53 protein-coding genes and 2 pseudogenes (2 of these 55 only partly in view) are annotated in these 57,671 nt (G+C 47.2%); 13 read left to right on the forward strand and 42 right to left on the reverse strand.

Annotation, left to right across the window (positions count from 1 at the left end):
* Together E8L90_RS08995 and E8L90_RS31360 are read right to left on the reverse strand one after the other, a co-directional pair.
* On the reverse strand, window positions 1–347 hold the 5' portion of the coding sequence (locus tag E8L90_RS08995) for a YdhK family protein (RefSeq protein WP_137029074.1). It extends 148 nt beyond the left edge of the window; 347 of the gene's 495 nt are visible here — the first part of the coding sequence; its start codon is at window positions 345–347; the stop codon falls past the left edge of the window.
* Window positions 348–666: 319 nt separating this feature from the next.
* Complete coding sequence (locus E8L90_RS31360; RefSeq protein WP_425267102.1) at window positions 667–867, reverse strand: winged helix-turn-helix transcriptional regulator; 201 nt, start codon at window positions 865–867, stop codon at window positions 667–669.
* A gap of 34 nt (window positions 868–901) precedes the next feature.
* On the opposite strand from E8L90_RS31360, the pseudogene E8L90_RS09005 reads away from it, so the two are divergent.
* Window positions 902–1,380 (forward strand): annotated as a pseudogene (locus E8L90_RS09005) (NAD(P)H oxidoreductase).
* Here the strand turns inward: E8L90_RS09005 and E8L90_RS09010 are convergent.
* The 5 genes from E8L90_RS09010 to pdhA form a co-directional block, all read right to left on the reverse strand.
* Complete coding sequence (locus tag E8L90_RS09010; RefSeq protein ID WP_137029076.1) at window positions 1,377–1,727, reverse strand: VOC family protein; 351 nt, start codon at window positions 1,725–1,727, stop codon at window positions 1,377–1,379. The pseudogene E8L90_RS09005 and the gene E8L90_RS09010 overlap by 4 nt on opposite strands.
* 131 nt (window positions 1,728–1,858) lie before the next feature.
* On the reverse strand, window positions 1,859–3,304 hold the full coding sequence (gene lpdA, locus E8L90_RS09015; protein ID WP_137029078.1) for a dihydrolipoyl dehydrogenase: 1,446 nt from the start codon (window positions 3,302–3,304) through the stop codon (window positions 1,859–1,861).
* Window positions 3,305–4,606: a dihydrolipoamide acetyltransferase family protein gene (locus tag E8L90_RS09020; protein ID WP_137029079.1), complete on the reverse strand. Its 1,302-nt coding sequence runs from the start codon at window positions 4,604–4,606 to the stop codon at window positions 3,305–3,307.
* Window positions 4,607–4,623: 17 nt separating this feature from the next.
* Window positions 4,624–5,607 carry an alpha-ketoacid dehydrogenase subunit beta gene (locus tag E8L90_RS09025; protein WP_137029081.1) on the reverse strand — a complete coding sequence of 328 codons (984 nt, stop codon included), beginning with the start codon at window positions 5,605–5,607 and terminating at the stop codon, window positions 4,624–4,626.
* Entirely contained in the window at window positions 5,604–6,671 is a 1,068-nt protein-coding gene (pdhA, locus tag E8L90_RS09030) for a pyruvate dehydrogenase (acetyl-transferring) E1 component subunit alpha (protein WP_137033351.1), read from the reverse strand. The genes E8L90_RS09025 and pdhA overlap by 4 nt, the downstream gene beginning before the upstream one ends.
* Window positions 6,672–6,902: 231 nt before the next feature.
* On the opposite strand from pdhA, the gene E8L90_RS09035 reads away from it, so the two are divergent.
* Complete coding sequence (locus tag E8L90_RS09035; protein ID WP_137029082.1) at window positions 6,903–8,312, forward strand: sigma-54 interaction domain-containing protein; 1,410 nt, start codon at window positions 6,903–6,905, stop codon at window positions 8,310–8,312.
* 79 nt (window positions 8,313–8,391) lie between these two features.
* On the opposite strand, the gene E8L90_RS09040 is transcribed toward E8L90_RS09035, so the two are convergent.
* The 7 genes from E8L90_RS09040 to E8L90_RS09070 form a co-directional block, all read right to left on the reverse strand.
* Complete coding sequence (locus E8L90_RS09040) at window positions 8,392–8,820, reverse strand: SRPBCC family protein (protein ID WP_137029084.1); 429 nt, start codon at window positions 8,818–8,820, stop codon at window positions 8,392–8,394.
* 82 nt (window positions 8,821–8,902) lie between these two features.
* A complete protein-coding gene (locus E8L90_RS09045; protein ID WP_137029086.1) occupies window positions 8,903–9,730 on the reverse strand; it encodes a carbohydrate ABC transporter permease in 828 nt (275 codons plus the stop codon).
* A 12-nt stretch (window positions 9,731–9,742) separates the two neighbouring features.
* Complete coding sequence (locus E8L90_RS09050) at window positions 9,743–11,053, reverse strand: carbohydrate ABC transporter permease (protein WP_137029088.1); 1,311 nt, start codon at window positions 11,051–11,053, stop codon at window positions 9,743–9,745.
* Window positions 11,054–11,163: 110 nt separating this feature from the next.
* The gene (locus E8L90_RS09055; protein ID WP_137029089.1) at window positions 11,164–12,501 is read right to left on the reverse strand and encodes an ABC transporter substrate-binding protein; all 1,338 of its coding nucleotides are present in this window, start codon (window positions 12,499–12,501) and stop codon (window positions 11,164–11,166) included.
* 23 nt (window positions 12,502–12,524) lie between these two features.
* The gene (locus E8L90_RS09060; RefSeq protein WP_137029091.1) at window positions 12,525–13,583 is read right to left on the reverse strand and encodes a Gfo/Idh/MocA family protein; all 1,059 of its coding nucleotides are present in this window, start codon (window positions 13,581–13,583) and stop codon (window positions 12,525–12,527) included.
* Window positions 13,584–13,594: 11 nt separating this feature from the next.
* On the reverse strand, window positions 13,595–14,563 hold the full coding sequence (locus tag E8L90_RS09065) for a sugar phosphate isomerase/epimerase family protein (protein ID WP_137029093.1): 969 nt from the start codon (window positions 14,561–14,563) through the stop codon (window positions 13,595–13,597).
* A 61-nt stretch (window positions 14,564–14,624) separates the two neighbouring features.
* Window positions 14,625–15,632 carry a LacI family DNA-binding transcriptional regulator gene (locus E8L90_RS09070; protein WP_341870828.1) on the reverse strand — a complete coding sequence of 336 codons (1,008 nt, stop codon included), beginning with the start codon at window positions 15,630–15,632 and terminating at the stop codon, window positions 14,625–14,627.
* Window positions 15,633–15,812: 180 nt separating this feature from the next.
* On the opposite strand from E8L90_RS09070, the gene E8L90_RS09075 reads away from it, so the two are divergent.
* On the forward strand, window positions 15,813–16,700 hold the full coding sequence (locus tag E8L90_RS09075; RefSeq protein ID WP_137029096.1) for an NAD-dependent epimerase/dehydratase family protein: 888 nt from the start codon (window positions 15,813–15,815) through the stop codon (window positions 16,698–16,700).
* A gap of 21 nt (window positions 16,701–16,721) precedes the next feature.
* On the opposite strand, the gene E8L90_RS09080 is transcribed toward E8L90_RS09075, so the two are convergent.
* The 6 genes from E8L90_RS09080 to E8L90_RS09105 all read right to left on the reverse strand — a co-directional run bounded on the left by E8L90_RS09080 (window position 16,722) and on the right by E8L90_RS09105 (window position 21,357).
* A complete protein-coding gene (locus tag E8L90_RS09080; RefSeq protein ID WP_137029098.1) occupies window positions 16,722–17,210 on the reverse strand; it encodes a MarR family winged helix-turn-helix transcriptional regulator in 489 nt (162 codons plus the stop codon).
* Between the two features lie 36 nt (window positions 17,211–17,246).
* Window positions 17,247–17,537, reverse strand: coding sequence for a hypothetical protein (locus E8L90_RS09085; RefSeq protein ID WP_137029099.1), 291 nt, complete (start codon window positions 17,535–17,537; stop codon window positions 17,247–17,249).
* Between the two features lie 60 nt (window positions 17,538–17,597).
* A complete protein-coding gene (locus E8L90_RS09090; protein ID WP_137029101.1) occupies window positions 17,598–18,197 on the reverse strand; it encodes a TetR/AcrR family transcriptional regulator in 600 nt (199 codons plus the stop codon).
* A 7-nt stretch (window positions 18,198–18,204) separates the two neighbouring features.
* Entirely contained in the window at window positions 18,205–18,954 is a 750-nt protein-coding gene (locus tag E8L90_RS09095; protein ID WP_137029103.1) for an alpha/beta fold hydrolase, read from the reverse strand.
* 155 nt (window positions 18,955–19,109) lie between these two features.
* Window positions 19,110–20,042 (reverse strand): response regulator, encoded by a 933-nt coding sequence (locus E8L90_RS09100; protein WP_137029105.1) that lies wholly within the window; start codon window positions 20,040–20,042, stop codon window positions 19,110–19,112.
* Between the two features lie 4 nt (window positions 20,043–20,046).
* Complete coding sequence (locus E8L90_RS09105; protein WP_137029107.1) at window positions 20,047–21,357, reverse strand: ATP-binding protein; 1,311 nt, start codon at window positions 21,355–21,357, stop codon at window positions 20,047–20,049.
* A gap of 215 nt (window positions 21,358–21,572) precedes the next feature.
* On the opposite strand from E8L90_RS09105, the gene E8L90_RS09110 reads away from it, so the two are divergent.
* A complete protein-coding gene (locus tag E8L90_RS09110; RefSeq protein WP_137029109.1) occupies window positions 21,573–22,550 on the forward strand; it encodes a glutaminase in 978 nt (325 codons plus the stop codon).
* A 44-nt stretch (window positions 22,551–22,594) separates the two neighbouring features.
* Window positions 22,595–24,007 (forward strand): alanine/glycine:cation symporter family protein, encoded by a 1,413-nt coding sequence (locus E8L90_RS09115; protein ID WP_137029111.1) that lies wholly within the window; start codon window positions 22,595–22,597, stop codon window positions 24,005–24,007.
* Window positions 24,008–24,060: 53 nt separating this feature from the next.
* On the opposite strand, the gene E8L90_RS09120 is transcribed toward E8L90_RS09115, so the two are convergent.
* Together E8L90_RS09120 and E8L90_RS09125 are read right to left on the reverse strand one after the other, a co-directional pair.
* The gene (locus E8L90_RS09120; protein WP_137029113.1) at window positions 24,061–26,646 is read right to left on the reverse strand and encodes a metallophosphoesterase; all 2,586 of its coding nucleotides are present in this window, start codon (window positions 26,644–26,646) and stop codon (window positions 24,061–24,063) included.
* A gap of 2 nt (window positions 26,647–26,648) precedes the next feature.
* Window positions 26,649–27,914: a class I SAM-dependent methyltransferase gene (locus tag E8L90_RS09125; RefSeq protein ID WP_137029115.1), complete on the reverse strand. Its 1,266-nt coding sequence runs from the start codon at window positions 27,912–27,914 to the stop codon at window positions 26,649–26,651.
* Between E8L90_RS09125 and E8L90_RS30715 the strand changes: the two genes are divergently transcribed.
* Window positions 27,890–28,192, forward strand: coding sequence for a hypothetical protein (locus E8L90_RS30715; protein ID WP_244297185.1), 303 nt, complete (start codon window positions 27,890–27,892; stop codon window positions 28,190–28,192). The two genes, E8L90_RS09125 and E8L90_RS30715, sit on opposite strands and share 25 nt — an antisense overlap.
* Here the strand turns inward: E8L90_RS30715 and E8L90_RS09135 are convergent, their stop codons facing one another.
* From E8L90_RS09135 to tnpA, 4 genes are all read right to left on the reverse strand, one after another.
* Window positions 28,193–28,978: an enoyl-CoA hydratase/isomerase family protein gene (locus E8L90_RS09135; RefSeq protein WP_137029116.1), complete on the reverse strand. Its 786-nt coding sequence runs from the start codon at window positions 28,976–28,978 to the stop codon at window positions 28,193–28,195.
* 186 nt (window positions 28,979–29,164) lie between these two features.
* Window positions 29,165–30,061, reverse strand: coding sequence for a phosphogluconate dehydrogenase (NAD(+)-dependent, decarboxylating) (gnd, locus tag E8L90_RS09140; RefSeq protein WP_137029117.1), 897 nt, complete (start codon window positions 30,059–30,061; stop codon window positions 29,165–29,167).
* A 151-nt stretch (window positions 30,062–30,212) separates the two neighbouring features.
* Complete coding sequence (gene tnpB / locus E8L90_RS09145) at window positions 30,213–31,304, reverse strand: IS200/IS605 family element RNA-guided endonuclease TnpB (RefSeq protein ID WP_137029118.1); 1,092 nt, start codon at window positions 31,302–31,304, stop codon at window positions 30,213–30,215.
* A 2-nt stretch (window positions 31,305–31,306) separates the two neighbouring features.
* Entirely contained in the window at window positions 31,307–31,711 is a 405-nt protein-coding gene (gene tnpA / locus E8L90_RS09150; RefSeq protein WP_137029119.1) for an IS200/IS605 family transposase, read from the reverse strand.
* 170 nt (window positions 31,712–31,881) lie between these two features.
* On the opposite strand from tnpA, the gene E8L90_RS09155 reads away from it, so the two are divergent.
* Window positions 31,882–32,667 carry a MurR/RpiR family transcriptional regulator gene (locus E8L90_RS09155; RefSeq protein WP_208759460.1) on the forward strand — a complete coding sequence of 262 codons (786 nt, stop codon included), beginning with the start codon at window positions 31,882–31,884 and terminating at the stop codon, window positions 32,665–32,667.
* 212 nt (window positions 32,668–32,879) lie between these two features.
* Window positions 32,880–33,149, forward strand: a complete 270-nt coding sequence (locus E8L90_RS09160) for a glycine zipper domain-containing protein (protein ID WP_208759421.1) — start codon at window positions 32,880–32,882, stop codon at window positions 33,147–33,149.
* Between the two features lie 85 nt (window positions 33,150–33,234).
* Here E8L90_RS09160 and E8L90_RS09165 read toward each other — a convergent pair whose 3' ends face one another.
* Window positions 33,235–35,211, reverse strand: coding sequence for a hypothetical protein (locus tag E8L90_RS09165; protein WP_244297186.1), 1,977 nt, complete (start codon window positions 35,209–35,211; stop codon window positions 33,235–33,237).
* Between the two features lie 109 nt (window positions 35,212–35,320).
* Window positions 35,321–39,934, reverse strand: a complete 4,614-nt coding sequence (gene gltB, locus E8L90_RS09170; protein WP_137029120.1) for a glutamate synthase large subunit — start codon at window positions 39,932–39,934, stop codon at window positions 35,321–35,323.
* 124 nt (window positions 39,935–40,058) lie between these two features.
* Between gltB and gltC the strand changes: the two genes are divergently transcribed.
* Together gltC and E8L90_RS30720 are read left to right on the forward strand one after the other, a co-directional pair.
* Window positions 40,059–40,961 carry a glutamate biosynthesis transcriptional regulator GltC gene (gene gltC, locus E8L90_RS09175; RefSeq protein WP_137029121.1) on the forward strand — a complete coding sequence of 301 codons (903 nt, stop codon included), beginning with the start codon at window positions 40,059–40,061 and terminating at the stop codon, window positions 40,959–40,961.
* A 176-nt stretch (window positions 40,962–41,137) separates the two neighbouring features.
* Window positions 41,138–41,248 (forward strand): annotated as a pseudogene (locus E8L90_RS30720) (VOC family protein); the annotation flags it as partial.
* Between the two features lie 53 nt (window positions 41,249–41,301).
* Here E8L90_RS30720 and E8L90_RS09185 read toward each other — a convergent pair.
* The 10 genes from E8L90_RS09185 to E8L90_RS31085 all read right to left on the reverse strand — a co-directional run bounded on the left by E8L90_RS09185 (window position 41,302) and on the right by E8L90_RS31085 (window position 49,498).
* Complete coding sequence (locus E8L90_RS09185; RefSeq protein ID WP_137029122.1) at window positions 41,302–41,820, reverse strand: GNAT family N-acetyltransferase; 519 nt, start codon at window positions 41,818–41,820, stop codon at window positions 41,302–41,304.
* Between the two features lie 27 nt (window positions 41,821–41,847).
* Entirely contained in the window at window positions 41,848–42,690 is an 843-nt protein-coding gene (locus E8L90_RS09190; protein ID WP_137029123.1) for a MetQ/NlpA family ABC transporter substrate-binding protein, read from the reverse strand.
* A 40-nt stretch (window positions 42,691–42,730) separates the two neighbouring features.
* The gene (locus E8L90_RS09195; RefSeq protein ID WP_137029124.1) at window positions 42,731–43,399 is read right to left on the reverse strand and encodes a methionine ABC transporter permease; all 669 of its coding nucleotides are present in this window, start codon (window positions 43,397–43,399) and stop codon (window positions 42,731–42,733) included.
* Window positions 43,396–44,181 carry a methionine ABC transporter ATP-binding protein gene (locus tag E8L90_RS09200; RefSeq protein WP_137029125.1) on the reverse strand — a complete coding sequence of 262 codons (786 nt, stop codon included), beginning with the start codon at window positions 44,179–44,181 and terminating at the stop codon, window positions 43,396–43,398. The genes E8L90_RS09195 and E8L90_RS09200 overlap by 4 nt, the downstream gene beginning before the upstream one ends.
* Window positions 44,182–44,188: 7 nt before the next feature.
* Window positions 44,189–45,346: a M20 peptidase aminoacylase family protein gene (locus tag E8L90_RS09205; protein ID WP_137029126.1), complete on the reverse strand. Its 1,158-nt coding sequence runs from the start codon at window positions 45,344–45,346 to the stop codon at window positions 44,189–44,191.
* A gap of 4 nt (window positions 45,347–45,350) precedes the next feature.
* The gene (locus E8L90_RS09210; protein WP_425267103.1) at window positions 45,351–46,700 is read right to left on the reverse strand and encodes an LLM class flavin-dependent oxidoreductase; all 1,350 of its coding nucleotides are present in this window, start codon (window positions 46,698–46,700) and stop codon (window positions 45,351–45,353) included.
* Between the two features lie 24 nt (window positions 46,701–46,724).
* Window positions 46,725–47,567: a MetQ/NlpA family ABC transporter substrate-binding protein gene (locus tag E8L90_RS09215; RefSeq protein WP_137029128.1), complete on the reverse strand. Its 843-nt coding sequence runs from the start codon at window positions 47,565–47,567 to the stop codon at window positions 46,725–46,727.
* A gap of 31 nt (window positions 47,568–47,598) precedes the next feature.
* Window positions 47,599–48,249: a methionine ABC transporter permease gene (locus E8L90_RS09220; RefSeq protein WP_137029129.1), complete on the reverse strand. Its 651-nt coding sequence runs from the start codon at window positions 48,247–48,249 to the stop codon at window positions 47,599–47,601.
* A 2-nt stretch (window positions 48,250–48,251) separates the two neighbouring features.
* Window positions 48,252–49,271 (reverse strand): methionine ABC transporter ATP-binding protein, encoded by a 1,020-nt coding sequence (locus E8L90_RS09225; protein ID WP_162309133.1) that lies wholly within the window; start codon window positions 49,269–49,271, stop codon window positions 48,252–48,254.
* Window positions 49,272–49,363: 92 nt separating this feature from the next.
* Window positions 49,364–49,498, reverse strand: coding sequence for a hypothetical protein (locus E8L90_RS31085; protein ID WP_279633649.1), 135 nt, complete (start codon window positions 49,496–49,498; stop codon window positions 49,364–49,366).
* 343 nt (window positions 49,499–49,841) lie between these two features.
* Here E8L90_RS31085 and E8L90_RS09230 point away from each other — a divergent pair, with 343 nt between their 5' ends.
* The 3 genes from E8L90_RS09230 to E8L90_RS09240 all read left to right on the forward strand — a co-directional run bounded on the left by E8L90_RS09230 (window position 49,842) and on the right by E8L90_RS09240 (window position 53,336).
* Window positions 49,842–50,852: an LLM class flavin-dependent oxidoreductase gene (locus E8L90_RS09230; RefSeq protein ID WP_137029130.1), complete on the forward strand. Its 1,011-nt coding sequence runs from the start codon at window positions 49,842–49,844 to the stop codon at window positions 50,850–50,852.
* 99 nt (window positions 50,853–50,951) lie between these two features.
* Window positions 50,952–51,404 carry a hypothetical protein gene (locus E8L90_RS09235; protein ID WP_137029131.1) on the forward strand — a complete coding sequence of 151 codons (453 nt, stop codon included), beginning with the start codon at window positions 50,952–50,954 and terminating at the stop codon, window positions 51,402–51,404.
* Window positions 51,405–52,511: 1,107 nt separating this feature from the next.
* Window positions 52,512–53,336 (forward strand): hypothetical protein, encoded by an 825-nt coding sequence (locus tag E8L90_RS09240; RefSeq protein WP_137029132.1) that lies wholly within the window; start codon window positions 52,512–52,514, stop codon window positions 53,334–53,336.
* A 40-nt stretch (window positions 53,337–53,376) separates the two neighbouring features.
* On the opposite strand, the gene ybaK is transcribed toward E8L90_RS09240, so the two are convergent.
* The 4 genes from ybaK to E8L90_RS09260 form a co-directional block, all read right to left on the reverse strand.
* Window positions 53,377–53,856, reverse strand: a complete 480-nt coding sequence (gene ybaK / locus E8L90_RS09245) for a Cys-tRNA(Pro) deacylase (RefSeq protein ID WP_137029133.1) — start codon at window positions 53,854–53,856, stop codon at window positions 53,377–53,379.
* Window positions 53,857–53,978: 122 nt separating this feature from the next.
* On the reverse strand, window positions 53,979–54,269 hold the full coding sequence (locus E8L90_RS09250) for a hypothetical protein (protein ID WP_137029134.1): 291 nt from the start codon (window positions 54,267–54,269) through the stop codon (window positions 53,979–53,981).
* Between the two features lie 24 nt (window positions 54,270–54,293).
* On the reverse strand, window positions 54,294–55,952 hold the full coding sequence (locus E8L90_RS09255; protein ID WP_137029135.1) for a hypothetical protein: 1,659 nt from the start codon (window positions 55,950–55,952) through the stop codon (window positions 54,294–54,296).
* A 2-nt stretch (window positions 55,953–55,954) separates the two neighbouring features.
* Window positions 55,955–57,671: the 3' portion of a DUF4132 domain-containing protein gene (locus E8L90_RS09260; protein WP_137029136.1), read on the reverse strand. Its footprint extends 1,751 nt past the window's final position; only the last 1,717 of its 3,468 coding nucleotides appear in the window; the start codon falls outside the window, past its right edge; it ends in the stop codon at window positions 55,955–55,957.

Raw genomic sequence — 57,671 nt, forward strand, 5'->3', positions numbered from 1 at the left:
TGATCCGCCTTCAAGACGACTTCCGTTCCCGGATCATACGGTTGCTTGATATGATTCTTGATTTCTTCTTGAATGATCCATTTATAACCGTTCACAGGGGGCTCGCCCGTTGTAGGCGTATAGGTCACTGAATAGGCGGTTGTGTCATAAGCCCCCACAATTTTTGCTTTCGCCCCTTGCATCCCCGGTTGGTGACTTGCTTTCAAGATGACTTCACTCCCTATTGAAAACGTAGGTTTCGGTACAACCTCTACTTGCTCCAGCACATCCGGTGCAGCAGCACCGCCACATGCACTTAACCCCATCGCGGTAATCAGCATGAGCGATAACAGTTTCCCTTTTTTCATTCTAAACACCCCGAATTCTTTGTTGTCTGTCAAAGGTATTATGGGTACACAAGACCTTCCTTATCCACTAAGGCATCCATAAAATCCATGACATTGCGGGCTTTACACCCTGATCGCCCGTAATTCCATGCGAGTTAAACTCTTGTCCATACAGACGAGCCGTCCAAGTAAAAGGTTTCATGGCAAAAGGAAAACCAGTTCTAAGGACCTGCTCGTGTCCTGAACTGGTTTTCGCTCTATTCCGCCGCAAGTATGTACTTTATGAATAAAGCAAACGCCTCTTGCTAGGATCGATCCTGTCACGCTACCAATGCAAGTATTAAGACCCTATCCTCTGTGAGCATTTTTGGTGATCATCACTCTTTCCCTGGTACTTCCCCACATAAATAACGTTTACCCCACTCGCACAACGGATCGAGAATAGCATAAGCGACTCTCCTAATTCACTCAATTCATAGACAACCTTCATCGGTATTTCACTGTAAACCGTCCTCGTAATGATGGTGTTTCGTACTCTCATTTAAATAACGCCTGAAATGGTGGGAGGAATAAAAATGAAAGTACTAACAGTTGTTTCACATCCGCGGACGAACTCCTTGACTTTTGCTATCACGGAACGATTCGTTCTGAAGAGGTCGAGGTTGAAATGGAGCGCATGAGAAAACACGACGCACTTGCGTTCATTTATCCGATCTGGTGGTTTAGTATACCAGCCATGTTAAAAGGATATCTCGATCGTGTATCGAATAATGGGTTTGCCTAAGGCTCACACAAGCTTCATCATAAACACGCATTATGGATCGGTCTTGCCGCAGGAACGGAGGAGCACTTTGTCAAAAGAAATTACGACCAGATGATGAGTCATCACCTGAATGTCGGAATTTCTGGTTAAATCGGACTCCCCAATTCAAGAGTCGAGTTCCTGTATGATACCTTATCCAATGATCCTGCGCATATCGATCACCTATTCAACCACGCATACGAGCTAGGCTTCCATTATGGGAAATCAAAATTTCATCACTCTTCTTCTTAAGCTAAAACCTCAACAGTAAACCCTCCAGGGGCTTTTACATAAAATGTCCAGCCATGTGAACGTACCGGAGGAGCAACGTTGTAGCCATCTTCTTTCAGACGTTGATTCATCTCGTTGACTTTCTCTTCGCTCTCCTGGATGAAGCCGATATGAAATGTCTTGGGATATTGAACTTCGGCTCCCTTCATCAAGGTAAACACCAGGCCGTTATCGTCTAATAGGACCCCAAACTTATCGCCACGGGCATCTTCCGACGTATCTACCTTTTTCAAGCCAAAATATTTCTCCAAGAAAGCAGAAGCAGCTGGAACATCCGTAACGGTAAGATTGACGTGATTCAATTTCATAATAACCACACATCCTTCGCACGAGATTAATTCAAGCGTAGCACATTCATGCAAATGCTAATCTTGACAGGCTCCGAGACTGATCATTGTCATGAATATCCGTCATAGATCTTTAAGGTTTCATGATCATTCTATTTGCTTACAGCTCCTTTTGATTGGTTTACGATATGAATGGCATGACCTAACACCGCTTCGGCAGCCTCCAGCCATACCTCGCTTAAAGTGGGATGCGGATGCATGGTTAACGCCACATCTTCTACACGTGCAGCAAGCTCAAGTGCCAACACACCCTCCCCAATCAAGTTTGATGCATCCGCACCTACAACGTGCATTCCCAACAGTAAATGACTTTCTTGATCCACGATCACTTCTGCAAAACCTTCTCCTTCATCTATGGCAAGTGCTCTACCATTCGCCCGATAAGGGAACGCCGCTACCTTGACTTTGTACCCTTGAAGCTCTGCCTCTTCGCGTGTCATCCCCACACCCGCTATTTGCGGCTCGGTAAATATCACATAAGGCACAAACGGAGAGTCTACGCTACTGGGCAACCCTGCGATCACCTCGGCAGCCACAATCCCTTGCTTCGTCGCACGATGGGCTAACGCAGGACCTGGTGTTACATCGCCGATAGCATAAATATGCGCCTTGTTCGTTCTACCAGTCGATGTCACGGGAATATAGCCGCGCTCGTCCATTTCCACTCCCGCCTGCGCAAGACCAAGTTCACCTGTGTTAGGCACTCGCCCTATAGTGACGAGCGTTTTATGTGCGGTGATAATTTCGGAACCGTTCTTTTCCGAAGTGCATGCGAGCGAGACTCTTCCATCCGCTAGCTCTGTCTTCTCTACTTTTGTCGCGACCTTTACCGTCATCCCGAGCTGTTTTGCCTGCTTGAGTACTTCTTGAGAGAGATGGGCAGCTGTTTGTAGCAAAATGCGCTCGGCTGCCTCAATGACGGTCACCTGCGATCCAAGCTTGGCGAACGCCATCCCGAGCTCCATTCCAATATAGCCACCGCCGATAATGGCCAGTGTTTCCGGTACTTGATCCAATGCAAGCATATCCGTAGAATCCAGCATATATTCTCCATCTGTTTTCAAAAACGATGGAATGAATGGACGTGATCCTGTCGCAATAATCGCTTGTTTGAATTTGTACGTTTCAAAATCGCCACCCGTCTCTACGCCAATCCGATCACTCGAGAGAAATGTCGCTGTCCCCTTCACGACTGTAACCCCATTCGCTTGACAGAGATAATCGACCCCTTTGTTCAGTTGAGCAACGACAGAGGACTTCCACGTCTGCCAGCTCGGCATATGGAAGGTCGCTTTTTCTATCGGCAGTTGGATTCCCAGCTTATTCAGACTACGCAGCTTGTGGTATTCTCCTGCTGTATGAATCAATGCTTTTGAAGGAATGCATCCGCGATTCAAGCAGACCCCACCAAGAACTTCCTTTTCAATCAGAACGACCGATTTCCCCAGCTGTCCGAGACGAATAGCGGCTGCATAACCTCCTGGCCCACCTCCGATGACAACCACATCTGTTTCGACTGCTACTTCGCCGACTACCATCTATACCATCTCCGCAAACAATAGATTCGGATCTTCCAGCAGCTCCTTGATCCGGTTGGTAAAACGTACTGCCGTCACGCCATCGATTAGGCGATGATCAAACGAAAGTGACAGGTTCATCATCCAGCGAATGACCCCTTCATCCTCACGCACAACCCAGCGCTTCTCCATTTTGTGCAAGCTGATAATGGCTACTTCCGGGTGATTAATGATGGGAGTTGCTTGCAGTCCCCCGATTGGACCTACATTGCTGATCGTGAAGGTGCCGCCTGTTATGTGCTCCATGGTCAATTTGCCTTCGCGAGCCAAGCGTGCCAATTGCTCGATTTCTTCTGCGAGTTGAAAAATCGATTTGTGGTCTGCATCCTTGATGACTGGTACGATCAAGCCCTCAGACGTATCTGTAGCAATGCCGATATGGTAAAAGCGCTTTAGTAAAATTTCATTGGTGCTATCATCAATCGATGCATTCAGCATCGGGAATTCCTTCAGTGCAATGACCAGCGCTTTGATAAAAAACGGCAGGAAGGTCAGCTTGATATTTCGCTTATCCGCATGTGGCTTTACCTTTTCGCGCAAAGCACGCAACTGATCCATCTCCAGCTCATCGACAGAAGTAACATGCGGAATGATGGTCACTGATTTCACCATATGCTCAGCAATCTTTTTCCGGATGCCTTTTAACGGTAGCCGTTCGATTTCCCCTTGCGACGAAGTGGCTACACGAGGAGCGATCCCTGTTTTCGGCTGAACAACCGCTTCAGTCTCAACCGCTACTGCACTTGCCTCCAACGGGTGCTCATTACCAATAGCCGACGTCGGAAACTTAGCTGGTGCTGATTTTTGCAATCGATTGGCGAATTGGCGCAAATCTTCTTCCGTCACACGTCCCGCTGCTCCTGTCCCCGTGATCAACTCGATGTCCAGCTTCATTTCCCGCGCTAACTGTCGAACGTATGGCGTGGCCAATGAGCGTCGGTGATCAGCACGAGCTGGTGCAAAATGGACTGTCTTATCCGGGCTTACGACCTTTTCTGGAAGCTTTGTCTCTTCCTTCTTTGCTTCCGTTCCTGCATCGATCACCAGAAGGGTAGTTCCGACTTCTACTGTTTCCCCTTCCGCTATGAAAATTTCACGAATGATGCCAGTCACTGGCGCAGACAACTCGGCATTCACCTTGTCTGTCTGCACCTCCAGTAACGGCTGATCCTGTTGAACGGATTCGCCCGTGTGAACCAATACTTTTACGATTTCTCCTTCATGCATACCTTCTCCCACATCAGGAAGCTTGAACTCAACCATATGACTCGCTCCTTCTCTTAAAACGTAGCCGTTTCCATAATTCCGTCCTTCACACGTTCAGCCGTTGGCAAGTAATCATCCTCGATGCTAAATTGCGGGACGGGTACGTCAAATCCGGTAATCCGTTTCACGGGAGCCTTCATGTAGATCAACGCTTCATCATTGATTATGGAGATGATCTCTGCACCCAGCCCAGCAGTCTTATGCGCTTCGTGTACCACAACTGCGCGTCCCGTCTTTTTGACTGAGGCGATGATCGTATCCCGATCCAATGGATAGAGCGTGCGCAGATCAATGACTTCACAGCTCAAGCCGTTTTCGCGCTCGATCTGTTTCGCCGCATCCTCTGCGACACGAAGCATCGCTCCCCAAGCAAAAATAGATACATCCGAGCCTTCCTGGACGACCTTCGCTTTTCCGATGGGCACGCGGTACATTTCTTCCGGAACCTCTTGTTTAAATGCGCGATAGAGCTTGGTCGGCTCCAAAAAAATAACGGGATCAGGATCTTCCATTGCTGCAATCAGCAAGCCTTTTGCATCATAAGGTGTGCTTGGTGCCACAACCTTTAAGCCAGGGACATGAGCAAAAAACGTTTCGACACTCTCTGAATGAAGCTCAGGACCGCGAATCCCAGCCCCGTACGGCGTACGTATAACCATCGGTACATGGTACTGTCCGCGAGTCCGATAGCGCATGCGAGCAGCATGAGAGACAATTTGTTCAAATCCTGGATAAATAAAGGCAAGGAATTGAATCTCGACCACAGGAATTTTCCCGTTCATAGCAAGACCGATTGCCGCCCCGATGATTCCTGCCTCCGCTAGCGGCGTGTCTACTATTCGATCTGGACCGTATTTGTGAACCAATTCTTCGGTCGCTCGGAACACGCCACCATTTACGCCAATATCCTCGCCGAGCAGCATGATGCGTGAATCATCTGCCAATTTTTGATCCATGGCTTCCGTGATTGCTTGAATCATCGTCAGTTTGCGTTTCATGCCGGGATTCCCTCCTGCTTCGATGGCTTGACGAGCTCGCTCTCCTGTTCCGTTGCCATCCACGTCGGTTCAGCGTAGACGTGCTTGAACATGTCTTCCGGTTTGGACTTCGGATAGCTTTCTGCTTCGACAAGAGCTGCGTCGATCTGTTCACTCACTCGTTCAATCAGCTCTACTTCTCTCGTTTCATTCCACAACCCTTGATTCTCCAGATACACACGCAGCCGTTGGAGCGCGTCCCTTTCTTTACGCCATTCCTCGGACAAGCTCTCTTGATCCCGGTATTTCTTCGGATCATCTGCGGTTGTGTGTGCACCATAGCGGAATGTCACCGCTTCGATCAACGTCGGTCCCTTGCCTTCTAACGCACGTTGCATGGCTTCTTTCATCGTCAACCAAACAGCGAAGATATCATTGCCGTCTATCCGAACCCCAGGGATATCATAAGCGGCCGAACGCTGTGCAATCGTTTTCGAGGCAGACTGCTGTGAAAACGGAACGCTGATCGCGAAGCCGTTGTTTTGGCAGAAGAAAATGGTCGGCGTCTGAAATACGCCTGCAAAATTCAATGCCTCATGAAAATCTCCCTCTGAGCTTGCTCCGTCACCAAAGTAGGCAATGCTAACATGCTGTTCGTTTTGCAGCTTGCTCGCCCAAGCCGTGCCTACCGCATGAACCATTTGAGTCGCAATCGGTACACATGGCGGCATGATATTCAAATGTTTCGGGCTTATACTCCCTTCCATGTGTCCCATCCAATAGAGGAACACCCTTGCCATGGATTGACCATGGACAATCGCTGCCGCATGGTCTCGGTAGGTTGGGAAAAGCCAATCTCCTGGTGTTAATGCCATCGCGCTGCCTACTTGCGAAGCTTCCTGCCCTTCAAAGGGAGCATACGTACCCATTCTTCCTTGTCGTTGCAGGTTAATCGACTTGCGGTCAAACTGGCGAACCAGGACCATATTTTCATACATCTTGATCATTGTCGCCTCGTCCAATTGCCCTTTGAGATCGCCTACCAGCTCACCCGCTGGACTCAATACCTGATATAATGAAGACATGGAAACATCCCTCTCTTTTTCGTTGAAAAACACCACGGTGTCTTTCGTTATTGTGATTCTGCTCGTCATGCTTCTGCTTTCGTCCCTATAGAAGAGCAAGTAGCATGCCAAACAATTGAAAGCGATTTCACAACAAAGCCATTCGAAAATGATCATTTTTGCATATGCACTTTTGCGCACGGATGATTAATTCTGATTATTCCGTTTACAAGCCTACTGAGGAGGACTTCGATGTATCAAACCAAGTATTTCCAGGCCAGTGACAATCATGAACTCGCAAAATTGCTGACGACTATCTTCAGTACGTCCCATGATGGATTGGCGATCTGTGACCGTAACGGCTACGTCCTGCTCTACAATGAGGCGTACTTGAACATCACGGGAGTTCCCGCCGACATTTTGAATAATTTCAGCTTTATGGAGCAAAAAGAAATGCATCTTGTTCCAGACTCCTCTGCTGTACGTACGATTTTGACAAAACAAACACATAGTGTCGTGATCGATTATGCAAACGGTCGGCAAGCAATTAACACGGCTACCCCGCTGCTCGATCCAAACAAGGAATTATTGTTTGTCGTGGGAAATGTGCGTGACGTCACGGAGCTGAATCAGCTTCAGAAGGAGCTGGAGGAAACACGTCAAATCAGTTCGGCGTATCAAAGGGCGCTAGAGCATATCCAAACCGATGGTGACTTTGACGAGCAGATCATTTATCGCAGTGGGCTCATGCATCGAATCGCTTCACTCGCCAAACGCTTTGCAACCAACGACTCTCCCATCCTTCTCCTAGGCGAATCTGGTGTCGGTAAAGATGTCATGGCGAACTACATTCACGCCCAAAGCGGACGAACTGGAGACTTCATCAAGATTAACTGTGGGGCCATTCCCGAGCATTTGCTCGAATCCGAATTGTTTGGCTATGAGAAAGGCGCATTTACGGGGGCAAGTCAATCGAAGGAAGGCTTGTTTGAGCTGGCAGATCGAGGAACCATTTTTCTCGATGAGATTGGAGACCTCCCTTTTCCTTTACAGGTGAAACTCTTGAATGTGTTGCAGGATGGACGGATTCGCAGACTGGGGGGGAAAACATCGCGTCAGGTTAACATGCGAATCATCGCTGCCACCAATAGCGATTTAGAAACGATGGTCGAACAAAAGCGTTTTCGGCAAGATTTGTTCTACCGGCTAAACGTACTGTCCCTCACCATTCCACCCTTGCGTGAGCGCCGTGAGGATATTCCGGCTCTCATTTTCTACTATTTGAAAAAGCTCGAATGGAAGTACCAGCAAGAAATGCGCATCGAAACAGATGCGTTAGAGGCGCTGATGGATTATGATTGGCCAGGGAATACACGCGAGCTAAAAAATGTGGTAGAACGTTCATTCCACATGTGTGAAAATGGGCGGATTACCTTTGATCAGTTACCGGCGTCGATTCGCAATACGCAACAGACAGCCCTGCCGCTCCATCTCGCCAAAATGGATGAGCTGTTGCCGTTAAAAGAAGCGGTCGAACGGTTTGAACGTGCGTATATCCAACGACTCTTGAAAGAGACAGACACCATGCAGCAGTGTGCGGATAAGCTGCAAGTGAACATATCCACGCTTGTGCGAAAAAAACGCAGCCTCAGAATTAAATAGCGCAAAAGGAAAAGCCCGATACACGTTGGTTCGGGCTTTCTCGTTATTTCAGAGTATGATCTCGCAAAACATTTGGGCGCTATTTCACAAGCCCTTCTCTTAGGGTGTTGATCCCATGTTCCAGATACCCTTTCAAACAGCTTAAGACGTACACCCAGCCTTCTTTGTTGTCGACTATTTTTTGAAGGAGTGCAGGATCATTTTCTTGAAAGCCCTCTTCGTTCACTTCAATGATCGTCGTGGCTTCATCCAGCGCTTTTAACGTAATCGTTACGGTATTTTCTTCTCCGGCCCATTGGAAAACGATTCGTTTATTGACTTGAATTTCGTGAACCGTAATTCCTACTTCTGCGTTGTAAATATCGTAAAATAACGTAATGTTCTTCCCTTCCTCCCACCTTACTGAGCTGGAAGAGAACCAGAAGTTGCCGATTTTCTCAGGGTCTACGAATGCTTCGAACACGTCTTGTGCAGGTCTGTTAATCTGAAATTTTGTAAGATTATTCATGCGTCCGCCAACTCTCTTTCAGAATGCTGACTCCACCGTATCACAATCACATTTGCGGGACAAATGATCGAATGACTCCCTATTATTCTTTTACTGCGCCAGAAGTAAGGCCTGAGACAATCCGCTTCTGAAAAATCAACACCATCACCACGAGCGGGATCGTCACAATAATGGAGGCAGCAGATATTTCTCCCCACGGGATCGTAAACATTCCTTGAAACATGACGATTCCCACAGGCACAGTCTTCATCGTTTCTTGCGTATTCAACGTCAAGGCGAACAAAAATTCATTCCACGCTGCAATAAAAACGAGGATGGCGGTCGTAAAAACCCCAGGCATGGCGAGTGGGAAAAATACTTTGGTCATCGTCTGCCAAATACTCGCACCGTCTACTTTAGCTGCCTCGCCCAAGTCACTCGGTATTTTGCGGAAAAAGATGGTCAAATTCCAGATTGCGAGCGGCAGCGCGAAGGTTGTATAAGGAATGATCAGGCCAATGTAGCTGTTCGTTAAGCCCATCGATTGCATGAACATAAAAATAGGAGAAATGGTCGCGATCTGCGGAAACATGGACACAGCCAGTACAACACCCAAAATAATCGTTTTTCCCCGAAAAGATAGCCAGGCAATTGCATAGGCAGCAAAGGAAGCGATCGTTATGGAGTAGAGCGTGGTTAACGTCGCCACGACAGTTGAATTCCACAGGTAACGGGCAAACGGTCTTTCCGTGAAGACGCGGACAAAGTTGTCAAACGAAGGATTTTCGATGATAAAATGAAAGGCTCGCTCTCCAAACAGCTCCGCTGGTGGCTTCCATGCTGCAAGTAGAATCCACAAAAACGGGAACATCACAAGAAAAACGAATAGCAGTAGACCCACGTAGAACAAGGGACCCGTATGTTTACGCATCCAATCACCTCCTTATTTGCCACTGCCATCACTCAGCAGATCAGCTCCCAATATTTTCACATAGCCGATGGAGATCAACGCCACACACAAAAAGACAATGACGGCAAGCGCCGAGCCTTCCCCAAAGCTCATTTGAGCAAACATCGTTTTGTAAGCATAAATGGAAATGGTCTCGGTCGAGTTCCCGGGTGCCCCACCTGTCAGCGTGTAAATCAGGTCAAAAACACGAAACGCATCAAGTGTGCGGAACAATAGCGCCACAAGAATAGTTGATTTCAGCATCGGAAGTGTAATTCGAAAAAATTGATGGGTGCGGGTGGCACCGTCGACAGAAGCTGCTTCATACAAGCTTTGCGGGATCGTTTGCAGCCCTGCGAATATGAGCAAGGCCATGAACGGCGTCGTCTTCCACACATCCGCCAAAATGACGGAAAGCATGGCTCCAGCCTTCGTCGTCAGAAGCATCCCCATATCTGAGATCATCCCTGCCTGCTCAAAAAGATAGGCGACGATGCCATTTTGACCGTCGTACAAAAACTTCCACATCATCGCGGAGATAACAGTCGGAATCGCCCACGGTATTAACACAGTTGCTCGAACAAGACTCCTTCCACGAAAAGGTCGATTGATCAACAATGCAATCAATATGCCGAGCACCAGTTCAATGGCAACGGAGATAACGGTAAAAAATGCCGTATTGTACAGAGCTCCCCACATCCGGACGTCCGTTAAAAACTTCTTGTAGTAGGCAAGGCCAACAAAGTTGGGCTCGATAATTGAAGCTTCCATGCCTTGGATCACGCCAAGAGCACCCTCTGGCTTTGCAAGCAGCTTTTTTTCACTCATTTGCAAAAGAACCGCTCTGACTTCTCCTAAGCTGGCTTTGATTGCGTCTGTTTGTTCGTTCGAGAGGCTCACATATTTGAGTTCCGTGGGGACTGGTTTAAAGTCCAGCAATAGCTGGTCGATCATTTGGTATCGGCTCGCAATCTCGCCTGTTTGGTTGAGGGAAGTGTTCAATTGCTCGATTTGCGCTTGAAGCACGTTCAGTTTTTCCTTTGATGACCCTTCTGCGGAGTCTGCCTCCCTCTTCACGTACCGGAGCAGATTCGGTAACGTGCTGACGTAGCGCTCCATATCTAGTCCGTACGAAGAGTGAATCTCTGATTTCGTCGGGTCGTTCAACCGGATGTCGTGTAGACTGATCCAAAAGGATCGCATGACAGGCCAAATCGCGATAACAAGTATGATGAGCAGTGCAGGAAAAATTAGCAAATACCCCATCTGTTTTTCTGAGAGAGACATTTTCGTTGATCGATTCATCCGTTCACCACCTTCCTTCTCGCTAGAAGCTTGCTAGTGCTTGCCAGAAATCGTTGGGCAACTTCCAAGGAAGCCGGTTAGACTCCCTTGGAAGCCCCACATGTCGTTGCCTATTTTTTCATTAAGTCGTTCATCTGTGTTTCCATGTTTTGCACCGCTTGCTCGGCTGTTTGCTGCCCTACGAGCGCTTTGGACACCTCGATCTGGATCACTTCCGAAATTTTCGGATAAATCGGAGTCGTTGGACGAGAGACAGCAGCGCTTACGCCATCGACGAAATCTTTGTTGGCGAACAACGGACTGGCTTTTTGAACATCGGCTTCATCGTAGGCTGGCAGGTAGGTTGGTGCGAGCCCACCTTCTACTGCGGAAATCTTTTGACCCTCTGGACCTGTCATGAATTTGAGGAATTCCCATGCTTCTTTCGGATGCTTCGAGAACTTGTTGATTCCCCCCATCCAACCGCCGAGTGCTGCTGCGGAGCCTGCATCGCCTGCTGGCAGTGGAGCGATCCCGACTTGATCAACGATTTTGGACTGGCCCTGATCCTGCGCCAACGCGAACTGATACGGCCAGTTGCGAATAAATGGTGCCTGCCCCTCGAGGAATGCGGTGTGTGATTCCGGCTCCATGAATGTGGTGATATTGGTTGGGACGAAATTGGACTTGACGACTTCGATCATTTTTTTCAACCCTTTGATCGTAGCTGGGTTGTTGACCGCTACTTTGCCTTGTTCATCTAAAATTTTTCCACCGTACGATGCACTGAACTCCACAAAGTTGCAAACCAATCCTTCATATTGCTTGGCTTGCATCAAGTAGCCGAACTTCGTGCCGCCCTTGCCCTTCGTGGCTTTTGCTTGGGTAATCAGTTCATCCCACGTCTTTGGTGCTTCGGATACAAGATCTTTGCGGTAAAACAAGAGTCCCGCGTCGATAAACTTGGGCATGGTCCATTGCTGGCCACCAAAATTCCCGGCATCCATGGCCCCTTTGATATATTTTCCGGTCTCGATTCCATCTTGCTCCATTAGGCGGTCAAGCGGCAGAAGATAACCCGCTTGTGCGAATTCAGCCGGCCAGATGACGTCCAGGTCAAACACGTCGATTTCAGATGATTGTGCACTGAACATGGTGACGTATTGATCATGACTCTGCCCGGAATCGGCAGGCATCTCGCGGATTTCTACTTCGATATTTGGATGGGCTTTTTGGAAAACTTCTACGAGCTTTTTGGTGGAATCCGTCGCGTCTTTTCCGCGAGCGTAGACAAGCTTGATTTTTTCGGCTGTGGGCTGTACTGGATCTGTTTTGGGTGCGGATGGTGTTGAAGGCTGTGATGGGGTTGTATCTGTAGAAGCTTGCTGAGGTGTGGAAGAACATGCTGCCAACGAGAAGGCCATTAATAAGGTAAGTCCAACGGATGTAAGTCTTTTTGCAACTTTCATCTAAGTAACCCCCTATGCTCATGTTAAAAACGGACTGCTTCCCCTTTTTGTGCGGATGCGTAGATAGCTTCGATCAATCTGTTGATGTACAAGGCTTGTTCCGGTGTGCAGAGAACCTCTGCCTTCCCTTCGATGGCGTCGATGAAATTGCTGAATAAGAGTACGCGTTCTTTTTGAGGCTTTGGTGTTATTTCTGTCGCGGCAGTTACGCCGTTCCACTCGTGGTAAAGCGTAAACTGGTTATCCAATAAACGAAGGGATGCCCCACCCTCTTGTCCATATAGTTGAAGGAAAACGTTTTCCTCCGCGATGTGAGAAGCCCAGCTTGCGTCGAGCGTAAGCGACAATCCGTTCTCAAAGGTGATCATTGCCACTGCCATATCTTCCACATCAAACTTCCCGTTATCATCGATCCTGCCCCACTCTGACAAGCCGCGTTTGTGAGGTCCGAATTGCGCGTACGTTTGCCCGAGGACGGATACAGGCTTTGGATGGTCCAAAAGCCACAAGGTCAAATCGAGCATATGTACCCCGATATCAATCAACGGACCGCCGCCTGCTGATTCTTTTTGCGTAAACCAGCTCCCCCATCCGGGAATTCCATTTCGTCTGACCCAACCGGTTTTGGCGTGATAAATGTTCCCCAGCATTCCTTCCTTCAGCCATGTTTTGACTTGCAGGGAATCGCTTCGGAATCGGTTGTTTTGTGCGACCATGAGGATTTTGTCTGCTTTCTTCGCGGCTTCGATCATTTCTTTTGCTTCCTGGGCATTCATCGCCATCGGCTTTTCGCACAGCAAGTGTTTGCCTGCTGCAATCGCACTTTTGGTTGCTTCTGCATGCAAGTAGTTCGGAACACAAACAATGATCGCGTCTGTATCAGACTCTTGTAGCATCATCTCGTATTCGGTGAAAACTTGCGGAATGTCATGTCGTTTCGCACGATAGGAAGCCATTTCTGCGGAAATATCTGCAATGGCAACTACCTCTGCTCGCGGCTCTTCCTTGATCGCCTCCAAGTGTGCTTCTGTAATCCCCCCTGCACCGATGATTCCGATTTTCCATTTGCGTCGATTCGTCATTTCTTTCCCTCCTACACCCACCATAGATTCTGGACTGGTTCTCGCAAGATGACTTGCTGCAGGTTTTGAACAGCGCGCAAAAAGCCTTCCTCCATCGACATGATGGCATCCTCGTGCTCGATGCTCACGACATAATCGTATCCATTCATGCGCAGTGCACTCATCATATCCGCCCACGTCTGCTGTGAATGCCCATAGCCTACGGTTCGGAAATACCAAGCACGTTCATGTAGATTTGCATAGGAATTCATATCCGTCAGCCCGTACATGTTCACTTTTTCCTGGTCAATGTACGTGTCTTTGGCATGGAAATGATAAATGGCTTTTTCTTTGCCCAAGATTTTGATCGCAGCTACTGGATCAATTCCTTGCCACCACATGTGACTTGGATCGAAGTTTGCCCCTATCCCCTCGCCTACCTGTTCCCGTAGCTTTAGCAGTGTCCCTGGCGTGTGGACGAGAAAGCCGCCATGCAGCTCCAACGCAATTTTGACATGATGCTCAGTCGCATATGCGGTCCATTCGCGCCAGTACGGGATGAGCTTCTCGTTCCATTGCCAATGGAGCACGTCGCGATACTCATTGGGCCAAGGAGCAACGGGCCAGCTCGGGTACTTCGCGCCTTCGTGGTCGCCTGCCGTGCCAGAAAAGCAATTGACCACAGGCACCTCCAGCAGCTCGGCTAGCTGCACCGTTTTCACAAACGTATCATGAGATTGCTGCGCAAAGCTTTTATCTGGTGTCAACGGGTTGCCGTGACAACTGAGCGCGCTGATTATTAGTCCCCGATCCTCTACTGCCTTTTTGTACGCTCGTCTTTTTTCCGGACTTTCCAACAGTTCATCTAGATTGCAGTGTGCATTGCCCGGATAGCAGCCTGTGCCGATTTCCACCGCCTCTAAACCTGCTGCCTTCACATGATCCAGCATTTCTTCGAACGACTTCTCGCTAAAAAGAACGGTAAATACGCCAAGCTTCATATCTCTTCTCCCCTTTTGAATGCGTAAGCTCGTTTGCTTCTATGTGGTAAGACTTGTTGCCTCACTCCAGTAAAGCGCTTACAGTATGGCGAATCACAAGATGGTGTGGGACGGTGCTCATTCTCTCTACAGGTTCATTGCGGATTTGTCTGAGTAGTTGCTCTGCTGCGGCTTTTCCGTACATGAACGGGTCATTGTGCACGGTGGTGAGCATGGGGCGGGAAAGTGAGGCGAGCTCCAAATTGTCGAAGCCTATGACGGAGATGTCTTCTGGTACACGAATCCCATGGTCGTACAAGTAATTGAGGACACCAACCGCCATCAGGTCTGTGGCGACAAAAACAGCTGTCGGACGAATTTTTTCCTCACAAATACGGCGCATGGCTTCGTAACCGCTCTTGGCTGTGAATTCCCCTTCTACGACGAATCCTTCATGGATGGGCAAATCATGTGCCCGCATCGCTTTTCGGTAACCGCCCATGCGATCCAGACCGCACGGCGGGTCCCACAGTGGACCAGATATACACGCGATTTTTGTATGGCCTTGCGAGATGAGATAGGCGGTAGCATCATAGGAGGCTTGCACATTGTTGACGTTGACAGTGGGAATTTGATAGCCGGGCAAATCATGTCCGGTAACAACAAGGGGAACCTGAATCTCTTGGAGCGTCTGTATATTGCCCTCCAGGAAATGAATACTCGCGATAATGACACCATCAATTTGTTTTTCTTTGAACAATCGCAAGTACTTCAGCTCTTTGTCCACGACTTCATCGGATATCGTCAAAAACATGCTGTAGTCGTACTCGCTAATGACGCTGTCAATTCCATAAATGAGATTGGAGTAAAAATTGTTGGAGATATCAGGAATCATCACCCCGATGATACGGGTTTCCTTGCTAACCAAGCTCCTGGCAATCGCATTCGGCTGAAAGCCCGTCTCTTGCACGATTTTCAAGACTCTTTCTCGCAGCTCTGGACGGACTGGCTTGGAATTGTTCAGCACGCGCGAAACAGTCGCAATGGATACGTTGGCGAGTTGTGCGATGTCTTTAATAGTTACAGTAATGGTTCTTCACTCACTTTCTAAGTAACGGGTAAACGTTTTCCTACTGTGAAAGTAACACCCAACTTTTGTTTTGTCAATATTCAGTCAATTATAAATGTTATTGACATCCTGAAGGTGTTGTTAAATAATTTATCATATAATTTAGTTACTAAATTAATTTTGTTTAAAGGAGGTTTTGTCATGAAAGTTTTCCTTACAGGAATAACAGGTTATGTCGGGTCCGTAGTCGCTGAGCATTTTCAGTCCCAAGGCTATCAGGTTGCTGGACTTGTGCGATCACAAGAGAAAGCGGAGCTGTTGCTCTCACAAGGGTTCACTCCTATTGTTGGCGATCTTGCGGATACCACCTTGTTAACAGAAAGTGTTAAAAAATTCGATGGGGTCATCCATATGGCGATCTCGCACACACCTGACATGGAAAAACTGGATGTAACAGCCGTTCAGGCAATGCTGGATGGTTTGGAGGGCACAGGCAGGCCATTCATTTATACGAGTGGAACGCTGATCTATAACGATACGTACGACAATGTCGTGGATGAGAACTCCCCCCTCAACCCTTTGCCATTTCTCCAATGGAAAGCGAAACAGGAGCAGGAAGTGTTAGGAGCTGCCAAGCGCAATATTCGTACGATCGTCATACGTCCTACACTTGTATACGGTCGTGGTGGTGGACTCGTTCAAGCAACCATTCAAAGGACGAAGCTCTCTCAATCAGCCAACTATATCGATGACGGACAAACGACATGGTCTACGATCGATGTTGATGATTTGGCGCGACTTTACGAATGCGCTTTTTCACGAGCACAGCCAGGATCATTATTCAATGCGACTTCCAAGGAAATGATCACGACGAAAGAGCTCATGACTTCGATTGCGAAAATAGCTGGGATAAAAAAAGTAGCATCATGGAGTTATGAGGATGCGGCCAAAGAATTAGGACCAGCCGCTTGGGGGGCGAGCATCAATCAGAGGATATCTGGATTGCGTGCGGAGCAACAACTGCATTGGGGCCCCTCTCCGAACTCCCTCCGCAAAGAGCTGGAGCAAGGTTCTTATCAAAACAAGTAAAAACCATAGTCCACCATCGAACTATGGTTGTGAATCATCGCTGTCCTGATACGTATGCAGGAATCTGATTGATTTCGTTAATATGCGTATGAGTACCTGCGCATCATCCGTACCAAGATGCTCATGCAATTGCTGAAAACGATTAAACAGCTCCTTCTCTCTCGCTGCCACAAAATCAAAGCCCTCTTTCGTAGGGGCTACGAGAATGGAGCGTCGATCCTTGGGACCCACGGTACGGGTGATAAACCTAAGCTGTTCAAGTGATTGAATGACATGCGTTACAGCTGCTGATGTTATTTTCAACTGCTTGCCTAGCTCGGAAACTCTGATGCCGTCCGTGCCTGGAGGACTTACGTAGGTCAAGTGAACGAGCAAATTCAATTCGCTCTGACGGAGGTCTTTCGACGGACTGAAGACATGTCCGATCCGTTTTAACTGACCAAATACGAGAGCCAGCTCTTTCGTCGTATGATCAATGGTAACATCCGAGTTTGTATGGTCTGTACTCATCTGTTTAGACTCCCATTCTTTGATGGTATCAATCGATTATTTACGAAAAGAAATGACATTGTCAAGAATGAGAGTCCACTTACGACTCGAAAAGGCATCGTATGCCAAGGTCTGAACTCTGGCATACGGTGTTGACTGGACAACCTCGGGCTTTTCCCTGCCTGACAACACACTTACAATCAGGTCTGCAATCGTGTCCATCTCTTGTTCCTTCATGCCAAACCGAGTGACTTCTGTCGTCCCGATACGCAGGCTACCCGGTTGCGAAATGGCGATTTGAATGGAATTTGCTTTGTGCTTATCAGCTATGCAAAGATACAGAAACAAGCGGCTACCCCACCAGTATTATTCACGAATGGGATAGCCTCTTCATTATTGAACGTCACTCTATAATTCTGCCGATCCGCTACAATATTCCCGAACAATCTGCTCCTTCATCTCTTCAACCGAAAACCCTTCCGGATAAGTCGTCATCATCAGCATTGCGCCTTGGAGCGCCGAAGAAAAATAGAGCGATCTCAATCTAGGCTGCTTTACGCCTAACTGTTTGAAAATCTCGCACTGAACTTCAAATTGCCTACGTGACTCCTCATTTAACTGCTCTCTGTAAGAAGCAAGTACCCGATCATCTTCGGGCTGCGTTTGTAAATTCAAGTAAAAACGATAGACATCCGGTCGTTGGTAGACGTTATCAAGCGCACCGTCGACAATATGGCGCAGCTGTTCGTGCGGCGTTGCGAGCTGAGTCGCAGCCTCCATCACTTCTTTTACTTCCTCGATCCGGATCTGAACCATCGCGGCGAGGAGTTCTTCTTTTCCTTTGTAATAATTGTAAAGCAGTCCCTTCGATATCTGGCCCTGTTTGGCTACATCGTCGATTGAGGTTGCGTGGTAGCCTTTTTTTATGAAAAGCGTCATCGCGGCTGCATGGATCTTATCCTTTGCAGCTTGGCGAATGCGCTCATTTTCAGCTGGGGTACGCGGCACGGTTCAGTCAATCCTCCATAAATTCAGTGATAGCGCGGGCGATTTCTTCAGGATGCGTCAATGTCGGTTTATGATCGGCACCAGTAATCTCAACAAACCTTCTCTCTGGTAATACTTCTTTAAAATATTCAGCAATCCGTTTCGCATCCAGTGCATCTTCCTTGCCGATTATCAAACATGTTTGATTGGCTAATTCTTCGAGCCGCTCAATGGCAGGCGGCTGCGGCCATACGGACTCCCATGTCACCCACTCGAACATTTTTGCTAGATTATGCTTCGCCATCTCTACCAGTAGGTCCTTCTGTGGACTTGCCATCACGAAGCGATACGAACAGGCAGATAAGGACAGCTCTACCATTCGGTCAACATCCGGTGCTGCTTGGATTTTCTGCATCCATTCCGTGAACGTCTGACTCGGTGTATACCCTGTCACATCAGGAGCAATCAGCACGAGCTTGCTCACTCGCTGCGGATAAGTCAGCGTAAAATCCGTAGCAATTCGACCGCCTATCGAGTGCCCTACGAGCGTGGCTTTGTCCAGCTGGAAATGGTCCATGACGGCAAGCACATCATCGATGTAGTTCGCTGTCACTGTTGGAGACGGCGATTTCCCGCATCCGCGTCCATCGAAAGCGATGACCTGATATTGCTTCGCCAGAATCGGCGCGACGAACGTCCAATCTCGCAAATCAGCACCGCCGCTGTGCAATAGAATGACTGGTTTTCCTTCCCCTGAAACCTCATAGTACAAATCCATCGGTGATCCCTCCGTGAATTGTAAAATTGGTATATGATCCCAGCTTATTATTGAATGAACGTTTAGTCAACAAAAAACAAATGCAATCCCATACAAAACAAAAAGCCCTAATCATCATGATCAGGACTTACCTCTACACGTCAGACACAGAACAATCACGCTTCTGACTGAATGCGCTTCGCCTCTGCATAGAGCACTTGAATGAACTTTTTCATATTGATCCGAATATCTGAACTCGGCGAGGCGGCATTGCTCTTTAACTCCGCCATCTTCTTCCACACATACGTAAAATCAAAAAACTGCGAAGCGTAATTTTCGAACTTCCAATTCGAGAGGTCCGCAAGCCCAAGAGACGCCAAATGATTCAGCGACTGATAAATCGCTCGGCGGACTCTCTGCTCAGAAGCTTTGACAACCTTTGCGACCTGTGGATCGTCCTCAGCTACTCCGAGCCTGTCCTGTGCTACTGCCACAAAGATCTCTTTCAAGGCTGGAAATCCATGTTTAAACGTATGCGTCTGTTCGTATCCATGCAAGAAGTCCAAAATATCTAGCAAGTCATTGCTTCCATTGTCTCCCGCGATACCCAACTCCGTTAACAGAAACTGACCCGCCTCGCGAAGTGGTTTGCCCTGTGATGGACGAGGTTGTCCGGAAGGCTGCTGGTCCACCTGCATGACGGCATTCAACGATTTGTGAATGTCCCGTATCGAACGCTCGAGGCGAATTTTCTCGATCACTTTTTGGAGAATAGTCACGACTTCGATCTTGTTTACCGGCTTGATAATGTAGTATTCACTTCCAAGGGCATAAGCTTGGGCAATCAAATCTTTCGTTTCTGCCTGAGAAATCATGACGATCTTTCCCGTGAATGTCGGCTTCACTTGGCGAATCGTCTCAATCCCATCTCGGTTGGGCATGAACAAATCGATTAGCAAAATATCTACGTTGCGTGCGGTTAACGTATGACCGTCTACCATCGAGCCGTCAGATGCTTCCCCCACGACCTCTCCCAGATTCTCGTCTTCTATAATTTCCGTCAGCATGAGGCGAACGGCATCATCGTCATCCACTAAATAAAACAGCATCTTCTCACTCTTTCTTCGTTATCGGATCAATTGGTAATCGAATGAGAAAGGTTGTCCCCTTCCCATTTTCTCCATCCTGTAGGGAGATCTCCCCTTGCCATTGTTCCACCAATTGTTGTGCATAAGACAGTCCGATCCCTGTAGAGGGGTTGCCGGTTCGATCGTATTTCGTCGTAAAGCCAGGCTTGAACAGCAAAGCCTTTCGCCGTGGAGGCACCCCCGGCCCGTCATCGTTGATTCTGATTTCCACAAGATCGCCTATCCGATCAATGTCAATGGAAATGGCTCCTGTTTGCTGGATGGCTTCCACTGCGTTTGCCACCAGATTATTGATCAGGGAAAGCATCATGAAAACGTGGTAGAGAGGATGTGTCCCCGAAATGGAAGCTGTGATTTGTATGTCCTTCTCCAACAAAGTTGCATACTTCATATTGCTTCGATTGATAATGTCCACGAGCTGATGGATATCCATGTAATCCGTGATGCTTTCATCGGAAATCAGCTTGTGCAGCCCTGCAAAAATGCGTTGGTTATCCTTTTTAATCTCGTGAACCTCGCCTGCGACAATCAATGCTTGCTTGGCAAAGCTCTCTACATTCGATGATACTACCTGTTCTTTATGAAGCTCATACAAGCCCTGGTATAGCTCGAAAGACTTCATACTGATACTCTCGGCATTTTGCAGTGTTTTTTTCAGATGAATCGATTCCTCATACAGGTTTGAAATCAGCATCAGCATATGCTCGTTCTGTTTTCTTGTCTGTTGCTCCCGCGACTGCGCTTCATACAGCTTCATCATATTGAGAAAACTAATCACGATAAAGATGTGGGATAGCGCGATGACGAGCATTTCTTGCACCGCTCCCCAAGTGAGAACGGTATCGAGCAGTACATGTTGCGAAAGAAACTCAATGAGGTCAGCCAATACCTCGATGACCATCCCCATTAATCCAACCAAAATCGTCCTGTTGTGAAAATGGCGTGTTCTGGTTAAATAAAACAGCACAGAATAAGCAAAATAAAAGAAAAAGCTAGAATAATGCGTTTGGAGAGAAGACTCCCATGCTGTTTGATTCCCAGCGATGAAGTCAATCACAATCCGAAAGCATACAACCGTAATCCCCGTTAAAAAGCCAGCGAGAACAGATGGAATTCTTTGAAACAGTAATAAAAAGAAGAAAAACGTAGGAGCTCCAAAGCTAATTCGAAATGTCTCATTGACAGGATAAAATTTCAACTCTCCTGCCAACGGGACCGTAATAAGCATGAGCGCCAATATATACCATTCTCGTTTTACTTGTGCCTGAACACGCATGCCTCTCACTTCCCATGTTGGTTCTTGATGCCCCTATCTATTTTTACCGAGGATTCCATAGAGGACAAGTAAAAAAAATTGTGACACTCACATGAAACAATCTGTGAGTTTTTGTTTTATTTTGTAGGGTGGTTGTAAAGTGATCATTATATGTATTTTGCGAAGCATGGAAGCGCTTTCTCTTCCTGTTCGCGTAAGAGCAGTGTATTCGATTATTGGGGGGAAAGGCGTTGATTCAACAGGTTTTACTCGTGGATGAATTAGAGCAATGGGTGGAACAATATCGTTCCAAGGCATCTGAAGGAAAATGTGCCAGTTATATCCCTGCTTTGTACAGAGCGGATCCGAATCAGTTAGGTATTTGTATCATCGAGCCTACAGGAAAAATGCACACCGCGGGTGACTGGGAAGTTCCTTTTACGATGCAAAGTATTTCCAAAGTAATCAGTTTTATTGCTGCCTGCTGCTACCATGGAATCCCTTACGTATTGGATCGGGTAGATGTAGAACCGACTGGAGATGCATTCAACTCCATTATCCGTTTGGAAATGCACAAGCCAGGTAAGCCTTTTAATCCGATGATCAATGCGGGGGCGATTACGACATCTTCACTCCTCCCTGGTCAAACACCGGATCATAAACTGCGTTACTTGTATGCATTTTTCAGTAAAATCACAGGTATTACGCCAATGGTGAACGAGGAAGTGTTTCTTTCCGAATGGGAAAACTCTCACAGAAACCGTGCACTCGCCCATTATTTAAAAGATACGGGCTATCTGGCATGCGAAGTGGAAGAGGCTTTGGAGGTTTATCTAACGCAATGCTCGATTGAAGTAACCACCGAGCAAATTGCTTTGATCGGTCTCCTGTTGGCACTCGACGGCTTCCATCCACTGCGCAACGAACAAGTTCTCCCGAAAGATGTCGTCCGTTTAGCCAAAGCACTGATGCTCACCTGCGGCATGTACGATGCATCAGGCAAATTCGCCGCGAATGTTGGCTTGCCAGCAAAAAGTGGCGTATCAGGCGGAATCATGACACTGGTACCAGCTAACCGCAAAACACATTCACCGTTTCAATATGGCTGTGGAATCGGTATTTTTGGACCTTCCATTGACGGTTGTGGAAACAGTGTAGCGGGCGTTTCTTTGTTAAAACATATCGCTCAGGAATGGGATGTAACAATTTTTTAGAGAATACTAAGGAAAAAATTCATAACAAAATCCGAGGTGACACGATGCAACAATTCCTACTCGATGTAACAGCTTCTATAAACGATTTTTTGTGGTCCTATATTATCATTGTCATGCTAATCGCGTTAGGCTTGTTCTTTACTTTCCGGGGCAAATTTTTGCAAGTACGTATGTTGCCGGAAATGATCCGTTCCATTAAAGAAGGCAGAGCGAAAGACGATGGAGGCATCTCCCCTTTCCAAGCTTTCGCTATTAGTATGGCCGCGCGTGTCGGTACAGGGAACATTACGGGAATTGCTATTGCGATCGCATTAGGTGGTCCTGGCGCCGTATTCTGGATGTGGGTTATTGCGATTATCGGTTCGGCATCTAGTTTTGTTGAGAGTACGCTCGCTCAGATTTATAAAATCAAGGATAAAAACGGTTTTCGTGGCGGTCCGGCATATTACATGGAAAAAGGGCTGAACAAACGTTGGATGGGCGCACTGTTTGCTGTCCTCATCACCCTTTCGTTTGGTCTCGTATTTAACGCCGTGCAATCCAACACAATCACGATTGCTTTTGAAAATTCGTTTGGGACAGATCGTTTGATACTGGGTATCATCATGACGATTGCGTTTGCAGCTATCATCTTCGGCGGTGTGAAACGCATTGCAAAAATGTCTGAGTACATCGTAATCGTATTGGCCGTATTGTACATCGGGATGGCCCTGTTTATTGTGGTGATGAACATCACAGAGATGCCTGCACTGATCGCATTGATTGTGAAAAACGCGTTCGGATTCGAACAAATCGCAGGCGGTACTCTCGGTGCAGCGCTCATGCACGGCATCAAGCGAGGATTGTTCTCGAACGAAGCTGGTATGGGTAGTGCGCCGAATGCTGCGGCAACGGCAACGACAAGCCATCCCGTGAAGCAAGGTCTGATTCAAGCATTCGGTGTTCTATTCGATACCCTCGTGATCTGTACAAGCACGGCTTTCATCATTTTGCTGTCCGGCGCTTACACGCAAACAGGACTGAGTGGTATTGAGCTGTCCCAAGCAGCACTGAGCATTCATATCGGTTCTTGGGCTTCTGGCTTCCTAGCCATTATGGTATTCCTGTTCGCCTTCAGTACATTGATCGGGAACTACTATTACGGCGAGACTAATATCGAGTTTTTAAAGACAAGCAAAGCATGGCTCATGCTTTATCGTTTAAGTGTACTCGCCATGGTGTTGTTCGGATCAGTGGCAAAGGTACAGCTCGTATGGGATTTGGCCGATTTGTTCATGGGCCTCATGGTCATCGTCAACCTGATTGCGATCGCCATGTTATCAAAAGTCGCCTATGCTGCGCTACATGATTATTTGGAACAGAAAAAAGCAGGAAAAAATCCTGTGTTCTACAAGGACAGTATTGAAGGTGCCGATAATATCGAAGCATGGGATGCTGCTCCATCGGCCAACAAATAGCTCTGCAAATCAAAACGAGAAGCTTGCTCAGTCAGCAGCTTCTCGTTTTTCATTTACAAACGCGGATCGATCTCTTTTTCTTTCGCCACTTCGAAGAGTATCGTTGCGACTACTTTTTGATACTCCGTATTTTCTGGAGAAATGTCGTGGAATTTGAAACCAAGCATCCGCTCTCCCAGCCTGTGTTCCTGCATCGAAGTCTTGAGCTTTTTCGTAATATTTTTCTGATTGAAAAGCTTGCGGTACTTGTGTGGAAAACGGTAGTCGTAGCCATAAATAATCGCCAAGTACTCTGAATTGCGAACCTTCATGGCAGGCACGACCTTCTGATCGATGAACTCTGGCTTGATCACGATGCCTTCCATCTTGTTTTCCAGTGTAATCGTAGAAAAGTAACGAGCCGCTTCTTCATATGCATTCGGCTCAGACAAATCGATAGTGAGAAAATGATCGTCATTTACGAAGCGATACATATCGGATGTTTTCCAATCGGGCAATTGCTCGTCCCCATTCAAATAGACGGCCTTTAGAATGGAAAAAGGCTTGTAGTCTAGCTCCCCTTCTCCTGCATAGAGCTCCAACTGTTTTTGGTAAATTTGATAGGCCTCCAAATGCTTGTCGACAGGAACGTAGCTATCTTTGATTTCTCGCACATACTTGTAGTTTCGATACAAGCTCGAACCGAATTTTTCCGTGAGCGCACTCTTGGATAGGTGGAACTGGTCTTTTTCGAATCCGCTCTCGTCATAGTTGTAAATGAGTTGATGAAATGTCTCTTCAAAAGCGTTTTCCTGCAAAAATGCAAATTCACTGCGCAGCGCGGATTCGATTGGTTTGAACTGCTTTTCGATTAAGCCCTTCCCTATTGCACTCCACGGCAACAATTCGCCATCCAAGATGATCATCGCTATTTCATTCTGCTCCATGTATGCGCGAAACCTTGCATGTAGCTTTTCATAAATCGATGTCAAATCAACCTGATTGATGGCATAACCGTTTCTGCTGATCGCAAAACACTTGTCGAGATCACGATGGAGATAGAGATTGCATCGCGAGCCCATGTATTTCGGTTGCAATATGACTTGATGAATGCCCCGATTTGCGAAATAGTCCAATCCCGCCTTCAACGACTCCAATTCCTGAGTCGCCTCATCCTTATCCGCTGGGGGCATCGTTCCGGAAATAAAATTGACCTTGTTTTGCGAGCAGTAGCGGAGTCGACGGAGTTCTTCCTCTTCCAAATCTCCCATGGATACTTGTTTTTCTGCATGGAACAGGATCGGCAACTCATCAGTCATCACCCGATGCTCAGACGGAAACGATTTGAAAAACGGCTTGTGTGCGATCACGACGGAGGTCAAAGCATTTCCGTGCACACATCCGGTATCGAGATGGAGCTTGTTCTTTAGGCGAAACGCTTTTTGTGCCGCGATATGTCCAAAAATATGGTACGGAAGATTACTAACCGCTTCAACTGTCAAAAATGCGAGTTGCTCTTCCAATGAAGCTGTTCGGTCTATCCGAAAATTGCGTTGGCGTCGCAACGAATTCGCATCAAGCTTTCCGATATACTTCTTTTTGCATGGAGCGTGTGTGACATAATAGGACGGGCCAGTCAATGCGTTCGATCGATAAAATGGCTGAGCGAGCGTATACAGGTGATTGAACATTTCGGTTAATTCAGCGTCTTTTTCCAGGACTTGTGTGGAATCAAAGTAATTCTCCAATAGCTGCGGGTCTATCCCTTTTAGTTCCTTTCGCAAGTACTTGTAGACAAAATTTTCGTGATTCCCTAGAACGAACAAGAAATACTCTTGATTCGTGTATAGAAACTCGATGATCTCCCTGGTTTGCGCTCCTTTATCGATCCAGTCCCCTGCTACGATAATTTTGGTATGCTGCACCTTGTCAGTCGTGATGAGACAATTGCCCTCGAGCATGAATCCGTAGTTTTGCAAGAGACCTTTTAATTCGTAGACGCATTCGTGAATGTCTCCGATGATGATGTATGTTTGATCTTTGGGAAGGATCGTTGCCAAATACGTTTCCTTATTTTCGATTACAATATTATAACGAGGATTAGCCACCCCATCTGCTAGTGCGTAAAAGTCTTTGTGCCGTACCCGGTGAATGTTGTGGTACCCTTCTTTGGATAATGCACGGAGCACTTCTTGCTTTAACCGGAGAATATGGTTGGTAATCAGTTTTTTTGACCGCTCGGATGCGTAATAATCATCCCGATTGCGATAATCAAAGAGGATCACTTCTAAGCGGTAATTGTTCTCGGCTGCAATTTCGCGGACTTTCGAGCGAAAGTCTTCTGCTAGTCCTGTTGTATCGACGACCACGAATTCGGCATTGATCGGAAACGAGGTCACCAAGCGCAGCTTTTCAAACAGGAGCTGAAATGCCTGCTCGCTGGCTTCTAGCATCACCTGATCATACTTGTCGTAATCATAGCCCAAAAGTTCCTGGCGAATGCTGTCCGAGCAAATGTATTGGACATTTGCTTTTACGTTTTTTGGTTCATCTTCAAATGAAAGACTCGGCATGAGTACTTCTTTGGCAAAAGTTGTCTTCCCACATTCGGTGGGACCGACGAGCATAAAAATCGTGTGAACCTGCGTCTGTAACAGCATCGTTACGCCCCCTTTCTCTGGACAATGACGCCTTGTGTGGTGTGGATGTCGTTCACGCCGTCACCAATGGATACAAATTGCCCCTGCACCCCAGCTTCTTCCATGATTTCGGTCATCCATGCCTGGAACTCTTTTTGTCCCATTTCCCATTTATGATCGTCGTGGCGATACCCTTCTAGCTCATAGAACGGATTAAAGTCTGAGTTGGGTGTTGTAATGATAAGCTGGTCAAAATCCAATCGCCTGCATATTTGCTTAATGAGCGCTCTCGCTTCATCTTTGCTCATATGTTCAATGACCTCAGTCATAATGACATCTACCTGTTCACCGTTGTAATCCTGTAAAAACTGATCGAGCGAGGGGAACAAAATCAGATTCGAGATTTCTTTTTCCCAGGCCCTGCGTCTGACTGCTTCCAGCGATTGTTCATCGATATCGATGGCATAGTAATACTGCGGCAGCTTGGTAGCGAACGGAATCGCATAAAAGCCTTCTCCGCATCCAATATCTACAATCGATTTGGTAAAAGGAAGCTTACTCGCGATGTAGTTCCTTCTCTGCAAACCGGTGCTGCCATACTCCAATTGAATGGGGTAGCGGCTTGTCTTCTCGATCTCGGTCTTATACTTGCGATAGCGATCTCTGGTTGTCAGGAAATTGCGTGCGAACAAGCTTCGTATGTAAAAAGGTGCGTCGATGACATGGATGCTTTTGATGTATTTATCCAGGATGTTATCGGAAATATCGATGTGCTCTTTTCCAAACATACTCAAGAATAAACAGAGCACACTGACGACGTGGAGAAGCTGATGAAGACTCGTTCTCGTTGTGATGGTCAGAGCGTAGCTTTTATCCGCGTGGTGCTTGAGTTCAAAAGTGAAGTCCTTGAGGTGCTTCTCAAAAAATGTCAGATACAGCAGCCGTTCAATGTGAATCATGTTGATGAAAAAAACATGCTCATACCCTTCTGCATCCCGCTCGTCGTGTTGCTTCATCGGTGCGGAAAAAAATTCATTGATCGCATTTAACGGAAACAAGGGTGTATTGTACCGGGAGACATTCAAATATTCAAAATGCTCCTGTTCGGATTGTTTATAGGAGACTTCATTTTCTGCATCTTTAAAATAAACGTTGTATGTATCCGTATTGGAAAACCACCCGTATGCGATGCCTTTTCGAATGGATCGTAAACTCAGTCCGGAATCCGGATTTTTCTTGATCATGTGCGAAAAGTCCGGGTTCTGTGATCGTAGCTGAACAATGGCCATACGTTGTCTCACCTCTGGAAAAGAAGAATGAATTTCTACTGACAATATTCGCCTTTCCATCCCTTGCTGAACAGGGTAAAAGTATTACGACCTTCCAATTAAGAGAAGAATTTGAATCAATATGGCAAGAAATTATACAAGCAGTCGAAAATCAAAGTATTGAGCAGGCCAAAAAAGTGACGGCGGATGCGATCAGAAGCATTCACGATTGCATTCGCCATCAGATGTACGGAGTTAGGCAGTTGGTTGAATTGTGTGAGGTATTGGAGCTCGTGTGATTATCTCCCTGTAAAACGCGGTGGAGTCTTGTCTAAGAAAGCTTTGGTTCCTTCCCGGAAGTCTTCGGTGGATGCCACCAGTCCGAAGTAGTCTGCGCCTAGAAGTGCGGACTCCTCTACTGTCAGATTACTCCCGCGATGAATCGCGTCCCACGTCAGTTTCACTGCCAGTGGAGACTGCGCCAAAATTTCTTGGAGTACCTCCTCTGTTTCTGCCAGTAGCCGCTCTCGCGAAACGACCCGATTTACCAGTCCCATTCTATATGCTTCATCCGCATCTATCGCTGATCCTGTCAGAAGCAACTCCGCGGCACGGCCTTTTCCTATTAGCCTAGGGAGTCTGGTTGTTCCACCAAAGCCCGCCACTGCCCCAATTCGTACTTCTGGATGTCCCATTTTGGCATGTTGAACCGCAATACGCAGTGTGCACGATTCAGCGATCTCAAGACCCCCGCCTAACGCATAGCCGTTAATCGCAGCAACGACTACTTTTCCCAACGATTCGATTTGATTGGTCACTGACACGGCCAACTGAGCAAAATCCCTTACTTCCAACGGTGTAGCCTGATGCAAATACGAAATGTCGGCGCCAGCCGAAAATGCTTTTTCTCCCGCGCCTGTAAGGATGACCGCTTTCACACTGTTATCGGTTTTGATCCGGTCCAAGATGCTCGATAGTTGATTAAGGACATCTCGGTTCAATGCATTCAATGCCTCTGGTCTGTTTAGCGTAAGGGTCACGATTCCTTTCTCATTCTTGTACAAAACAACCTCTTCAACGCTCATCTTTCCATCCTCCCATCGTTTTAGAAGCTACTGAATAAAAAAGCACGTTTCGACCAGGTAACCTTCTGGGCGTTACCTGCTTAGTTTGCTTTTTGAATGGAAATTCCTTCTTCTTCCATATACAAAACAAAAAAGGATGACCTCGGAGCTTCAACCACCAAAGCACCTTTACGGTCATCCCATTTCTTATTTCTTTTCTACGGCATGTCCACCAAATTCATTGCGCAAGGCTGCGACAACTTTACCGTGGAACGTATCCTCGTCCAGTGAACGGTAACGCATCAGCAAGGACATCGCAATCACGGGTGTGGCTGCCTGTAGATCCAGCGCGGTTTCCAGCGTCCATTTTCCTTCCCCGGAAGAATGCATGACCCCACGGATTTCGTCGAGCTTGGCATCTTTTCGAAAAGCTCGCTCTGTTAAGTCCATCAGCCAGCCTCGAATGACGGAACCATTTGCCCACACGCGTGCGACCTCGGCAAAATCGTAGTTATACTGGCTTTTCGCAAGCACCTCAAAACCTTCCCCAATCGCCTGCATCATGCCGTATTCGATTCCGTTATGAATCATTTTCAAGAAGTGGCCGCTCCCCGCTTCCCCAGCATACAAATATCCGTTTTCGACGTTTATGTCGCGAATCATCGGCTCAATATGAATGAATGCTTCCCGATCCCCACCAATCATCATACATGCTCCGTGGCGCGCTCCCTCCATGCCTCCGCTCGTTCCTGCATCCATGAAGTGAATGCCTTTCTCATTTAAGCGTGCAAAGCGATTTAGCGATTGCTTATAATGAGAGTTGCCACCGTCAATGACGATATCTCCTTCAGCAAGCAAGGTAGAGAGTTGATCAACCAATTGATCCACAATCTCTCCTGCTGGTACCATTAGCCATACTATGCGAGGTGTCGGCAGCTTCGCCACAGCGTCTTCCACCGAAAATGCCGGAATCGCGCCTTCATGACTCAACTCTTCTGCACGCGTAGAATCTACATCATAGGCTACGACCTCATGCTGATGCGAGAGCAAATTAAGCGTGAGATTGTACCCCATTTTTCCTAATCCGAGGATCGCAAGTTTCATATCGTGTACGTCACTCCTTTTTGGATCATATTCGTTACCACGTATTATAGGTTGACACTCCTCATGCCTAAAGGCAGGGGATTCTTGGGTAGTCACTCCTCACGGAGTGAAATTCACCAAGCTATCCCTGTGTGTCCCACAGTTCAGTTGGCTATGCCAACAGTCGAAGTCCTTCTTGCTCAATATTGATGGCTGCGTTTTCGTCACGATCATGCTTCGTACCACATTTCGGGCAAGTCCATTGTCGCAAGTTGAGGTTTTTCACGTCTTTGTTGCGGTATCCACAATGTGGGGTGGAGCAGAGTTGGCTTGAAGGGAATTGCTTCCCAACGATGGAGATCGTTCTACCGTACCATTCCGCCTTATACTCCAACATCATACGAAACATAGACCACGAAGCGTCCGCAATGGATTTCGCTAACTTGTGGTTTTTAACCATATTTTCCACTTGCAAGTCCTCCAAACAGATCACTTGGTTTTCGTTGATCAGCTTGGTTGACAGCTTATGTAGAAAGTCGTTACGGGTATTTGCAATTTTTTCATGGAGCCTAGCTACTTTGATACGTGCTTTGTTACGGTTTTTATTACCTTTTTGTCTGCGGGATTTAATCCGTTGCCACTTTGCCAGTTGTTTTTCATACTTGCGATAGTATTTGGGATTCTCAACCTTCTCTCCATTAGAGAGGATGGCGAAATCCTTGATTCCGAGGTCAATCCCTACAGTCGATCCTACATTTGGGAGTGGTTGATTTTCCGTTTCACATAGAATGGATACAAAGTATTTTCCAGAAGGATTCAGTCTGATCGTAGCCGATAGGATACGCCCCCGGACTTCTCTGGATTTAGCAAACGATACCCATCCCAGCTTAGGAAGTTTGATGCGATTCCCTACTATTTTGATGTTCATCTTGCATGTATAGGATTGCTTTGGGTTCTTCTTGCTCTTGAATTTGGGATAGCCTTTTTTCTCTTTGAAAAACTTTTTGTAGGAGGAATCCAAATCTTTTAAGGTTGATTGCAGAGCAGTGGAGTCCACTTCTTTCAACCATTCGATTTCTTTTTTGAGTTGCGTGAGCAAAGCAGAGCAGTCGTTGTAGTTCAGCGTTTTCTTTTCATGTTCGTAGGCGTCATTCCGTTTCGCAAGAAAGTGATTGAATACAAAGCGAGTACATCCAATTGTCTTGTTGATGAGTGTTGCTTGTTCTTTGTTTGGATACAAACGGAATTTGTAGGCTCTATGCAAGTTCAATCACTCCTTTCCTTTTGAGACTCGATGTATTTCTGAATCACATCGAGTTGAACAGTTCCAACTGTCGCAACAAAGTAGGAGTTTGTCCATAGCGAGGGAAGTCTGCTTTTGAGATGTCTAAATTCCATCCACAACACTCTGGATATATAGCCCTTCAAAGATTTTACGACTCGGTGGATTCCGAATTGCGGATCGCATTTGATGAGCAAATGAACGTGGTCTGGCATGATCTCCATTTCAACAATTTCTGTACGAAGTTCTTTTTCCTTTTCAAGAAACAACTCTTTTAATCGAATGTCTACTGGCTCTTTCAAAACCTTTTTACGATACTTCGGACAAAAAACAACGTGATATTTACAGTCAAATACGACATTGTAGTTACTTTCCACCGATCTGCATATGGTTAATTATACCAATTCATTAGATAGAGAAGATATATCTGACAGAGATCGACAAAAAAAGAACTATTTTCGTTTGCTCTTAGCACCCCCTTCAGGGGATGCAGAGCAAAGTGCCTTATATCCCCATAGCTAAAGCAAGGGGTTTTACGGCACGAGTGATAAAAATTTTCATCCCGCATGCTCCTCGTGTGCTCACGCAATTACGCGCTATCTATACGCAATTAAGCGGGAAAGAACAACAGATCGCCGACTATATTTTGGAGCACGCCAATGAAGTTATTCACTTCTCGATCACGGAGCTAGCCGACCAATGCCAGTGTGCAGATGCTACCGTATTTCGTCTATGTCGCAGACTTGGCTTTCGGGGCTACCAAGCATTCAAGATCGCCTTGGCAAGTGAAGTCACGAATCCGAAGCAAACGATTCACCAAGAAATCAACCTCGACGACGATGACGTCAGTGCGATTGCTGAAAAAATTTTCACAGCGAATATCGAGACGATTCGGGACACACAGCAGATTATCAATAAAGATGAGTTAATAAAAATCGTCTCCTGTTTGGAAAACGCAAGCCGGATCGAGTTTTATGGTTCAGGAGGCTCAGCCGTCATCGCACAGGATGCGTACCACAAATTTATGCGGACAGGCATCCCTTGTCTTTATCATTCTGATGCTCACTATCAAGTAATGGCGGCAGCCCTGCAGGTTGCCAAGGAAGCCGGAGCGAAAACAATCGGAATCACGAGCTATGGAAAATCTCCTCTCGTATGTCTCGCAGACATGTGCTTGTACACGACTTCACGCGAAACGGTATTTCGTACGGAAGCTCTGTCGTCCAGACTTGCTCAGCTCAGCTTGATTGATCTGCTCTATGTAGCCGTATCCTTACGTCGGCAGGATGATACGATCGCCAATATCCAGCAAATTCGCGAAGCCATCTCACTCAAGCGCCTGTAAATCAGGCGTTTTTTCTTTCGCTTCCCTCCTCTTGCGACCATCTCTTGATAATCTTTGACCACTAGCGCGATATGGACGATGGATTGAATCCTGATCTCGGTTCCATCTGAAGGTTTTTTGGAATGAAATGTTAGATTTGGGACACACTATGCCTTGGGGCTGCACGTTTGATATAGCAGAGCTTCCCAACACTAATCGAGGGAGTGACAATCTTGGCTACGAACAACGAACGCAATCACAACGATGCTGTTGCCAACGACGAAGCGAACATGACAGGCAGTGGAGCTGGTGAAGCTGTAGGAACAGTTGGCGGTGCGGCAGTAGGTGCTGCTGTAGGTTCAATTTTAGGTCCGCTTGGTACCATTGCAGGAGCCGTTGCCGGGGGTGCACTTGGCAACAAAATGGGTGAAAACGTGGCGGCTGACGCCAACGACACGTTCGATGCTGCGAATCATGATGCTAATAGAGACCGAACAGAATAAAGCAAGCTCTTCTATGTTTGACAAGACTGGGTGCAGGGGCAAACCTGCACCTCCTTCCCACACATGGTCTTCCTTTTCTCCCCCCTTACTTCTTATTTAAATAATCTACTACTGATTTACGCAAATACTTGCCTATCGCTTCTTCGATCATCTTTTTATTATCTTGTTGTTCCTTATCACTTTTTCTTTTTTTGTGGTTATCTTCCCTAGCCTCCAGTGTTCTTTTCCCATTGCTGTTCGTTTTGTTTTTACTATCTGTTTTTTTACCACCATGATAATATTCGCTGTCAGAATCATACCCAGTTATCGATCGCAATACTTGTAAGCTACGCCATATTTTCTCTTTATAGTCTGGATAGAACTCATTTACTGTTTCCTCGTATAAATTCCTTCCGATTCGATGGTTTTTTATCCGTGTTAGAGTTAGGGTCTGTGCCTCTAGTATTTTGCTATACTGGACCATTTTTTGCTGAATACTTTCTATCTCATCCTCTTCCTTATTGTCTAATTCCTGCATCCATGTAGCGAACTCATTTGTTATGGTATCAAAGTTCTCTTTTTCTTTCTCAAACCTTTCCTCTTCCTCTGGTTGTACATCAAAAAATGGGTAGTAATCCGTCTCTATTTTCTTAAGAATTATGTATTCGTTTCGAATTTTGTTTTTCTCTAATTGATAAATAAATACACATTTTTTCTCATCACGTTCGTCTAACTGGGATATCCCTTCTGGAATAAACCTCATTTTTTCTGGCTTTTCTACATCACCAATTTCTTCAATCTCATCGATAAGAATTTTGTTTCGTTTCAGTTTGGCTGGCATGATTTCCAAAATATTGGTGGACGAAGCTTGCCCCTTTTTAACCTCACCAAAATGAGCAACTGCATTCGCTTCGTCTCCCTTCCATTCTACCGGTTTTTGATTTTTCAAAAAGTCTGTAGGTAATGATTGATGCATGGAATAGCGAATCCCTTTCACTTTCTTAGCATCGAAATTGTTGGAATCAATGTCATAGAGCTCCTCATTGCCGTCCTTATCGGAAAATGCGAGATTGAATCTTGCTGTGTGGCTTTTTCGCGTAAAATCCAAATTACCTTCATCCATGGTTTGGGAAAACTGTTCGAAAGATGATTCACCCTTTGTCGGACTGCCAAATTTCCATTTATTTTCATCTGTCTTGGTCATATCTGCCTTTGCATCCCATTTGAACGGAATTCTGACTGGTAGCTGAATTTCCCAAGGCTTCGTTGAATCTACCTGTTTCAAAGCACCTAGCTTTACCAATTGTTCTTGATCCACACTAAAGTTCCATTGGTCGTATTTCACCTCAACAGAGTACGTATACTCTGTACCTTTTCCCGCTCCCCGTAGCATTTTTTCAATCGTATGATTATAAGAATGCTCGTTATTTTTCACATCTTGCGGGGCTATATTCCATTCTTGGTTCGCTTCGATTCCTCGTACAATCTGATAACCGACCAAGTGTCCCCCATCGTATGCGGTTTTCGCTGCATCATTTTTTCCATCCCGTATCAATCGCTCTTCTGTACCCAAATTGCCGATCGCACTGACAACAGAATCACCTTTACGATCCTTTCTCGAAGTGCCTTTTTTTACGATAGCAGATACGGAATGAGGACGATCACATGTATCTCCTAATTCATTTGTCTTGGAAAAAAAGCTTTTATTTACATTGTCTTCGCCAAATGTATCTTTCAACACGCCAAAATAGGTGGGGAGGTCTTTATCTGCTCGCACAGCAGTAAATTGACCTTCGTTATTCCGATCGTTATCATACTCATTTGCTCCGTAATCGGTTGGTTCAATATCTTTGAATTTGCCTTGTATGACTGGTTGGATATGTGTTTGTTTTTGGAGTAGATTGATCATGGCTTTATTTCCGATTTTTTTGGCGAGCTGTAAGGCATGAGGTGCAGAGTTTTGAGAAGCTGGGGATAGAGAAGAGTTTTCAGGGGTTTGACGATAACTTGACTTCGGTTCGTGATTTTGGAAAAACATCCCGTCACCTGCCATACCATTATTTATAGAATCTTTTCTTATCATATCAAATTCTGTCTTTTTTCCCAATCTGATTGAATGAGTTTCGCTACTTGACCCAGACCTTTACCAAAAGAAAGACCGACGACTCAAAAATAAGCCATCGGCCATTTCCTCATTTCCCCACTGAAACATAGGATTGCACAGGGGCTTTCTTTTTCGATACTTTGGCATCGCCTTTCTTCTGGCTCATTTCAAAAGCGGCTAATATCGCCTCTTGGCGCTTCATACCGGATTTCTCCAATTCCTCCATCGTGGAGACGATTTGCTTGTAGTCTTTTGGAATGACTTTGACAAACTGTTGAGCGGTACGTTCCCACTCATTGAGCAAAGCTTGTGCATGACGGCTGCCTGTGTGGCTGACGTGGTTTTCCAGCAAACGCTTGACTCGAGCGATCTCCCGTTCATCTTCCAGTGTCTCCAGGAGTACCATCTCCTGATTGCACATCGCGGCAAACTTCTCTTTATCCTCCGCCAGAACATAGGCAGTACCACCTGACATACCTGCTGCAAAGTTTTTGCCGATAGGTCCGAGAACAACGACGCGTCCTCCTGTCATGTACTCGCAGCCATGATCGCCTACGCCTTCAACGACAGCAGTCACACCGCTGTTGCGAACGCAGAATCGCTCACCAGCCATCCCGTTGATATACGCTTCCCCAGAAGTCGCTCCGTAGAACGCAACGTTTCCAATAATCATGTTGTGCTCAGGAGCGAATTTGCTTTTTTTCGACGGTGCGACCGAAATTTTGCCGCCCGACAACCCTTTTCCTACGTAGTCATTCGCATCTCCCTCGAGATGAAGCGTGATCCCTCGTGGAACAAATGCCCCGAAGCTTTGACCTGCCGAGCCAGTAAAATGCAGACGGATTGTATCCTCCGGCAGACCGTGCTCACCAAAACGTTTGGTTACCTCGCTGCCCAAGATCGTACCGACCACGCGATTCGTATTGGTGATGGCGAGCTTTGCCTCTACCTCCTGCTGTTTATTCAGTGCTGGCTTGCACAGCTTGAGCAGTTTTTGACGATCCAGCGTTTCTTCCAGCTTGTGATCTTGGTTGCGTTGATGATAGCGGCCCACTTCCTCGAAAACATCCGGTTGAAACAAGAGCGCGGACAAATCAACGTGCTTGGCTTTCCAATGTTCTTTTGCCTTGTCGCTCATCTTTAATACATGACTCTGACCGACCATCGACTCGATGGAGCGATAACCGAGCTGCGCCATGATCTCACGAACTTCACGGGCAACGAGACGCATGAAATTCACGGCGTGCTGCGGATCGCCCTTAAACCGTTTGCGCAGCTCGGGATTTTGTGTCGCCACACCCACTGGGCATGTATCGAGATGACATACGCGAGCCATGACACAACCAATGGAAACAAGTGGAGCCGTAGCGAAACCGAATTCTTCCGCACCGAGTAGAGCTGCAATGACGACATCGCGTCCCGTCATCAGTTTGCCGTCTGTTTCCAGAACCACACGGTCGCGCAACTGGTTGAGCAAGAGTGTCTGATGTGTTTCAGCTAGACCGAGCTCCCATGGCAGTCCTGCGTGCTTGATGCTTGATTTAGGGGAAGCGCCTGTGCCGCCATCGTGTCCACTGACAACAATGACATCTGCAAGACCTTTCGCCACACCAGCTGCAATCGTTCCGACTCCCGCCTTGGATACGAGCTTCACGCTGATTCGTGCTCGTGGATTCGCATTTTTCAAGTCAAAAATCAGCTGCGCCAAATCCTCGATTGAATAAATATCGTGATGAGGCGGCGGCGAAATGAGTCCCACGCCTGGTGTCGATCCGCGCACTTCAGCAATCCATGGGTAGACCTTGCTTCCTGGCAATTGACCGCCTTCGCCCGGCTTTGCTCCTTGTGCCATCTTGATCTGGATCTCAGAGGCATTGACCAAGTAATGACTGGATACGCCAAAGCGGCCGGATGCGACCTGCTTGATAGCACTGCGTCGCAAATCTCCGTTTTCATCCATGATGTAACGTGCCGAATCTTCGCCACCTTCCCCGCTATTGCTTTTCGCACCCAAGCGGTTCATGGCGATTGCCAAGGTCTCATGTGCTTCCTTGCTGAGAGAGCCGTATGACATCGCCCCCGTTTTAAAACGATGTACAATAGAGTCAACAGATTCTACCTCGCTCAGCGGAATCGGCTGCCGGTTGGACTTGAAATCGAGCAAATGACGCAGGGCTACGAATTGCTGGGCTGTCGCTTGCTCCGCATAGATTTTGTACTGCTCGTAGCTGCCTTCCCGACAAGCTTTTTGCAGGGCATGAACCGTCTTCGGGTTGAACAGGTGGAACTCACCATCACGGCGGAACTGAAAATCACTGCCTGCCTCCAATGCTTCCTCGGAATGCTCTGGTAAAAATGCTTTTGCATGGCGAAGCAAAGTCTCTTGCGCAATTACATCCAGTCCAATCCCCGAAATCTGTGAAGGGGTACGGCTAAAATAGCGATCGATGACGGCAGAATGAATGCCCACCGCTTCAAAAATTTGTGCGCCACGGTAGCTCTGAATGGTCGAAATGCCCATCTTGGACATGACTTTTACAACACCTTCGACGGCTGTTTGCAAGTACATTTCGACCGCTTCGTCGCTTGTGATGTCCTTCAGCTTAGCCGATTCAACCAGATTGTTTACCGTTGAGATGGCGACGTAGGGATTAATCGCGTCGGCACCGTAACCAATCAGCATAGCGAACTGGTGTACATCACGCGGTTCTCCAGATTCTATGATGATACTCGCTTTGGTACGTGTCCCTGCGCGAACGAGATGATGGTGCAGTCCACTTCCAGCAAGCAAAGCAGGCATCGCAGCCAAATCTTGATTCATTCCGCGATCTGATAAAATCAGCAAGGTGTAGCCAGCAGCAATCGCTTCATCCGCTGCAGCGTACAATTGATCTAGTGCCAGCTCGAGACCCTGTTCGCCCACTCTCACCGGGAAGAGTATGGGCAATGTTTTCGCCTTGAACGCTTGGTATGGGTTCGCGCGAAGCTTCGCCAGCTCTTGATTGGAGATCAAAGGATTAGTCAAACGAATTCTACGGCAATTACTCGCATCCGGTGCCAAGAGGTTTCCTTCCGCGCCAAGCACCGTATGGGTCGAGGTTACACAGGACTCCCGCAGTGCATCAATCGGCGGATTCGTGACTTGGGCGAATGACTGTTTGAAATAGTGGTACAAAAGCTGTGCTCGATCAGACAATACCGCGAGTGGTGTATCTACTCCCATCGAACCAATGGGGTCTTTCTGCTCAGCCACCATCGGGGCAAGTATCTTGTCGACTTCCTCCTGTGTATAGCCAAATGCTTTTTGGTGCGCAAGCAGGCTAGCTCCTTGCAGCTCTTCTGTACGACCTGCTACCGGCAAATCCTCGATCGCATGCAGGTTGTTTTTCACCCACTCCCGATATGGCTGTTCGCTCGCGATTTTTTGCTTGATTTCCTCGTCTGATACGATTCTGCCTTCTTCGAGGTCAACCAGCAGCATCCGTCCAGGACTCAGTCGACCTTTCTGGACAATCGTTTCATCTGGTACTTCGAGAACACCAACCTCCGATGAGAAAATAATCGTATCGTCTGATGTCACATAGTATCTCGCTGGTCGCAATCCGTTTCGGTCGAGAATCGCACCGATATGTCTGCCATCCGTGAAAGATATAGCAGTTGGACCGTCCCACGGCTCCATAAGGCAGCTATGATATTCGTAAAAAGCTTTCTTATTTTCGTCGATTCGCTCATCCTGATCCCACGGTTCAGGAATCATCATCATCGCGACATGCGGCAAGGAGCGACCTGCCAGCGAGAAAAACTCTACGCAGTTATCCAAAATTGCTGAATCACTGCCCGCCATATCAATGACTGGCACCACTTTTGCCAAATCTGCACCAAATGCCTCAGACTGGAACATTTTTTCACGAGCCATCATCCAGTTCATGTTTCCTTGCAAGGTGTTGATTTCCCCGTTGTGAATCAGATAACGATTCGGGTGTGCCCTCTCCCATGTAGGGAATGTGTTCGTGCTGAAACGTGAGTGAACAACCGAGAAAATAGAAGTGTAAGAATTATCTTGCAAATCGAGATAAAAAGCATCCAGTTGTCCTGATGTGAGCAATCCTTTATAAACAATTGTACGTGATGACATGGAAGCGGCGTAAAAATCGGTACCTGTTGCCCGTTCCACTTGCTTGCGAATGACGTACAGCTTCCGTTCAAATGCCAGTTGGTCCTGTATATTCAAGCTGGCTCCGATGAATACTTGGCGGACATAAGGCTGACTCGCTACAGCCGTTTTGCCAATTTTCGTCGCATCGACAGGAACTGTTCTCCAGCCGAGCAGCTTTTGACCCTCTGCTGCGACAATCGCCTCCAGCTGATTTTCATACTTTTGTCGCTTCGCCTCATCCATTGGAAGAAACAGCATACCTACACCGTATTTGCCTGGTGCTGGCAGCGTGATATTCAGCTCTTTACAGGTCTTTTTGAAAAAAGCGTGTGGAATTTGCGTTAAAATCCCTGCACCGTCTCCCGTTTCCGGATCACTGCCTTGACCGCCGCGGTGTTCCAGTTGGCACAGAATTTTCAGACCCTTTCGGACCATATCATGCGTCGACTTTGATTTCAAATTTGCTAGAAAACCAATTCCGCAAGCGTCATGTTCGAAAATCGGATCGTACAGACCTTGCTTAGCAGGCATTCCTTGTGTCGTCATGTATCTCCACTCTCCTTGCTCTCTCTGGTATTTCAATTTTAGATTGAGCGAAACGATACAAACAATATATAATTTATGCAAAATCTATCTCAAATCGAGATGAATGGGTAAGGTGGGAGTATTCATGGAGCTACGACAGATTCACTACTTCATCGAGGTTGCCAAACGAGAGCACTTCACCGAAGCCTCACATCATTTGCACGTCGCCCAATCCGCCCTCAGTCGGCAAATCGCCAATCTGGAGGAGGAGCTCGGTGTGTCGCTGTTCCTCCGCGAAGGTCGCAATATCAAGCTGACGGCAGTTGGAAAAATCTTCTTGCAGCACGTCGAAATGGCGATGAACGAAATCGAAAAAGCAAAAGAGAAGATTGAGGAGTTCCTCGACCCGTCACGGGGCACGATTCGTGTTGGTTTTACGAGCAGCCTCGCCGCCAATCCCCTTCCGACGGTCATCTCCGGTTTTCGATCCCGGTATCCGGACATCGGCTTTCAATTGAAGCAAGGCTCTTATCAGGGGCTGATCGACTCGGTCATCAACGGAGAAATTGACTTGGCTTTCCTTGGTCCTGTCCCCACTCATGAAAAAAATGTTCGCAGCCACATCTTCTTCGCAGAAAATATCGTGGCACTGCTGCCCGCAAAGCACCCGCTATCCAAGCAGCCGAGCTTGCGTCTCAGTCAGTTGCAGGAAGATACTTTTGTTTTATTTCCACCCGGTTTCATCCTCCGCAATATCGCTGTCAATGCTTGCTCGCAAATGGGCTTTTCTCCTCAAGTTGCTTTTGAAGGTGAAGATATCGATGCGATTAAAGGGTTGGTTGCGGCAGGCTTGGGTGTCACTTTGTTGCCAGAGCTTACATTAACAGATAACGTTCCCCGTGAGACAGTGAAAATCCCGATAAGTGAGCCATTGGTTACGCGAACAGTGGGTATTATCATCCCGAACAACCGGGAGCTTCCGCCTTCCGAAAAGCTTTTTTATCATTTTCTAAAAGAGTTTTTTGATGTACTGAGTAAGTACAGTTAAGGGGAAAGAATCTCAAGCTACTGACAGACAGTTGTCAGTAGTTGGTCCTTATAATCGGAAGTACTATCCATTTTAAGGAGGAACTTCGATGCTGAGTCACAACCAAACCTTGCGGGGCTTTGCTACGAATAGTTATTGGGCGGATGATGTGCAGGCGCCAAAAAAAGTGGTATACGCGTGGTGACGGATTCGCAACGGCTTCTGTCCTTGATCCGTTTGGGAATGTCCTCGGCATCATGTACAATGCTCACTACCTGGAGATTTTCGGTTCGTTTCAAACAGAGTAAGGGAAAGAAAAAGTCCTGATGAACAGATGTATCAGAACTTTTGTGCATCTTCCTTACAGTCGCAGGTAGTAGCTTTTCACAAGTGTCTCCCCGTTTGAAAAGTCTTTCTCTATGGCTCGCGTAAATCCCAGGCGTTCATACAATTTGATTGCGGATGCCATCATGTCTGTTGTGTGGAGATGAAGCGTCGTTGCTCCTAGTCTTTGCGTGCGATGGATACTTTCCGCAATCAGCTGTGCCGCAATACCATGCCCCCTCGCTTTCGGTGAAACGGCCAGAAACCGCATAATTGGGGAATCGATGCCGAGTTCTGGCTTGGCATAAGCGACTTCTGAGGAAACAAATAGCTGAACGCTACCTACTACCTCGCTATCCAAGACCGCAACCATGAAAGCGAGAGTCCTACTGTTTGTCACGGATTGCCTGATTTCTTCTTTATATCGCTCCCATTTCTCGGCAGATAAATGCTGCTCATATTGCTGGTAGGCTTCGAGCAGATGCTCCTCAATCTGATCGCGGTCCTCGACTCTTGCGTCTCGAATGCATAGATTGCCTATGTGGATTCCTCTCATGTATCATGCGCACTCCCATTCGATGAGTTAAAAGGCGGGTACGACGGCAACTCCGTATTTGTCCTCGATGAACTTTTTCACCTCGGCTGACGTCAAAACAGCATCCAGCTTTTTGATTTCGTCCCGATTCTCGTCTCCTTTTCGCACCGTAATCACGTTCGCATAGGGTGAATTCGCCCCTTCACGAAACAAGGCACTTTTCGGATCGATTTTTGCTTCGAGAACGATGTTCGTATTGATGACGGCTCCCGCGAGATCGGGTAGCACCCGGGGTAAGGTAGCAGCTTCTACTTCTACGAATTCCAGCTTTTTCGGATTATCTGCTATGTCTTTCGGAGTTGCGGCGTAGTTGGTTAGACCGTCTTTTAGCTTGATCCATCCTTGTTCTTGTAGCAGGATCAACGCCCGGTATTCGTTGGACGGGTTGTTTGGGATGCCGATTTTCGCGCCTTCCCTGATTTCGTCCTTCGATCTCAATTTGTCCGAATAAAATCCGATTGGCTCCACGTGAACTTTGGTCGTGACGACAAAATCATAGCCTTGTTCGTTTTTGACCGAATCCAAATATGGCACGTGCTGGAAGAAATTCGCGTCGATTTGCTTTTCTTTTAAGGCGGGATTCAGTTGGCCCTCGTCGTCTAGCACGACCACTTCCAAGTTTACCCCTTGCTCTTTGAGCTTTGGCTTGATGAACTCCAATATTTCAGCATGCGGGACAGGCGCGGCTCCAACTTTCAAGGTAACTTCTTTCTTCGGTTCTGTCGCTTGACCCGTGCTGGTACTAGTGAAAGCTGATGTTGAGCACCCTGCGACTGCAAAACTAACGGCGGTAAATAATCCAACGATCATTCCGAGACTTTTTTTCCCCATGCTTTCCACTCCCCTGGTTCATACGGCTTGAATCCTTGCTTTATTCAAACTTATAGCGCTTCTTATAGATCGCTTTGACGATGGAATCCCCTGACCATTGAATAATTTGGACGAGCAGAATGATCATAATAACGGTTGCGATGAGAACGTCTTCCCGAAAACGTTGGTAGCCAAAGCGAATGGCCAAGCTGCCTAATCCCCCAGCACCGATTGCCCCAGCTACTGCGGTAAATTCCGTAATGCCGATAATCCCAATCGTGACACCCCGCACTAAGGCTGGCATCGCTTCTGGAATGAGCACACGGAAAATGATTGTACTGGGTGAAGCTCCGACGGATTTGGCTGCTTCCAGCTTCCCTGCACTTACTTCCTTGAGCGAGTTTTCAATGATTCGCGCCAAAAATGGGGCCGCACCAATGGATAAAGAGACAATCGCGGCTGTCGGTCCGAGCGATGTTCCCACCATGAGTCTCGATAACGGCAGGAGCAATACGATCAAAATAATGAAAGGAAGAGACCGAACGCCATTTATTATTGTCCCGATCACTTTACTCAGTTTTGGTGATTCGAGAAGACCACCCTTTTCCGTCACGACGAGAGTGATTCCCAAAACCATGCCGATCAACAGGGCGAACAAGGATGACCAAAACACCATGTAGAGCGTCTCAAGTAGTCCTTGCCATAGCAAGTCAAACAAATCTGCGTTCATATGCCCGCCCCGACTCCTTCCATCACATGGCGCTTGTCACGGTAATAGTCGATAATATGGACAAATCGCTTAGCGGTATCACTTTCCGGATGAAGGAAAAACTTCTCCACACTTCCGGTCTCGACGATTCTGCCGTTTTCGACGACAGCCATGTTGTTGCATACGTGCTGAAGCACATCCAGCTCGTGGGTGATGAGCACAATCGTCAGCTTTAATTGGCGATTGATCTCCTTCAACAGCTCCAGAATCGAATACGTCGTCTGCGGATCGAGCGCGGATGTCGCTTCGTCACTCAGAAGCAAATCAGGCGAATTGACCAGCGCCCTGGCTATCCCGACACGCTGCTTTTGACCGCCACTGAGCTGGGACGGATATGTGTTTTCCTTGTCTCCGAGTTGTACGAGATCTAAGATTTCTCTGACACGCTGGTGAATGAATGGCTTCGGATGACCAGCTACCTCCAAAGGAAAGGCGACGTTCTGATAGACTGTTTTTGCATCCAGCAGATGAAACTGTTGAAATATCATGCCAATTTTTTGCCTTGCCTGTCGCAGCTCTTTCTCAGATAGCTCCGTAATCACCCTGTCTCCGATCTCGATGGTCCCGGAATCTGGCTCCTCCAGCCGGTTGAGACAACGAATCAGGGTGGACTTACCCGCTCCCGAAAACCCAATAATGCCGAAAATATCTCCTTTTTCGATATGTAAATGGATGTCCTGCAAAACAGGGATATCTCCCTTAGCGGTTTTGTATGATTTAGTGAGGTTCTGGATGTTTACCATTCGTTGTTCACCGTTCCTTTAATGCGCTAGCAGCCAGTTCGGCAAAATAATGAGCGCCAGGCAAAAGTGCCCGTTCATCCAGTGTAAATCCTGGATGATGCCATTCCTTGGTACCCGAAGTTCCGAAAAAAACGAAGGAGCCGGGTATTTTCAATTGATAGTAAGCAAAATCTTCACCCGCAGCAGACGGATCGGGCGTTACGACTTGCAAGCCTACCTTTTTGGCTACATCGATGGATAGCTTCGTCAGCTTCTCATCATTGTGAACAGGTGGTGGTCCTGCAAACCAGCGCAAATGAACGTTGGCACCATAGGCTGATGCTACTCCCTCGATAATCGCACGCAAACGATCGGGAATACGCGCACGTACCTCCTCTTGAAAGGTACGGATCGTACCGCCAAGAACAACTTTGTCGGGTATCACATTCCAGGTCGTCCCGCCGTGAATGGTCGTCACGCTCACGACAGCGTTATCCAACGGACTTACATTTCTACTGACAATCGATTGCAAAGCCGTGACGATTTGCGAAGCGGCCACGATTGGATCGACCCCCGCATGTGGGATAGCTGAGTGAGTACCGATCCCTTCCACATCGATCTCGAAGCCATCTAAGCTCGCCATCAGCGGTCCCGCTTTAATCCCGATGGTCCCGACTTCCAGATCAGGTTTATTGTGCAAGCCAAAGATCGCCTGAACCCCATCCAAAGCACCCCTCTCCATCAATTGCTTCGCACCTGTTCCTTTTTCTTCTGCGGGTTGGAAAAGAAGCCGCACGGTTCCTGCCAGTGTCTTTTCCTGTTGCTTCAATAGATAAGCGGCTCCGAGGATGACCGCCGTGTGGAAGTCATGACCGCAAGCATGCATTTTCCCTGGGATTATCGATGCGTACGGCAAGCCTGTTTCCTCTTGAACCGGCAATGCATCCATATCTGCGCGCAGTGCGATGATCGGCCCTATATTGTTCACGCCTATTTCTGCCACTACGCCTGTTTGCAGCGGGAGATCGATGATACGAATATCCGCTTCCTCCAGCCATTCACGAATCGCGCGAGTGGTTTCGAACTCTTCGTAGGCAACCTCGGGATATTGATGCAACTGTCTGCGTATTGCAATCAGCTTTGACTCTAATTCGGTTGATCGTAATGCCTTTATGCCTGTTCCCACTACGCTATCTCCTTTCTGTCAATTGCTTGTCTCGGACCCGGAACCGATTGAGCGGCTTTTTCAAATGCAGATGATCTCGTAGCGTATCCCCCTCGTAATCTAGGCGATAAAGCCCTCTTTCTTGCAAAATCGGAATGACCTTGTCGACAAACACATCCAAGCCCTGCGGGAGAATCGGAGCAATGAACATGAATCCATCTGCCGCCCCTTGGGCAAACCATTTTCCCATCGTGTCTGCGATTTGTTCAGGGGTTCCGATCCATTCCCGGTTGCTTCCTCCTTCGAGCAACGCATACAACTGGCGCAAGGTCGGATTCTTTTGGCGGATCAGCTCTGTCATCCATTCAAAATGACTCTGGATGCCATTTTCTTCTGGAAAAATGACTTCTGCAGCTGGCGTATCCAGTGAGTACGTGCTGAAATCGACTTTACCCAAATAACCCGACAAAAATCGCAAGCCTTGCTCAGGCAGCAATAAGTCATGCAACTGCTCATAAATCGCCTCTGCCTCTTCCTTCGTATCCGCAATGATCGGGGAAATGCCTTGTAAAATGTGCAGTTCATCTGGTGTGCGGCCGTAATCAGGCAGTCTGCTTTTCAGGCTGTGATAAAACTTCTTGGCACGCTCGAAATCTTTGACGTGTGAAAAGACGACTTCTGCGGTTCGCGCTGCCAGTTGTTGTCCTGACTCCGACGCTCCCGCTTGCACGATGACGGGCTGTCCTTGCTTGGACCTGCCGATATTCAGCGGTCCTTGCACGGTGTAATGATGCCCTTTGTAATGGAGTCTGTGCATTTTTTCCGGATCAAAAAACACACCTGTCGCTTTGTCTTGCACAAATGCGTCGTCTTCCCACGAATCCCACAAGCCCTGCACGACATCGATGAATTCTTCTGCTTGCACGTAGCGCTGATCGTGTGGAACATGGGATGTACGGCTGAAGTTGCGCCCCGTTTCTCCTGTTGCATCACCTGTTGTGACCATATTCCAGCCTGCGCGACCATTACTGATATGGTCAACAGAAGCGAACAGCCGAGCCAGATTGTAAGGCTCGTGGTACGTGGTAGATGCTGTCGCGACGAGACCGATTTTGGACGTAGCACCAGCTAGAGCTGCCAATAACGTGATTGGTTCAAAGCGATTGAGAATATTCGGATGCGAAGCTTCATTGACTGCCAAGCTATCTGCAATAAAAGCGATGTCAAACTTCCCGCGCTCTGCCGTCTGGGCCAGTTGCTTGTAATATTCGATGTCGATACTTGCATTTCTTTTCGCTGTCGGCAACCGCCATGACGCTACATGTATGCCCGTACCAACTAAATAAGCGGATAAGTGAATTTGTCGCTTTCCCATCAGCTATTCTCCCATTCGTTCATGTTATGGTTTACTCTTAAACGCTTGTTTAAAATCAGCTAATTCTTCGATAGTTCCTTGTGTCGGGATGTAGTTTCCTTTATACGTCTCCGTGATAAAATCAGAAACGGCTTTGGATTGATAGATTGCCACCAGCCTTTTTACGTCCTCCCTATTTGCCTTTTCTTTTGTCGTCGCAATCACGTTGATGTATGGCTTCGCCGTTTTGCTTTCGTGAAACACAGCGTCTTTTAATAGAAAACCAGCCTCTACTGCTACACCGTTATTAATAATGGAGGCCGCTACATCCTTCATAACGCGAGGAGTCGTTGCGCCATCGACGGGGATAATTTCTAAATGTTTGGGATTCGCCTTGATCTTATCCGCCCCGCCAAATCCATCGAAATTGTCTACGACTTGAATCAGTCCGGCCTCTTGGAGCAGCAGCAACGCACGTCCCCAGTTGGAGTCATCGTTCGGGACGGCAATCTTTGCCCCGTCCGGTATTTCTTCGATTTTTCTAAACGTATCAGAGTAGATTCCGAGGGGTGCAATGATCGTGGAACCAACGGGCACGATTTGCGAATTGTTTTTCGAATTGAATTGGTCTAAAAAAGCCACGTGCTGAAAGGCATTGGCGTCGATTTCCCCATCGAGCAGGACGGTATTCGGATTGACATTCGCGTTGAATGGAACCAATTCAATTTGTAGTCCTTCTTTCTCCGCCTGCTCCTTCACGAAGTCCCATGTACGACTTTCCGACCCGCGAATGCCGATTGTAAGCCCCGTCTGTTCTTCTGTTTTTCCGCAACCTCCTGCGAACATGGCAATCAAGGCGCATAGTAGGGTAAGCGCTACTTTTTTCATCGATGGTTCTCTCCTGTCTCCTTCTGTTGCCTTAGTTCCGGCGTATTTTACGTGCCAGCACGTTGCCGAATGATTGAATCCCTTGGACAAGCACGACGAGGATGACGACGGTCGCAACAATTGTCACGGTGCTGAACCGCTGATACCCGTATGTAATTGCCAAGTCTCCAATCCCTCCGCCACCAATTGCACCAGCCATGGCTGTGGCTCCGATTAAGCCGATAGTAGCTGTCGTGATGCTGAGAATAATCGACCCGAGTGTTTCCGGGATGAGAAAGCGAAAAATGATCTGCAAGGGCGTTGCTCCCATTGCTTCCGCGGCTTCGATGATCCCTGCGTTTACTTCTAGTAAGGAGTTTTCCACCAAGCGAGCCATGTAAGGCCCACTGTAGATGACGAGCGGCACAATCGCCGCTGTCGTGCCGATGGAGGTCCCGACAATCAGCCTTGTCAACGGGATGATCGCCACCAGCAAAATGATAAATGGAACTGAGCGAAGGACATTGATGATCGGATTCAAGATCGAAAAAATCAACGGGTTCTCTAAAATGTGGCCCTTGCGCGTGACCACGAGCAAAATGCCGAGCGGAAGGCCTATCAATGTCGCAAACACGAGCGATACGCTCACCATGTAAATCGTTTCGTATACGGCTCGGATGACTTGGTCGGATGTGACTTCCATCGTTAGGAAATCTCCTTTACCGTGACGTTTTGTTGCAGGATGTATTGGTACGCGCGTGAAATTTCCCATTCGCTGCCTTGCAATTCGACTATCAAGTTGCCAAATGGCACTCCTTGCAGCTCTGTGATGTTTCCGGATAGGACATTGACGTCACTGGCAAAACGCTTCGCTACTTGCGAGAGCATCGGTTGACCAGAGCTTTCCCCGATAAAACGAATATGAAGGATCTTGGATCTTCCTTGGTTCGCTTCCAAAAGCTTGTAAACGCTGACTGGGACGTCGTCACGTACCACGGATTTGACAAAATGACGTGCCGTCTCTGTCTGCGGATTCGCAAATACATCCAAGACATTTCCTTGTTCCACGACAGCGCCTTGCTCCATGACGGCAACACGGTTGCAAACCTCCTTGATGACATTCATTTCATGGGTAATCATCAGAATCGTGACGTTGTATTCCTCGTTCACCCTTGTGAGCAATTCCAGAATGGACGCGGTCGTTTGCGGGTCTAATGCCGAGGTTGCTTCGTCGCTCAGCAAAATGGACGGGTTAGTCGCCAGTGCACGTGCGATCCCGACGCGCTGCTTTTGTCCGCCGGATAGCTGATTGGGATAGCTCTTCGCTTTTTCTGTTAATCCCACAAATGACAGGAGCTCGGCTACGCGTTCCTGAATTTCCTTTTGCGAAGTGGTTCCGAGCCGTAGCGGCATGGCTACATTGTCAAAAACGGTCTTCGTGGAGAGCAGATTGAACTGCTGAAAGATCATGCCGATGTTTTTCTTCAGGCTCCGCAAATGTTGGACCGACAATACAGACAAATCATTCCCGTCGACAATCACTCTTCCAAATGTCGGCTGCTCCAATCGATTGACCGTGCGCAGCAACGTGCTTTTGCCAGCGCCGCTTAAGCCGATCACCCCGAATATGTCACCTTTGTGCACGTTCAGCGTAACACCTTTTAATGCCTCAATCGTTGCGCCGCCACTTTCGTATGATTTATGGACTTCGTGAAACTCAATCATGCTCTCTTTCGGTTCGAACTTTTTCTTAAAGGACGGAAGAGATGCTTGTGTCTCCTCCCTAATCACTTGTACGCTCCCCATGTTGATTCCCCCTAGCCCACTGACAATCGCGATTGTAACTGATCGCGGAGCACATCTTTTCCTTTCGCTTGTAAAACAGCCTGGATGTCTGTACAAAACGAGCACCCGCTTCTTCCCCATACGATCACTTTTTGTTTGGCTGACATGTACAACTCCTCCTTCTCCCAGCGCTGGCTTCCGTCGCGATCCAAAAACAAAAAGACCCCCTACCCATTGGCAGGAAGTCTCCAGTTGTCTGGTCGACTATTTAATTCTCATCGGATTACTTGGGATATTATCATTCGCAGCTTTGCCACGTCAACAGCTATTTTCTATTGCATCATGAACACACATATTGAAACAGTCGTTGACAATGAAATGGGTTCCCGATAAAATCCTAGCAAATAACTATGAATTAGCCGACTGGTCATCCAGAGGCCCCCTTTGTACATGAAAACGTACGATCAGGGGGCCTCTATTTTTACTTTACGAATAGGAGCGAACAACAACATGACGCTAAAACTAAGTATTCTGGATCAAAGTCCCATTCAAGAAGGAGAAACAGCAACAGAGGCCTTTTTGCATACCATTGCCTTGGTTAAAAAGGCTGAACAGCTCGGCTATCACCGATTTTGGGTGTCTGAACACCATGACTTAGATCATGTGGTCGGCTCATCACCAGAAGTGCTCATCGCCCATTTGCTGGCGAAAACAACACGTATCCGCATCGGTTCCGGTGGAGTGATGCTGCAACACTACAGTCCGTATAAAGTAGCTGAAAATTTCCACGTACTGGCCTCCCTAGCACCTGGTCGCGTCGATCTCGGTATTGGCAGAGCTCCCGGAGGACTTCCGTTATCGACAAAAGCACTGCAACAGGAGAGCGCAGGAACCAACCGAACTCTTGCAGAAAAACTCGAAGAGCTCGAGCACTTTCTCCATGACGAGCTAACGCCTGCGCATTCCCTTTATGGAGTAAAGGTCATCCCGACTCCACCTCAGCCAGCCGATTTATTCTTATTGGGTACGAGTATCGAAAGCGCAGAATTAGCTGCTTCTCGGGGTATTCCGTACGTGTTTGCCCTGTTTATCAACCAGGATGAGACGGTGGGTCAAACGGCCATTGAAGCCTACCGGAAGCAATTTCGTCCAGGCAGAATCGCCACCCCGCAAGCACTCCTTGCTCTTTCCGTCATCGTAGCCGATACCGAAGAAGAAGCCGCTCAATTAGCAAAGGAAAGCAAGGTCGCCAAAATCCATTTGCAAAGCGGTAAAACCGTAACCGTTACCAGTCTGAAAAAGGCGGAAGAATTCGGACTTCAATCCGTCGAGCCGTATACGATTGAGGTAAAGGAAGCGAATGTCATTCACGGAACGAAAGACACGGTACAAGAAAAGCTCACTGCGATCCAGGAGCAATATGCCATCGAGGAAGTCATCATTACAGCGCCTATCAAAGACTTTCAAAAAAGAGTGCTGTCATATGAGCGATTGCGAGAAGCATACAACCTATTTTCGTAAAATTAGAGAAAATACCGTTGCAGGTGTGGGTGCAGGCGAAAAAGGAAATAACACATAGGTAGACGAGTAGTTAAATAGTACCCAGCTAAGGAGGGCTATATGCTTTTCCTAAACATGATTTTCCTCAGTTTGGTGACGGTTGGCAGTATCCTGTATACCTATAAAAATCGATCCGAGCTTGCCTGTATGGATGGCATGATCATTGCTATGGTGTTAGGTGCTATGTCTAGTATCTCCTTGGGTTTGAATATTCAAGTATATCTGGTGGCCGATTTACAACTTGCGACCATCATTGCTGTCGCAATTGGCATGGCGGTTGGGTTTATCACGGGGAAGTTGGTCTCTCTGACCGCTTCTATTGAAGGAGTCATGGCTGGAATGATGGGCGGGTTGATGTCACCGATGCTAGGTGCCATGCTTTCTCATCCTTTGGGGCTTATATGGTTTTTCGACTTTGCCTACATCTTTGTTTTGATCCTGGTTGTTCTCCTTGTAAAAGAAGCAAGGCAAGCCTTTTTGGAAGAATCGATGGATGTTGAGAAAAAATCTTGAAACTCCTCAAAACACGGACGCTCTCGCTTTATTGAATAGCGTACAATCGCGTGGCGATATCCCATTAAAAATTGTCATACGATTATATCGTATGCACATCCTATTATGCCTATGAGATTGAGGGATTTACAAGTCGAAAGCGAACATGCAAACAATAAAAAAAGTCCCTTCCATTTAAGAAGGGAACTTTTTTCAGCCTGATAGGAAAACGCGATAAGCACTATAGCTACAACAGGCGGAAGTCTAAATTGAGCAGCTAGTCCCTCCGCTCCGATACCTGCAGATAACGCTTTACCTATCTTTGCAGCCTTACTTGCACCTACGTATGTTGTTGAATTCTTTGAACGGCAATCTAAATTCGAATTTGTATATTTCCTCCGACCATGTTCCCTTTTTTAATTTCAAGAAGGTACCGCTATCTGAGAGTATCCACTTCATAGAAAAACTGTAGTTAAAGCAACAGATAGTAACGATTTAGCAATTCTATCTTCTTTCACTCTTCTTGCTTCTATCTTTATTATCCAGATAAATAATCCCAAAAGCCACCACAACTGTGAGGACTACAACAATCCTTCTGTTAATTCCCATGCTAACGTCAAGATCGAAAAAACTGACAGCTGACAACACCAGAAGTAAGACCAAAAGAATTTTTCTGATAATATTACTCACCTCAAATCATCGTTCTCTTACTCACAATAATGGTAACCTCCTGAAAACATTGTAAAAAATTGTCGGTGAAAATATAAAATTTTGTAAAATCACGAAGTATTAGTATGAATTTGTTCCCGCAAGTATCTATACATATGCGTTACCACGGGCCAATAAAAATAGTACCTTGCCGTTGCATACTCCGTCTTCTGACTTGAATGGAAGCGAGCAAATCCCTGACAGCAACTAGTGCTCTTTGCCTTGCACGCTTATTCCTCCTTCCCCTTTTAAACAAAAATAAAGCTCTACCAAAGAGCTTTTCCTAGAAACCCATCGTTTTCTCCCCATTCGATGTGTAATTTACATATGATAATCATTCTCAAATTGTAGCGTTTGGAGGAAAATTCTACTATGATATTGGCAATAGTGGTTTAATTTAGCAAGAGAGGTGATGTGCTTATGCTAGATTTAGCAAGTCCTGTATGGGGTAAGCTACATGGTCCTTATGGTTTGTCTGATCGCGTCCCAGCGCTCATCGAACATATTCAGGACGACTATTTTTCCGAAGAAAAAGAAGAATTGTATTGGGAGCTTCTGTATCATCAAAATACGATTTATCCATGTACATATGCTGCAGTCCCCTATTTAGTAGAGATCGCTTTAAAAACAGAGAACCCTGGTATTCTATTGGACATCTTTATAACCTGCGGCATTTTCGAGGCCAGTAGCGAAAATACGACTCAAATGGGTGTGCCATCAGAGTTTTTACGAGATCACACACCATTATTAGATCAAGAGACCATAAGAGAGATCTATCGTGATTACCGCTGTGCCATTCAATCACTGACAGAGCAGACAGAATCAATCCTTCACCTAGCACGGATGGAAGAGCATAATGCAGACAAGCACTACATACTGGCTGCGGACGCTGCGTTTCGTGGGGACAAAGACATTGCCAACATGCTCCTCACCTTTTCAGAGGGAGACGAATATGTAACGGTGTGCCCGACGTGCGACCAGTCTATCTACTTATGGCCTGATGAGGAAGAGGAGATTTTGTTCGCTTATGAAGACGATCCTGTTGCTCATGGTACAGCGAAACGATTCTCAATCATCGCCAAAAAACCGGACATGACAAATGACAGCGGACTACAGAAATTATACCAACGTGCACTTGAGATTGGGGATAAAAAGCTGCTTGCCCATCTTCCTTATCTTGCTGGTGAATTGAACTGCTGCTCATGCGAGACCCCTATCCATGTTTGGACGGGACTTTTTCCATAAACAGCAAAAAGGCCTCCGCTAATGCCGTGGCCTTTTTGCTTTACGTTGCAGATACATCTGCCAAGGAGCCTTTCGTTGCTTGTAACAAGCCCTCTACTGCTATCTCGATCTGGACGCCAATGTTTCCGCCACTGACGATGATCGTCTCTAACGATTGTGCTCGTTGATCGATCACCGTCGGGAACAATTTCTTCATTCCGACTGGCGAACATCCACCACGAATATAGCCAGACACCTTGGTAATCTCTTTCACGGGTATCATCTCAATCTTCTTCTCGCCGACTGCTTTCGCCGCTTTTTTGAGATCAAGCTCAGCTTCAACAGGAATGACAAACACATAATACGCTTTGCTCGTCCCTTGCGAAATCAATGTTTTATAAACAACGTTCTCTTCGCATCCGATCTTTTGGGCAACAGCGATTCCGTCGATTTTCCCATCATCCGTTGCATATGTCAGCATGGTGTATGCGATTTTTTCTTTATCCAATATCCGCATCGCATTCGTTTTTCCTTGCTTCACACCATTCCACCTCCGCTACACGCTGGTCAATAAAATATAATCTATCTTAGGGGATGGCGTTCTACTTTTCAATTGAAAAAAGAGAGACTCCTCAAGAATCTCTCTTTCTTCACTAGACTCTATTACGATGATCGAGTCATAGGCTTTTTCATCATATTGACGTATTGTACCACATACAAATACTGCTGCGTTAACAATTCCGCATCCGCTTTTACTTCCTGCAAATAGCGATTACCCTCCACCTGTAGGTCTTCGATCAATGAGGCGAGGAAGCTCATATCGTACTCGGTCGCGAGCTCTTCCAGCCTTTTCAGCTCCTGCAAATCTTGCCTGTCAAGCTTATGGATTCCTTTGAGTAACAAGCGTTCCTGCCATTCCGTCAGCTTTTCGGTAAAGGAATATAACTCCTCCATGATTTTATGTCCACTCCCTCACCACTATAGGTCTAACTTAAAGCTCGTCAGCGATTTGCCCTGCATGATGCTGATCGGATAAAGCCCATCTCCTTCTTTTTGCACAAGTAAATACACTTCGCGCAACTCTAGCAGCCGCTTGTTTTGTTCGAGATGACGTATATTGCGGGCGAATTCCCCCTGATAGGAAATGCTCAATTGGAGGGAATGACATTGCTCGTCTTCGATCGTCAAAATCAACTGTTGCGTCTTCTGATCGAAATCAACTTCGTTGAACCTGTTCGCTTTCAATAGAAATACCGAGTCCAACGCAGTTTCAAACATATCGCCTGCCGCGTCCTTCCAGTCACTTGACCAGTCGCGAACGAACACCTTGCCGAGATCCAGGTCTTCGATATTGTCCCTGGGAACGATGGTTAGCCGCGTTTCTTCACTGGAAGACAAGCGCTGCTCCCGATTCGTCTTCGCCTGTGTCAGGATGACCTGTGAATGAGAGAGCTCCTCCATGGAGATCAACCCGCCCCAAGGTACCTTGCCTTTATAGCTGTCCTTAAAGGAAAAGGAAATGCCTTCATAATACACCGGGCGCGCTTCTGTATACGTGTAGATGCGTAGATCAGAAAGCGAATAAAAGTAATACGTAATCCCCTTGTACCCCGACCGCGTCTCCCATGGATTTGCTCCCAAAGCATACAGACTTAACTGCGGAACCATATGGTACTTACTCTTAAAGCTGCCGAGAAGCTGCTTTTTCGCTTCGGTGTGATCGGTCTTCTCTAGAGCAAGCAAGCTGAGATACACCCGGGAAAGCCGGTCGAGCAGCGCTTCCGTTGAAAACTTGACATGACGCTGAAAAAATAAGTTCAGCTCCCCATGAATACCGCGAATGTCCTTTTCCACTCGGGGAAGATTGCCATTATGCGCAGCGATAGCAAGCAGCTCCAGCCGTGTACAAATCGTCTGGGATAGCTTTGCCAAGCCGATGCCAAGAATCTCTGCGATCAGAGCTTTGGCTTCCGTTACGACATCCGTTTCATAGCTGACATCGGTTACGGATGCTTGTAACTGCTCACGATCCTGTAACTGGTGCATGGCGCGATAGCGCAAAATGACCTCCAGCTTGTGCAAGCAATTGCCTTTCGCCTTGCAGGTGCACATGCTCTTCCCGATCTCCGATTCACTGTCAAATGATACGGAAATATCTTGGGTGTGCAATGTCATCGTTAAAAAGGATGTTTCAACGACTTCCATCTCCTCGAAATAGTCGAGGCGAAACAGCACTTCTTCCAGCTGCGCTGGGGTAAAAGCCTTACTGATGTGAGACGGCTGCAATTGCAAGAGCCAGCTAAAGTCAGGCTTGTAGGTCTCCTGCTCTTCCTCGGCCTCTGCTCCTGCTTGCAAATGGTTTTGGGCATAGTTGACGATGGCGATGATGACATGCTTACATATCTTGTCAGATGGACATGAGCAGGAAAAACGCTCAATATCTGCATGAAGTCGGCATACGCTGTCATCTGACAGCGCACACTCGACGTAATCGTCCCCGAACTCGTAGGAAACGGTGATTCCTTTTTCCATTTCCTTGATGGAACGATTGTAAATCCCTTTATTCGCGTATTTGATCAGATACTCTTCGTTGCACAGCGCGATAAACCGATGAAATTCCGTTGTGAAATCCGCCATCGTTATTTTCCTGCTGCTCGCATGACATCATAGACGGTTTCGCTGAAAATGCGTGTTGGAATATCAGTGAGCTTCAGCCGATCCACTGGCTTGAAGTAAAAATTCTTGTAATCGGCATCTTTATTCGGGAAGAAAGCCAACGCTTCCAGCTTCACATCCTCCATGCCCTCCCAATACGAAATGCTCGCCCCGCTGAATTTTAACTCAGCCACCATACCGTCATACAGTTTGTAAAACTCGCAATAATAACCGCCATCGAGGGGCGTTCCCTTTACCCAGCCGAATTTCTCCATCATTTTCGCAAAAGCAGTAGGTGAATACGATTCATCAGGCAAGCGGAGCAATTCATTGACTTTTAATTCTTCTTCCGTAGGCAGGAACGCTTCACGATTCATCTGCTCGAATGGCTGAGTAATCTCGTAATCTTCCAGCTGAGTACGCCAGCCGTTCAACGTCTCTTCGTCCAGTTCCAGTGGGTGAATCAAGCCAATGAACTGCTCATCTGCCAATTCGTACTCATCCTCATCCACGGTGTTAAATGTCCCATCGTCCATATAGCGGAACGTATCTACGAGCTTTCCGTCCTCGTATACACCCCAGATGAGCCCGATTGCGAATTTTTGCATCAACACGTTCTCCACAAAGAGACGTTTCCAAGCTGCCGTTGACCAATAACGCGATTTGGACAGAGACTCCTCTAGACGAAGAGATTGTACTTTCACCATATTTTTCAGGTCTTTTTTCAATTGAGCAAAAGTCAATCTCGCTTGTTCTGCCATCTCTTGATCGTCTTTCGCGGATGGTGCAGGCAGATTTTTGACCGCTTTTCCTGTACTGTCGTTCGTGACTTCCAGCTCCAGCTCGTTGCTGACTTTGACCGTGAAGGTGCGGTCGCCGTAGTCAAACACTTGCTTGCCCAACGCATCGAAGCCAAGCGTGGTGACCAGTCGGTCTTCCAGTTCCATCGCGGAAATGTTCTGATTGGCAGCCGCCATAGACAGCGCCTCTTCTGCTGCTGATTTGACTTGCCTGTTTTTGATCGTACGCTTGATCTGGTCGATTAGACGCAGCGCAGTCAAATCATTTGAGAACGACAGAGCACGCACGCCCTCCGCAGCCAAAGCACCGCGAGAATGATCTGTCCAATCCTTAATCAACTGACCAATCGTATCGACTATACGTCGATCTCCAAAAGCGACGCAGAGCGGCATGACCCATTTTTCTTTGGCGACTGCTCCGTTATCGATCCAAGTGCGCAAAACTTCTGTGCTAAAGTCAGCAACAGATGCCGCTTGCAGAGACGGTTTCAAGTCAAGTACCAACTGGTTTGGCGATGTCGGAAAATCGATCGAAGCGGTTAGCATGTACTCCATTACTTCCTGACCCAGCTCGTTGCCGTCTTGGTCGCGAAGGACTGGCATGCGCTCCAGTGGCATCCATTTAATCCGTGTGAGCTTGCGCTTGTCGGTCAGATTGCCCAAATGAGTCAAGCTCGCATCTGGTCCTTGCTCCTCGGCGTCGATAAACGTTTGCAGCAGCGTTTTAAATTTGCTGCTCTTTTCTGTTGTCAACAGCTCTTGGAAAATCTCCTTGTTATTGTCCAGGGAGCGAATCGCATCCAGCGCCATTTCCTTGACCTTTGCTTTTTTCTCGGTTTGATAGACGTGCAAATAAAGCTCCTTGTCTTTGGCCTGAAGAAACGCTGCACCAGCGAGACCG

It is taken from the genome of Brevibacillus antibioticus (genome assembly GCF_005217615.1).
In the GTDB taxonomy this organism is placed as follows: Bacteria; Bacillota; Bacilli; order Brevibacillales; family Brevibacillaceae; genus Brevibacillus; species Brevibacillus antibioticus.

Excerpts from the sequence above, each read along its gene's own strand:
- E8L90_RS09220 (WP_137029129.1), bottom strand. The coding sequence starts at position 48,249 with ATGGAAGTCACATCCGACCAAGTCATCCGAGCCGTATACGAAACGATT.
- E8L90_RS09230 (WP_137029130.1), top strand. The coding sequence starts at position 49,842 with ATGACGCTAAAACTAAGTATTCTGGATCAAAGTCCCATTCAAGAAGGA.
- E8L90_RS09120 (WP_137029113.1), bottom strand. The coding sequence starts at position 26,646 with ATGCTGTTACAGACGCAGGTTCACACGATTTTTATGCTCGTCGGTCCC.
- E8L90_RS09035 (WP_137029082.1), top strand. The coding sequence starts at position 6,903 with ATGTATCAAACCAAGTATTTCCAGGCCAGTGACAATCATGAACTCGCA.
- E8L90_RS09250 (WP_137029134.1), bottom strand. The coding sequence starts at position 54,269 with ATGGAGGAGTTATATTCCTTTACCGAAAAGCTGACGGAATGGCAGGAA.
- E8L90_RS31360 (WP_425267102.1), bottom strand. The coding sequence starts at position 867 with ATGAGAGTACGAAACACCATCATTACGAGGACGGTTTACAGTGAAATA.
- E8L90_RS09095 (WP_137029103.1), bottom strand. The coding sequence starts at position 18,954 with ATGGATTTGTACTATGAGGTTTCAGGGGAAGGAAAACCAGTCATTCTA.
- gltB (WP_137029120.1), bottom strand. The coding sequence starts at position 39,934 with ATGACGACACAAGGAATGCCTGCTAAGCAAGGTCTGTACGATCCGATT.
- E8L90_RS09115 (WP_137029111.1), top strand. The coding sequence starts at position 22,595 with ATGCAACAATTCCTACTCGATGTAACAGCTTCTATAAACGATTTTTTG.
- E8L90_RS09050 (WP_137029088.1), bottom strand. The coding sequence starts at position 11,053 with ATGAATCGATCAACGAAAATGTCTCTCTCAGAAAAACAGATGGGGTAT.
- E8L90_RS09010 (WP_137029076.1), bottom strand. The coding sequence starts at position 1,727 with ATGAAATTGAATCACGTCAATCTTACCGTTACGGATGTTCCAGCTGCT.
- E8L90_RS09190 (WP_137029123.1), bottom strand. The coding sequence starts at position 42,690 with ATGGGGAAAAAAAGTCTCGGAATGATCGTTGGATTATTTACCGCCGTT.
- E8L90_RS09210 (WP_425267103.1), bottom strand. The coding sequence starts at position 46,700 with ATGGGAAAGCGACAAATTCACTTATCCGCTTATTTAGTTGGTACGGGC.
- E8L90_RS09225 (WP_162309133.1), bottom strand. The coding sequence starts at position 49,271 with ATGATTGAGTTTCACGAAGTCCATAAATCATACGAAAGTGGCGGCGCA.
- E8L90_RS09255 (WP_137029135.1), bottom strand. The coding sequence starts at position 55,952 with ATGGCGGATTTCACAACGGAATTTCATCGGTTTATCGCGCTGTGCAAC.
- E8L90_RS09045 (WP_137029086.1), bottom strand. The coding sequence starts at position 9,730 with ATGCGTAAACATACGGGTCCCTTGTTCTACGTGGGTCTACTGCTATTC.
- pdhA (WP_137033351.1), bottom strand. The coding sequence starts at position 6,671 with ATGTCTTCATTATATCAGGTATTGAGTCCAGCGGGTGAGCTGGTAGGC.
- E8L90_RS09235 (WP_137029131.1), top strand. The coding sequence starts at position 50,952 with ATGCTTTTCCTAAACATGATTTTCCTCAGTTTGGTGACGGTTGGCAGT.
- E8L90_RS09025 (WP_137029081.1), bottom strand. The coding sequence starts at position 5,607 with ATGAAACGCAAACTGACGATGATTCAAGCAATCACGGAAGCCATGGAT.
- E8L90_RS09135 (WP_137029116.1), bottom strand. The coding sequence starts at position 28,978 with ATGAGCGTTGAAGAGGTTGTTTTGTACAAGAATGAGAAAGGAATCGTG.
- E8L90_RS09040 (WP_137029084.1), bottom strand. The coding sequence starts at position 8,820 with ATGAATAATCTTACAAAATTTCAGATTAACAGACCTGCACAAGACGTG.
- E8L90_RS09080 (WP_137029098.1), bottom strand. The coding sequence starts at position 17,210 with ATGAGTACAGACCATACAAACTCGGATGTTACCATTGATCATACGACG.
- lpdA (WP_137029078.1), bottom strand. The coding sequence starts at position 3,304 with ATGGTAGTCGGCGAAGTAGCAGTCGAAACAGATGTGGTTGTCATCGGA.
- gltC (WP_137029121.1), top strand. The coding sequence starts at position 40,059 with ATGGAGCTACGACAGATTCACTACTTCATCGAGGTTGCCAAACGAGAG.
- E8L90_RS09055 (WP_137029089.1), bottom strand. The coding sequence starts at position 12,501 with ATGAAAGTTGCAAAAAGACTTACATCCGTTGGACTTACCTTATTAATG.
- E8L90_RS09020 (WP_137029079.1), bottom strand. The coding sequence starts at position 4,606 with ATGGTTGAGTTCAAGCTTCCTGATGTGGGAGAAGGTATGCATGAAGGA.
- E8L90_RS09125 (WP_137029115.1), bottom strand. The coding sequence starts at position 27,914 with ATGGCCATTGTTCAGCTACGATCACAGAACCCGGACTTTTCGCACATG.
- E8L90_RS09075 (WP_137029096.1), top strand. The coding sequence starts at position 15,813 with ATGAAAGTTTTCCTTACAGGAATAACAGGTTATGTCGGGTCCGTAGTC.
- E8L90_RS09100 (WP_137029105.1), bottom strand. The coding sequence starts at position 20,042 with ATGCTGTTTTATTTAGTGGATGACGATGATGCCGTTCGCCTCATGCTG.
- E8L90_RS09195 (WP_137029124.1), bottom strand. The coding sequence starts at position 43,399 with ATGAACGCAGATTTGTTTGACTTGCTATGGCAAGGACTACTTGAGACG.
- E8L90_RS09185 (WP_137029122.1), bottom strand. The coding sequence starts at position 41,820 with ATGAGAGGAATCCACATAGGCAATCTATGCATTCGAGACGCAAGAGTC.
- E8L90_RS09105 (WP_137029107.1), bottom strand. The coding sequence starts at position 21,357 with ATGCGTGTTCAGGCACAAGTAAAACGAGAATGGTATATATTGGCGCTC.
- E8L90_RS09215 (WP_137029128.1), bottom strand. The coding sequence starts at position 47,567 with ATGAAAAAAGTAGCGCTTACCCTACTATGCGCCTTGATTGCCATGTTC.
- gnd (WP_137029117.1), bottom strand. The coding sequence starts at position 30,061 with ATGAAACTTGCGATCCTCGGATTAGGAAAAATGGGGTACAATCTCACG.
- E8L90_RS09165 (WP_244297186.1), bottom strand. The coding sequence starts at position 35,211 with ATGATAAGAAAAGATTCTATAAATAATGGTATGGCAGGTGACGGGATG.
- E8L90_RS09065 (WP_137029093.1), bottom strand. The coding sequence starts at position 14,563 with ATGAAGCTTGGCGTATTTACCGTTCTTTTTAGCGAGAAGTCGTTCGAA.
- E8L90_RS09200 (WP_137029125.1), bottom strand. The coding sequence starts at position 44,181 with ATGGTAAACATCCAGAACCTCACTAAATCATACAAAACCGCTAAGGGA.
- E8L90_RS31085 (WP_279633649.1), bottom strand. The coding sequence starts at position 49,498 with ATGTCAGCCAAACAAAAAGTGATCGTATGGGGAAGAAGCGGGTGCTCG.
- E8L90_RS09240 (WP_137029132.1), top strand. The coding sequence starts at position 52,512 with ATGCTAGATTTAGCAAGTCCTGTATGGGGTAAGCTACATGGTCCTTAT.
- E8L90_RS09060 (WP_137029091.1), bottom strand. The coding sequence starts at position 13,583 with ATGACGAATCGACGCAAATGGAAAATCGGAATCATCGGTGCAGGGGGG.